General features: G+C 65.8%; 49 protein-coding genes, 1 tRNA gene and 1 pseudogene (1 of these 51 running past the window's edge). 32 read left to right on the top strand and 19 right to left on the bottom strand.

Annotation, left to right across the window (positions count from 1 at the left end):
• The 3 genes in view from ACYJSS_RS15535 to ACYJSS_RS15525 are tightly spaced (at most 10 nt apart) and all read left to right on the top strand, a layout consistent with a single transcriptional unit that may run on beyond the window.
• Positions 1 to 265: the 3' portion of a lasso peptide biosynthesis B2 protein gene (locus tag ACYJSS_RS15535; RefSeq protein WP_111261030.1), read on the top strand. It extends 149 nt beyond the left edge of the window; the window shows 265 of its 414 coding nt (coding positions 150-414); the start codon falls outside the window, past its left edge; it ends in the stop codon at positions 263 to 265.
• Positions 266 to 275: 10 nt separating this feature from the next.
• Positions 276 to 1,232 (top strand): phosphoenolpyruvate carboxykinase (ATP), encoded by a 957-nt coding sequence (locus tag ACYJSS_RS15530; RefSeq protein ID WP_236206145.1) that lies wholly within the window; start codon positions 276 to 278, stop codon positions 1,230 to 1,232.
• Positions 1,229 to 2,068, top strand: a complete 840-nt coding sequence (locus tag ACYJSS_RS15525; RefSeq protein WP_111261032.1) for a sulfotransferase domain-containing protein — start codon at positions 1,229 to 1,231, stop codon at positions 2,066 to 2,068. The genes ACYJSS_RS15530 and ACYJSS_RS15525 overlap by 4 nt, the downstream gene beginning before the upstream one ends.
• Positions 2,069 to 2,095: 27 nt before the next feature.
• On the opposite strand, the gene ACYJSS_RS15520 is transcribed toward ACYJSS_RS15525, so the two are convergent.
• The 3 genes from ACYJSS_RS15520 to ACYJSS_RS15510 form a co-directional block, all read right to left on the bottom strand.
• Positions 2,096 to 4,021 carry an asparagine synthetase B family protein gene (locus ACYJSS_RS15520; protein ID WP_111261033.1) on the bottom strand — a complete coding sequence of 642 codons (1,926 nt, stop codon included), beginning with the start codon at positions 4,019 to 4,021 and terminating at the stop codon, positions 2,096 to 2,098.
• A 44-nt stretch (positions 4,022 to 4,065) separates the two neighbouring features.
• Complete coding sequence (locus ACYJSS_RS15515; RefSeq protein ID WP_158545591.1) at positions 4,066 to 4,224, bottom strand: hypothetical protein; 159 nt, start codon at positions 4,222 to 4,224, stop codon at positions 4,066 to 4,068.
• A 68-nt stretch (positions 4,225 to 4,292) separates the two neighbouring features.
• Positions 4,293 to 5,042 (bottom strand): hypothetical protein, encoded by a 750-nt coding sequence (locus ACYJSS_RS15510; protein ID WP_236206146.1) that lies wholly within the window; start codon positions 5,040 to 5,042, stop codon positions 4,293 to 4,295.
• 81 nt (positions 5,043 to 5,123) lie between these two features.
• On the opposite strand from ACYJSS_RS15510, the gene ACYJSS_RS15505 reads away from it, so the two are divergent.
• A complete protein-coding gene (locus tag ACYJSS_RS15505) occupies positions 5,124 to 5,846 on the top strand; it encodes a class I SAM-dependent methyltransferase (protein ID WP_158545592.1) in 723 nt (240 codons plus the stop codon).
• A 127-nt stretch (positions 5,847 to 5,973) separates the two neighbouring features.
• Here ACYJSS_RS15505 and ACYJSS_RS15500 read toward each other — a convergent pair whose 3' ends face one another.
• Genes ACYJSS_RS15500 through ACYJSS_RS15490 form a run of 3 tightly spaced genes read right to left on the bottom strand, consistent with a single transcriptional unit; the run spans position 5,974 to position 10,798 of the window.
• Positions 5,974 to 7,758 (bottom strand): ATP-binding cassette domain-containing protein, encoded by a 1,785-nt coding sequence (locus ACYJSS_RS15500; protein ID WP_111261036.1) that lies wholly within the window; start codon positions 7,756 to 7,758, stop codon positions 5,974 to 5,976.
• Positions 7,755 to 9,503, bottom strand: coding sequence for a glycosyltransferase (locus ACYJSS_RS15495; RefSeq protein WP_236206149.1), 1,749 nt, complete (start codon positions 9,501 to 9,503; stop codon positions 7,755 to 7,757). The genes ACYJSS_RS15500 and ACYJSS_RS15495 overlap by 4 nt, the downstream gene beginning before the upstream one ends.
• Entirely contained in the window at positions 9,500 to 10,798 is a 1,299-nt protein-coding gene (locus tag ACYJSS_RS15490; protein ID WP_111261038.1) for a hypothetical protein, read from the bottom strand. Before ACYJSS_RS15490 ends, ACYJSS_RS15495 begins: the two co-directional genes overlap by 4 nt.
• 103 nt (positions 10,799 to 10,901) lie before the next feature.
• On the opposite strand from ACYJSS_RS15490, the gene ACYJSS_RS15485 reads away from it, so the two are divergent.
• Positions 10,902 to 12,059 (top strand): nucleotidyltransferase family protein, encoded by a 1,158-nt coding sequence (locus ACYJSS_RS15485; RefSeq protein ID WP_111261039.1) that lies wholly within the window; start codon positions 10,902 to 10,904, stop codon positions 12,057 to 12,059.
• Positions 12,060 to 12,064: 5 nt separating this feature from the next.
• Positions 12,065 to 13,366, top strand: coding sequence for a sugar transferase (locus ACYJSS_RS15480; protein WP_236206150.1), 1,302 nt, complete (start codon positions 12,065 to 12,067; stop codon positions 13,364 to 13,366).
• On the opposite strand, the gene ACYJSS_RS15475 is transcribed toward ACYJSS_RS15480, so the two are convergent.
• On the bottom strand, positions 13,296 to 14,228 hold the full coding sequence (locus ACYJSS_RS15475) for a class I SAM-dependent methyltransferase (RefSeq protein WP_236206151.1): 933 nt from the start codon (positions 14,226 to 14,228) through the stop codon (positions 13,296 to 13,298). The two genes, ACYJSS_RS15480 and ACYJSS_RS15475, sit on opposite strands and share 71 nt — an antisense overlap.
• A gap of 228 nt (positions 14,229 to 14,456) precedes the next feature.
• On the opposite strand from ACYJSS_RS15475, the gene ACYJSS_RS15470 reads away from it, so the two are divergent.
• The 9 genes from ACYJSS_RS15470 to ACYJSS_RS15430 all read left to right on the top strand — a co-directional run bounded on the left by ACYJSS_RS15470 (position 14,457) and on the right by ACYJSS_RS15430 (position 24,684).
• Positions 14,457 to 15,671 carry a hypothetical protein gene (locus ACYJSS_RS15470; RefSeq protein WP_111261042.1) on the top strand — a complete coding sequence of 405 codons (1,215 nt, stop codon included), beginning with the start codon at positions 14,457 to 14,459 and terminating at the stop codon, positions 15,669 to 15,671.
• Positions 15,671 to 16,597, top strand: coding sequence for an NAD-dependent epimerase/dehydratase family protein (locus ACYJSS_RS15465; RefSeq protein WP_236206152.1), 927 nt, complete (start codon positions 15,671 to 15,673; stop codon positions 16,595 to 16,597). Before ACYJSS_RS15470 ends, ACYJSS_RS15465 begins: the two co-directional genes overlap by 1 nt.
• Positions 16,594 to 17,988, top strand: a complete 1,395-nt coding sequence (locus tag ACYJSS_RS15460; RefSeq protein WP_236206153.1) for a hypothetical protein — start codon at positions 16,594 to 16,596, stop codon at positions 17,986 to 17,988. Before ACYJSS_RS15465 ends, ACYJSS_RS15460 begins: the two co-directional genes overlap by 4 nt.
• A gap of 19 nt (positions 17,989 to 18,007) precedes the next feature.
• Positions 18,008 to 19,849, top strand: a complete 1,842-nt coding sequence (asnB, locus tag ACYJSS_RS15455) for an asparagine synthase (glutamine-hydrolyzing) (protein WP_236206154.1) — start codon at positions 18,008 to 18,010, stop codon at positions 19,847 to 19,849.
• Positions 19,842 to 20,843: a class I SAM-dependent methyltransferase gene (locus ACYJSS_RS15450; protein ID WP_111261046.1), complete on the top strand. Its 1,002-nt coding sequence runs from the start codon at positions 19,842 to 19,844 to the stop codon at positions 20,841 to 20,843. Before asnB ends, ACYJSS_RS15450 begins: the two co-directional genes overlap by 8 nt.
• Positions 20,840 to 22,132 (top strand): hypothetical protein, encoded by a 1,293-nt coding sequence (locus tag ACYJSS_RS15445; protein WP_111261047.1) that lies wholly within the window; start codon positions 20,840 to 20,842, stop codon positions 22,130 to 22,132. Before ACYJSS_RS15450 ends, ACYJSS_RS15445 begins: the two co-directional genes overlap by 4 nt.
• Positions 22,113 to 22,895, top strand: a complete 783-nt coding sequence (locus ACYJSS_RS15440) for a WecB/TagA/CpsF family glycosyltransferase (protein WP_111261048.1) — start codon at positions 22,113 to 22,115, stop codon at positions 22,893 to 22,895. The genes ACYJSS_RS15445 and ACYJSS_RS15440 overlap by 20 nt, the downstream gene beginning before the upstream one ends.
• Positions 22,889 to 24,127 carry an O-antigen ligase family protein gene (locus tag ACYJSS_RS15435; protein WP_236206155.1) on the top strand — a complete coding sequence of 413 codons (1,239 nt, stop codon included), beginning with the start codon at positions 22,889 to 22,891 and terminating at the stop codon, positions 24,125 to 24,127. The genes ACYJSS_RS15440 and ACYJSS_RS15435 overlap by 7 nt, the downstream gene beginning before the upstream one ends.
• 125 nt (positions 24,128 to 24,252) lie before the next feature.
• The gene (locus tag ACYJSS_RS15430; RefSeq protein ID WP_236206156.1) at positions 24,253 to 24,684 is read left to right on the top strand and encodes a hypothetical protein; all 432 of its coding nucleotides are present in this window, start codon (positions 24,253 to 24,255) and stop codon (positions 24,682 to 24,684) included.
• A 58-nt stretch (positions 24,685 to 24,742) separates the two neighbouring features.
• On the opposite strand, the gene ACYJSS_RS15425 is transcribed toward ACYJSS_RS15430, so the two are convergent.
• Together ACYJSS_RS15425 and ACYJSS_RS15420 are read right to left on the bottom strand one after the other, a co-directional pair.
• Positions 24,743 to 25,657, bottom strand: coding sequence for an ADP-ribosylglycohydrolase family protein (locus ACYJSS_RS15425; RefSeq protein WP_236206157.1), 915 nt, complete (start codon positions 25,655 to 25,657; stop codon positions 24,743 to 24,745).
• 111 nt (positions 25,658 to 25,768) lie between these two features.
• Positions 25,769 to 27,478, bottom strand: a complete 1,710-nt coding sequence (locus ACYJSS_RS15420) for an amidase (protein ID WP_236206158.1) — start codon at positions 27,476 to 27,478, stop codon at positions 25,769 to 25,771.
• A gap of 553 nt (positions 27,479 to 28,031) precedes the next feature.
• Between ACYJSS_RS15420 and ACYJSS_RS15415 the strand changes: the two genes are divergently transcribed.
• The gene (locus ACYJSS_RS15415) at positions 28,032 to 29,066 is read left to right on the top strand and encodes an ABC transporter substrate-binding protein (RefSeq protein WP_111261052.1); all 1,035 of its coding nucleotides are present in this window, start codon (positions 28,032 to 28,034) and stop codon (positions 29,064 to 29,066) included.
• Between the two features lie 2 nt (positions 29,067 to 29,068).
• Entirely contained in the window at positions 29,069 to 30,781 is a 1,713-nt protein-coding gene (locus tag ACYJSS_RS15410; RefSeq protein WP_111261053.1) for a diguanylate cyclase domain-containing protein, read from the top strand.
• 102 nt (positions 30,782 to 30,883) lie between these two features.
• Here the strand turns inward: ACYJSS_RS15410 and ACYJSS_RS15405 are convergent, their stop codons facing one another.
• Positions 30,884 to 31,156 carry a DNA-binding protein gene (locus tag ACYJSS_RS15405; RefSeq protein WP_111261054.1) on the bottom strand — a complete coding sequence of 91 codons (273 nt, stop codon included), beginning with the start codon at positions 31,154 to 31,156 and terminating at the stop codon, positions 30,884 to 30,886.
• A gap of 111 nt (positions 31,157 to 31,267) precedes the next feature.
• Between ACYJSS_RS15405 and ACYJSS_RS15400 the strand changes: the two genes are divergently transcribed.
• Positions 31,268 to 31,525, top strand: coding sequence for a hypothetical protein (locus tag ACYJSS_RS15400; RefSeq protein WP_236206159.1), 258 nt, complete (start codon positions 31,268 to 31,270; stop codon positions 31,523 to 31,525).
• On the top strand, positions 31,522 to 31,803 hold the full coding sequence (locus ACYJSS_RS15395; RefSeq protein ID WP_111261102.1) for a hypothetical protein: 282 nt from the start codon (positions 31,522 to 31,524) through the stop codon (positions 31,801 to 31,803). The genes ACYJSS_RS15400 and ACYJSS_RS15395 overlap by 4 nt, the downstream gene beginning before the upstream one ends.
• Positions 31,804 to 31,941: 138 nt before the next feature.
• On the opposite strand, the gene ACYJSS_RS15390 is transcribed toward ACYJSS_RS15395, so the two are convergent.
• The 4 genes from ACYJSS_RS15390 to ACYJSS_RS15375 form a co-directional block, all read right to left on the bottom strand.
• Positions 31,942 to 32,015, bottom strand: a tRNA-Gly gene (locus tag ACYJSS_RS15390).
• Positions 32,016 to 32,137: 122 nt separating this feature from the next.
• Positions 32,138 to 33,022: an alpha/beta fold hydrolase gene (locus ACYJSS_RS15385; RefSeq protein ID WP_111261055.1), complete on the bottom strand. Its 885-nt coding sequence runs from the start codon at positions 33,020 to 33,022 to the stop codon at positions 32,138 to 32,140.
• A 484-nt stretch (positions 33,023 to 33,506) separates the two neighbouring features.
• A complete protein-coding gene (locus tag ACYJSS_RS15380; RefSeq protein ID WP_111261056.1) occupies positions 33,507 to 34,199 on the bottom strand; it encodes a pseudouridine synthase in 693 nt (230 codons plus the stop codon).
• Complete coding sequence (locus tag ACYJSS_RS15375) at positions 34,199 to 34,405, bottom strand: cysteine-rich CWC family protein (RefSeq protein ID WP_111261057.1); 207 nt, start codon at positions 34,403 to 34,405, stop codon at positions 34,199 to 34,201. The genes ACYJSS_RS15380 and ACYJSS_RS15375 overlap by 1 nt, the downstream gene beginning before the upstream one ends.
• 335 nt (positions 34,406 to 34,740) lie before the next feature.
• On the opposite strand from ACYJSS_RS15375, the gene pcsA reads away from it, so the two are divergent.
• The 4 genes from pcsA to ACYJSS_RS15355 all read left to right on the top strand — a co-directional run bounded on the left by pcsA (position 34,741) and on the right by ACYJSS_RS15355 (position 39,421).
• Complete coding sequence (pcsA, locus tag ACYJSS_RS15370; RefSeq protein WP_111261058.1) at positions 34,741 to 35,445, top strand: phosphatidylcholine synthase; 705 nt, start codon at positions 34,741 to 34,743, stop codon at positions 35,443 to 35,445.
• Between the two features lie 135 nt (positions 35,446 to 35,580).
• Positions 35,581 to 36,117 (top strand): hypothetical protein, encoded by a 537-nt coding sequence (locus ACYJSS_RS15365; protein WP_111261059.1) that lies wholly within the window; start codon positions 35,581 to 35,583, stop codon positions 36,115 to 36,117.
• A 530-nt stretch (positions 36,118 to 36,647) separates the two neighbouring features.
• Complete coding sequence (locus ACYJSS_RS15360; protein ID WP_236206160.1) at positions 36,648 to 38,012, top strand: glutamine synthetase family protein; 1,365 nt, start codon at positions 36,648 to 36,650, stop codon at positions 38,010 to 38,012.
• Positions 38,013 to 38,110: 98 nt separating this feature from the next.
• Complete coding sequence (locus ACYJSS_RS15355) at positions 38,111 to 39,421, top strand: NAD(P)/FAD-dependent oxidoreductase (RefSeq protein WP_111261062.1); 1,311 nt, start codon at positions 38,111 to 38,113, stop codon at positions 39,419 to 39,421.
• Between the two features lie 374 nt (positions 39,422 to 39,795).
• On the opposite strand, the gene ACYJSS_RS15350 is transcribed toward ACYJSS_RS15355, so the two are convergent.
• Complete coding sequence (locus ACYJSS_RS15350; RefSeq protein ID WP_236206161.1) at positions 39,796 to 40,584, bottom strand: helix-turn-helix transcriptional regulator; 789 nt, start codon at positions 40,582 to 40,584, stop codon at positions 39,796 to 39,798.
• A gap of 150 nt (positions 40,585 to 40,734) precedes the next feature.
• Between ACYJSS_RS15350 and ACYJSS_RS15345 the strand changes: the two genes are divergently transcribed.
• The 3 genes from ACYJSS_RS15345 to ACYJSS_RS15335 all read left to right on the top strand — a co-directional run bounded on the left by ACYJSS_RS15345 (position 40,735) and on the right by ACYJSS_RS15335 (position 44,193).
• Entirely contained in the window at positions 40,735 to 41,550 is an 816-nt protein-coding gene (locus tag ACYJSS_RS15345; protein ID WP_236206162.1) for a carbon-nitrogen hydrolase family protein, read from the top strand.
• Between the two features lie 115 nt (positions 41,551 to 41,665).
• Positions 41,666 to 42,988, top strand: a complete 1,323-nt coding sequence (locus ACYJSS_RS15340; RefSeq protein ID WP_236206163.1) for an APC family permease — start codon at positions 41,666 to 41,668, stop codon at positions 42,986 to 42,988.
• Between the two features lie 128 nt (positions 42,989 to 43,116).
• Complete coding sequence (locus ACYJSS_RS15335) at positions 43,117 to 44,193, top strand: bifunctional transcriptional activator/DNA repair enzyme AdaA (protein ID WP_236206164.1); 1,077 nt, start codon at positions 43,117 to 43,119, stop codon at positions 44,191 to 44,193.
• 151 nt (positions 44,194 to 44,344) lie between these two features.
• Here the strand turns inward: ACYJSS_RS15335 and ACYJSS_RS15330 are convergent, their stop codons facing one another.
• Both ACYJSS_RS15330 and ACYJSS_RS15325 read right to left on the bottom strand, forming a co-directional pair.
• On the bottom strand, positions 44,345 to 45,730 hold the full coding sequence (locus tag ACYJSS_RS15330) for an MFS transporter (RefSeq protein ID WP_236206165.1): 1,386 nt from the start codon (positions 45,728 to 45,730) through the stop codon (positions 44,345 to 44,347).
• 154 nt (positions 45,731 to 45,884) lie between these two features.
• The gene (locus ACYJSS_RS15325) at positions 45,885 to 46,793 is read right to left on the bottom strand and encodes a LysR family transcriptional regulator (RefSeq protein WP_111261067.1); all 909 of its coding nucleotides are present in this window, start codon (positions 46,791 to 46,793) and stop codon (positions 45,885 to 45,887) included.
• Between the two features lie 110 nt (positions 46,794 to 46,903).
• On the opposite strand from ACYJSS_RS15325, the gene ACYJSS_RS15320 reads away from it, so the two are divergent.
• The 6 genes from ACYJSS_RS15320 to ACYJSS_RS15295 are packed head-to-tail and all read left to right on the top strand — an operon-like array spanning position 46,904 to position 53,735.
• Entirely contained in the window at positions 46,904 to 48,628 is a 1,725-nt protein-coding gene (locus ACYJSS_RS15320; protein ID WP_236206166.1) for an acyl-CoA dehydrogenase family protein, read from the top strand.
• 16 nt (positions 48,629 to 48,644) lie between these two features.
• Positions 48,645 to 49,841: a CaiB/BaiF CoA transferase family protein gene (locus ACYJSS_RS15315; protein WP_236206167.1), complete on the top strand. Its 1,197-nt coding sequence runs from the start codon at positions 48,645 to 48,647 to the stop codon at positions 49,839 to 49,841.
• A gap of 47 nt (positions 49,842 to 49,888) precedes the next feature.
• Positions 49,889 to 50,686 carry an enoyl-CoA hydratase-related protein gene (locus tag ACYJSS_RS15310; RefSeq protein WP_069562105.1) on the top strand — a complete coding sequence of 266 codons (798 nt, stop codon included), beginning with the start codon at positions 49,889 to 49,891 and terminating at the stop codon, positions 50,684 to 50,686.
• Positions 50,683 to 52,215 (top strand): 3-hydroxyacyl-CoA dehydrogenase, encoded by a 1,533-nt coding sequence (locus ACYJSS_RS15305; protein WP_236206168.1) that lies wholly within the window; start codon positions 50,683 to 50,685, stop codon positions 52,213 to 52,215. The genes ACYJSS_RS15310 and ACYJSS_RS15305 overlap by 4 nt, the downstream gene beginning before the upstream one ends.
• Positions 52,215 to 52,424, top strand: coding sequence for a hypothetical protein (locus tag ACYJSS_RS15300; RefSeq protein WP_373875146.1), 210 nt, complete (start codon positions 52,215 to 52,217; stop codon positions 52,422 to 52,424). The genes ACYJSS_RS15305 and ACYJSS_RS15300 overlap by 1 nt, the downstream gene beginning before the upstream one ends.
• A gap of 54 nt (positions 52,425 to 52,478) precedes the next feature.
• The gene (locus ACYJSS_RS15295) at positions 52,479 to 53,735 is read left to right on the top strand and encodes an OprD family porin (protein WP_236206169.1); all 1,257 of its coding nucleotides are present in this window, start codon (positions 52,479 to 52,481) and stop codon (positions 53,733 to 53,735) included.
• A 269-nt stretch (positions 53,736 to 54,004) separates the two neighbouring features.
• Here ACYJSS_RS15295 and metR read toward each other — a convergent pair whose 3' ends face one another.
• Together metR and glyA are read right to left on the bottom strand one after the other, a co-directional pair.
• Positions 54,005 to 54,922, bottom strand: a complete 918-nt coding sequence (gene metR, locus ACYJSS_RS15290; RefSeq protein ID WP_111261072.1) for a transcriptional regulator MetR — start codon at positions 54,920 to 54,922, stop codon at positions 54,005 to 54,007.
• Between the two features lie 144 nt (positions 54,923 to 55,066).
• Positions 55,067 to 55,283, bottom strand: a pseudogene (glyA, locus tag ACYJSS_RS15285) (serine hydroxymethyltransferase); the annotation flags it as partial.

Here is a 55,283-nt window from a genome sequence, read left to right as displayed (position 1 = left end):
GTCGCCGATGGCTCGTGCGGTGGGACATGCGGTGGCCGTTGCGGCAAGGCGCCTTCCCTGGAAGCCTCTTTGTTTGCCCCAAGCATTGGTGGCTGCGTGCATGTTGCGCTTGCGCGGGAGGCGTTCGGTACTTTGCCTGGGGGTGCGCAAAGAAGGTGAGTCCATAGGCGCCCATGCCTGGCTGGTATTGCCGGGGCAGGACGGTGGGATCGTTTGTGGGGCGGAGCATATCGGCAACGTTCACGCTTTGCGGCAGCAAGATTAGGTGTCACGCCATGCATGATGATTACTTCCTGTGCGGCTGGCGCGTGCACAGTGATTTGCCGTTGCCGGAGCTGTTGCCCTGGACGGGGGATACTCAGGCCCCGGTAGATCTTCATATCGAACTCGGAGCGGTTGAGGCACGACTGCGGGACCCTCAATACGACGGTCCCGTTCTGCAAATGGACGCCGATGGAACCTGTCTATTCACCATCGAGTCAGTTGCGATCTACCGCATAGCACAGTATGGTCGTGCGATTCGGGTTCAACCCAGCCTCCCAGCGGACCTGCCCGCAGTGAGGGCATTTCTGTTCGGGACCGTGTTTGCAATCGTTTGCCAGCGCCGTACCGTTATACCTCTGCACGCCTGTTGCGTGAAACTGCCTTCTCCCCAGGGGGATGTCGCGGTCGCTTTCACGGCGCCCTCGGGAACGGGTAAATCGACCCTTGCATCCGCCTTCATGCGGCGGGGTTATCCGATTCTGGCGGACGATGTCACGGTGGTAAGTCTCGATCCGACGCGAGGTGCAGTGGCATTTCCTACCTTCCCCAGGGTCAAGCTCTGGCAGGACGCTATGGGCCAGTTTGGCCATGCCACGGGGGACGCAGAGCGTGTACGACAGGGTATGGACAAATTCTCCGTCGGCTTGGGAGCAGAGCACTTCGCCGTGGGCGCTCCTTTGAGTCTGACAGCGCTGTACCACCTGGAGCGCGTCGAGGATGCCAAGCATGCAGGGCTGGAAGAGGTTGGCGGCTTACCGGCATCGGTTCGGTTTTCCAAGGCCCTGTATCAGGAACGGATCCTCATGACGGTTGCCGCTGGCAAGGGCGCCCACTTCTCACTGGTTACGCGATTGGCGGCCGGCATCAAGCGACATGTTCTGGTTCGACAGCTCTCCGGCTTTGAACATCTGGATGAACTTGTCCATCGCATCGTGGCCTTCCACGCCGGGACGACCCATCAGGCATGAGCGGTTTTTACTGGCTGGCGTCCTACCCCAAGTCTGGTAACACCTGGCTGCGCCTGGTGCTCAACAGTTATCGCCTGGGCGGGTCGAAGCCAGACTTCTCGCAGAAGCAGAACTTCGCTCCCATTGCCAGTAGTCGTCGCCGCTTCGACGAGCTTCTGGGCGTCGCCTCGTCCGACTTGCTGCCGGATGAGGTGTTGACGTTGCGTCCGCGCATGTATGAGCTGCAGGTAAAAGAGGCGCGCGAAGCCTTGTTCAACAAGGTGCATGACGCTTGGCAATTGACTCCGGGGGGGGAGCCGCTGTTTCCAGCCACCAGCACCCTTGGAGTGGTCTATATCGTGCGCGATCCCCGCGATGTGGTGTTGTCGCTGGCCGGGCACATCGGTTTCAGTGTGGACAGGGCGATCGACCTTCTCCTCGACGAGGCAGCCAGCCTGTGCGACCAAAAGCTCGGGCTCAAGGATCAGTTGCCTCAGCAGTTGGGGAGCTGGAGTCGGCATGTGCTGAGCTGGATCGATCTGCCTGCGCCTTGGAGCCCTTTGCTTCTTCGCTACGAAGACATGTTGGCGAAGCCCCGGGAAAGCTTTGCTTGTGTCATCGAGTATTGTGGCTGGCCGTTGGATGACAAACGTCTGGAGCAAGCACTGGATGCCACTCGTTTCGACAGGCTGCAGGCTGCGGAGGCCAGCCATGGTTTCACCGAGCGGCCGCAACGCGCCGCTCGCTTCTTCCGAGAGGGGCGTGCCGGCGGGTGGCGTGAGCGATTGAACGAAGCACAGCTACGCCGTATCGAAGACGCCACCGAGCCGCTTAGAGCGCGCCTTGCTTATTGCTAGCGAGGGCCTGGGGGTAGTCGAAGCAGGTTAACCCTGGAGTTGGCAGCCTGTTTCGACCCAGCACAGGAAGGCACCAAAGTGCAGGCCTCGGTGCAGAAGGGTCAGGTGCTCCGGGCTCGCTGGTCGGTCTGGCCAGTTCGAGAGGAGGGCCTTCATTCGTTTGAGGTCGAGCAAGCGTCGGGCCAGCGGTGAAGCCTCCAGCTCTTCGAGTCGTTCGCCTAGAAAGGGGCGCATCATACTCATCCGATGGAGGTATTCAGGGCATTGCATGCCGCGTTTGCGGTTGTTGACCACCTCGCCAGGCAGTCGATCCGCGGTGACTCGGCGGGCGAGGAGACGAGTCACGCCGCCTTGCAGGTAGAGGCTGTCGGGAAGTGAAAAGCAGAACTCCAGCAAGCGCCGGTCAGCCATCGGGTCGCGAACCTCGAAGCCATGCAGCGCCCGCACAAGTCCGGTTGCCTGCAGTGCCGACTGGCGCTCCCTGAACCATTCCTGGCGCAGTTGCCAACTCGACATGGAAGCCATTTGCTTGCGGCGCCTGGCTCCATCTTCGGTTCGAATACGTGCCTTGATCGACGGCTCAATGGGAGATTGATGCCCCCACTCGAAAGCACTCGACCCAGCATGCAGTTTTGTTTTCCACCGCTGAACGATGTCTGGCGCAAAGGGGGCCAGGGTGGAGCGCCATATCTGTCGCGCAATGGTGGTGTTTTGCCTGCTTGTGCGTGCCAGGGCGAATGACTCCTGGAAAGCCTTCAGCCATCGGCCATCCCTCATCAAACCGGTAAGGGTGCCTTGCCCATCCCAGGAAAGCGTTACATTGCCTAGCGCACCGGCCAGCAGTACACGGCCTCCTTGCTGCCTGATGTGATCCCGCGCGGAGCCCATCCAGGCCATGTTCATCACATTTCGCCAAGGGGCGCCTGTCAGCTGGAACATCCGTGGCCAGTCGGTATCCCATCGATGCTGCGCTGGAGCATTGAAAAACAGCGGCTGCAATCCGGGCGTTTGTTCGCAGATGCTCGCTACATAACGTCGCTCGCTCATGTAGTGGTGATCTGAGTCCAGCATCTCGGTATTGATGGCGGGCAAGCAGGTGACGGTGGTCAATGTGTTGCCTGGCAAGTACTTCACGGCCGTCACTGACACAGCAGAAGAGTCCAGCCCTCCTGTGAGGGAGGAAAATGCGGGGCCCTCGATCCGCAGGCAGTCTTTGACCGCGCGCTCGAACAATTCCCGTGCCGCCTCGACGTATTCCTCTTCCCTGGACAGGCGCAGTTCGGTTCGTTGCTCTGGCGTCCAGTAGAAACGTTGCTTGAGATGGCCAGAGCGTAAAACCGCAATCGAGCCCGCAGGTAGAAGGTGCAGACTCTTGTATGGTGTGCCGTTGTCGGCCACGGGCAGGTCCGATAGCTGAGCGACGAAGTGGTCTTCGTCCAACTCGCGATCGATGCCGGGAACTGCCAGTAGGGCTGCTGGGTTCGTGGCGAAAGCGAAGAGCCCTTCTCCCTCGTGATAGTACAGGGGGCGCTGACCCACTGCGTCACGGGCGAGCAACAGGCTGCGATCAGCAGAATTCCACACCACCAGCGCAAAATCACCGAGCATGCGTTCGGGACCGCGCTCCCCCCAACGCAGTATTACTTCAAAGGCAATGGCGCTGTCAGCCCAGCCGCGTGCTTCCCTGGGCAGCGCCAGAGCGTCGATCAGTTCGGTGCGGTTGATCAGGTAACCATCGAATACCAACACCAGAGGGACATCATGCCGAATGGCGGGCTGATGATCCTGTCGATCTTCCGGGGCTGTAATACGTAAGCGGTGGGTAAGGAGAAGGCCAGGGTGCGACCAGTGATAGGGTCGCTCCAGTCCTGGCGCATCGAGTGCAGCTGCAAAACGCTCAGGTAGTTCCGCTGGTATGACCCGAGCGGAAAGCAGACCGGCAAATGCGCTCATCGGCGAGCCAGGGATTTACAGTGGTTGAGCATGCAGCATGCCGGTCAGGAGATGTTCGAAAAGCCAAACGTACCGTCATTGCCACTGGTAGCGTAAATGGATGAAGTCACATCCGATATGGAGACTTCGGTGATTTCAGGCTTTTCCCAGGCTTTACGTTGGGACTCGATTTCGATGGATTCAGGGATGTCTTGTTCGGCCATTTTCCTACTCCTTTCAGTTTGGGGTCACGCTATATCAACTACCCGCATTTTGGCAATTGGGGGATTGGCTACGGTTCCGCCGTGTAACAGACCGGCTCAGGATAAAGAGGCTTGCCTTGGGTGAATTGTTTATAGCTTTCGTCACCCAACTGATACGCGATCTGTATCCACGTCATCATCGTCAGTGCGTGCTGCTTCGCCTTTGGCGGGGCAGGTTGACGAAGTCGCTTCAGCAACTCCAGTTCGGCAGCAGCGAGCTCATCACTGAAGGTGAATTCGTTTGAAGGGCCGCAGTGGACCTCATACTCGCTACAGCCACGCTTTATGCTGACGGAAACGTTGGTGCCCAGCTCAGGTGTAGCGAGCACACGTTCGAGTACCCGCTGATAAGCTTCGCGTGCATTCTGCAGTCCATCCAGATAGAACAGCGCTCGGTAAGGACCGGCCTGGTAGCGTGCATTCAGGCTGGCACCGGCCTTGTAGGCATAGGGTAAATCATGTGCAATCTTCTGCGTCGCAATCAGCTGCTCCAGGTTGGTTGGACGTACCTGTACCTTGAAGCAGTGGCGGCAGCCCACTGGGACGGCCGCCTGAGCGTAGGCCAGACGGAACAGGAAGCCCAGGAGCTTCCCGCAGGGGAATGGTGTGCGGTTGGGGCCGACCACCCAGTTCTCGTTCAATCGGACAGGACGCGTCAGTTCCCAGGTGCCATCTTCATGCAGAACTACATCGCCTCTTTCCCGCGCGATCAGGAGATTTTCCCCAATGGTGGATGTGCCCAGTTTGAGGTTCAGAAAGTCCGTGCTTGCCGTGGCCAAGGAAACCCGCTCCGCATCGTTTGTTGGCGGACAGTTTCATCGTCATCAGGGTTGCGGTAAAGCGAAATGAGGAGACGCTGGTTGTTCCACGAATGGGTACGCTTCATGGTGCACGTGTTGCGCGGCGGCGAGCGGCGGAGGTCTGCACTCCTGATGCGGCGGCGTCCGCAAGGCTTGTTCCAGCCATACGGCACGACGCAGGAAGATCGCTACCCCGAGTTGTTTCAGTCGATTCATCAACTGCTGGCAGACACTCCGCAAACGCGCCTGCTTTCGTTCGGTTGCTCCACGGGCGAGGAGGTCTTCAGCCTGGCTCGCTATTTCCAGCAGGCCCATATTCGTGGCGTGGATATCGATGCTGGCCGTATTGGCCAGTGCCAGGCGCGATGGCGACGTGAGGGGCGAGAGTGCCGCCTGAGCTTCGCCTGTGCGGGGGACGTGGCGCAGGAGGAGACCGCCAGCTATGACCTGGTGATGGCCATGGCCGTCTTCCGCCATGGTGCGCTGGGGGGGCGCCCCGCTGACTGTTCCGCCTGGATTCACTTCGATGACTTTGATCGCGTGCTCGGCGACCTGGCCAGGGTGCTCAAGCCGGGTGGTTTGCTGGTGATCCGCCACGCCAACTTCCGTTTCGGCGACACGGGCGCGGCGGCTCTGTTCGAATGCCTGCGTGGCGAGGCGGCACTGGGTTCGCCGATCTACGGACGGGACGACCGCTTGCTGCCCGGCGTACCTGGGGACGACGGCATCTACCGCAAGCGGCTATCGTCCCAAGCCTCGTCGAGCAGGGGGCTGTCATGCTGACCAGCGGCGTTCGCTGCGGGCATCCTCCGGCGCTGTCCGGGCCGGTGCCATGGCGGACACCGCATTGAACGCAGGCGCAAATCAGCGAAGAAAGCTTGATGATCTCGGGGGCGTGCCAGTACAAACGCTAGATGCATGAGTGGGATCGCTCGGCAGAGTCGATATCCGGATCGAGCCCGTTTGAACACATAAAGTCCGTCAGCGTGCCGTCAGCCATCAGTACGTTGCGGTCGGTATGGCGCAGAGCGGTGAGACGATGGGTGATCAGCACCACGGCAAGCCCGGGCCGCGCGGCGCGCAGGGCTTGCAGGAAGCGGCTCTCGCTCAGTTGGTCCAGGGCCGCCGTGGCCTCGTCCAGAACCAGCAGTACCTGGGCATGAGCAACTGCGCGAGCAAGCCCTATGCGTTGCCGCTCGCCGCTCGATAGCTGTTGCTCGAACGCCTCCACGGGGGTGTCCAGGCCCTGGGGAAGACGATTGAGCAGGGCGTCGACACCTGCAATGGTCAGCGCCTCGCGAAGCACCGGCTCCGTACCGCCACCCAGAAAGGCCAGGTTGTCGCGCAGCGTGCCCGGAATCAGCGTAGTGCTAGAGGCGGCATAGCCGATGGCCCGGTGCTCCGCTGATAGGTCTAGCCATTGCAGCGAGCCCTGGCTGGGCTGCAGTTCACCGATCAGTACATCCACCAACGTCGATTTGCCCACGCCCGATTCGCCGACCAGGCCCAGCCATTCGCCCTGGTCGATGCTCAGGTTCAGGTCACGTATAACCGCCTGGCTGGCCTGGGGGTAACGGTATTGCAGCGCTTCGCACAGCAGCACCGGTTGGCGCGGGGCACGAGCCGGAGCCGCGTGCTGATGGGGGGCCGTTGCGGGTGTTCGAGTGGACGAGTCGGGCGAGGTCAACTCCTCAAAATACGGGCGTGACAGGCGCAGCGTCTGCAGGCTGGACAGCAAACGCCGAAAACCTGGCAGCAAACGCAAGCCCACGGCTGAAAACAACGCCAGTGCATGCAGGTCCGTTTGCCCGCTTCCCTTGCTGGCCACCAGTACGCAGAGCACCAGCAGCATCAGGAAAAACAGCTCCATGATGGGTGACTGGACCTCCATCAGCGTACGCTCGCGAGCCGTGGCGCGAGCGAAGCGTTTAGCCACCGGGTAGTAGCGATCCAGCACCGCCTGCACACGACCATACAGGTGTATTTCACGCAGGCTGGCCATGCTGTCGACGACCCAGCGTTGCATCAGCACCTGACTTTCGCCTCTGCGCGTTTCCCTGATGTCGTTGAGCATCACCGACAGGGCGCCGATAACGCCGGCAGCCAGCAGCAATGCACCGAGCAGCATTGCGGTCGCCAGGGGCTCCAGGGCCAGCAACACACAGAGCAGCAGGGCGACCACCAGGGATTCGGTGAGCAGTTCCAGGCTGGGCAACAGGGTGCCGATGACGATTCTGGGCGCCATGTGATTTACGGCCACATTGCTGCCCTGTGCGGTTGTGTTCGAGAGCTGCGCAACGGGGCGACTCAGTTCGTGTTGGAAAATGCTCAACGAGATCATCAGCGTCCAGGCGTCGATCAGCCGGCTGCGCGCGACAGACAGCAGCGGTGCCAGCACACCCTTGCCCAGCACCAGTGCCACCACCAGCAGCGGCAAAGCGGACACGCTGCTACCGGCAATCGCCGACCAGTGCGTTTCCAGCTGCGCATACCAGCCGGAGGATGTGCGCCCCGTCGGTAGCAGCGTGCCCAGCAGGATCGCCACCAGCAATGCACAGAGGGTATCGATGGCAGCCTTGCCCAGCAGCAACGCCAGCATCGACACGATGCTGGACGTGCTGGCACCACAGCGTCTGACGAAGGCCAGTGCCCGTGGTGGAAGGTCGAGCAGTGCAAAGGGTTTCACGAATTTCATGGGCTTAAGGCGATCAAGGATTTGGGAAGGCCCAGGATGCGTTCGCGGATGATACGGGCAGTGGGAAACAGAACCTGCATCTGTCTGCGGGTCAGCAGTCGGGCGCTATCGACGATCAGCTCGGCCTGTTCGTGGTCCGCGGCACGTTGCCAGTGCCCCAGCGCCGCACGGCGTACCAGCCTGATCCTGAGGCGACGCGGCAGCCAGTGAAAAAATGGCGTCATGCAGTGCGGTTCGAGTGGGCACCAGAAATCGGGTGTCTGGATAAAGTAGCGTTCGGCTACGCGCACAAGCTCCCGGGCAAAGCGTTCGACACGCTCCGGACTGCCCACATGCTCGATTACGGAGTTGGAGTGCACGATATGGAAGGCACCGTCCTCGAATTGGCTCAGGTCACAGCCATCGGCACAGAGGGTGCTGAATGGTGGCAGCGGGGGCTCGCGGACGGGCGTGGTGTTGAGCAGCGTGATGGACACGCGGCGTGAGGCCAGGTAAGCCGCCGGCAGGATTTTCCAGTAGCGCTGGGTACCGCCTACATCCAGCACGTTGACATGGCCATGGTGGGCGTAGGCCTGCTCGATCATGTCCCTTAGTGGCCCGATACGCCGTGTACGCAACCGTGTACCGAGCGCGCGGGGGTTGTCGTAATCGGTCAAATGACGCGTCAGCCGTTTCATCCAACCGGCAGGCCGCGGCCTTACGGCCTGCTGATAGAAGGCCACCAGCTCGGCCGCCTTGCGCTGCCAGGTGAAGCCCTGGCGCACGGCCTCCACCACGCTGGCCGGTACCTGGCTCTGCGCGCACCGGGCCGCGCAGGCGCCCAGGTCCGTGATGTCGCCCAGGGCAAACACGCCGTCCCAGCCGACGGCGTCGGTGATGGCGCGGCAGCCTTCGATATCCGAGCACGCCATCGGTACGCCCGACAGCAACCCCTCGAGGATGACCGTCGGCATACCCTCGCGCTCCGAGGCCAGCACCATCGCATTGCAACCGGCCATCATCCGCTGTGAAACGCCGTCGTCTTGCCAGCCGTGAAAGCGCACGCGTGAGGTCAGGTCCCGTTGCGCTGTCAGGGCTTCCAGCCGGGGGCGGTCATGACCCTGGCCGACGATGTGCAATACGGCGTGCGCCAGGTCTGGCGTTTTCAGCGCGGCGATCACATCGTCGAGGCGCTTGACCGGGTCCAGTCGGCCGATGGACAGGAGGGCAGGTGCGCCTTCCAGCTGCACGGGGCCCGTGTCGGCAGGCTGACGGCGTTCATCGATGCAGTTGGGAATGATCAGCACCTGCCGGGGTAACAAGCCACGTCGTGCCAGATCGGCCTCCCAGCCCTTGTGCAACAGCACCACGGCGCGGGCTGCCCGTACCATCAGGCGTTCCACGGTGCTGTCCCAGGCACGCTTGAGCAGACGTCGCCACCAGTTGCCCGTGTCGTAGTAACAATGCGGGGTATAAACCAACGGCACGCCGCGGATGACAGCCAATACTGAGGTGAATGCCGCGATCGGTGTCCGTGCGCCATGTACGTGCACCAGGTCGTGTTCGCCCAACACTGACCAGAGGCGACGGTAGCCGCCCTGGCGGACGTCGAGGTCGCTACCGGTTTCTCCGATGACCGGTGCCAGGATGGTCAGGCGGATCTGATCATCGACCCGTATCGCTCCGGCCAGTCCTTGAATATGGCGCGCTACGCCACTGGACAGGGGTTCGAACTCCTTGCTGACATGCAGCACCCTTAGCGTCATGTCACGCACTCCATCGACGGTGACTGCCGGAGTCGTTGCAGCAGGGTCCCGAACTGGCCGTCTCCGTTGGCAAAATGGCCGTGCAGCCATCGGGCTTGTGCCTGTGCACGGTCATGACGAAAGGCCGGGTCATCGCGCAGGCGTTGGTAGAGCTCGACTACCTGCTCTGCCGTGGCGGCCTGCAAGGGCGCCGCCAGGGCTTTGCGTATCGCCAGGTTGCCTGGCAATGACAACTGCAGGGCCACGACCCAATGCCCGGCTAACGCAGCATCCAGCATGGCCGTGGAGCAGTAGCCCACCACCAGGCACGGTTTGGCGGAAGGGCTTTGCAGCTCCGGGTGTGGCGGGCGGCAAACGGCGCGCGCAGCTGGGCCGATATAGGGCTGGCCTTCCTGGGGGTGCAGCAGAATGCGGGCCGCCGGGGCGATCCGCAGCAGCGCGTTGGCAAAGGCGGTCAATGCCACGCCAATGCCTTCACCCAGTACCTGGGCATGGGTTTGGGAGAGCAGTGCAATGCCTTCCGGGGCGCGTGCAGGAGCCTCGGGCGTATCCCCCCGACCCAGTGCGTCCATCACCAGCCGAGTGTCCGAGGTGCCACTGGCCTCGAATACCTGGCGACTGGCCTCACCCCACGCCACGTACCAGTCGGCTCGTGTCGGGAAAAACTCATCGGTTGGAATGCCGTGCTGCAGGCAAATGGTGGTGAGCCCCTGGCCGATGGCCGCTCGGCTCATCAGGTCGAAGTCGTTGTGCAGCAGCAGTACGCCACGGCTGGTTGCCAGGGTGCGCTGCAGGCTGCCAGCCCACAGCGTGCGACGGGCCAGGCAACTGGCGAGCAGCAATGGCTGACGTTGGCGCAGCGCGGCGATGAATACCTGCAGGGCCGAGCACCACGTGCGCCGCTCGGGCCTCATGGGGCGAATGATGGGCAGGCCTGTGGCGATATCGCGGTTTGCCAAGCGCGGATGCAGCAGCACCAGCGGTTCATAACCGGCCGACAGCAGTGCGGGCAGAACGCGTTGCAGGGTGCCCCAGCCACTCATGCCGGCCAGGGTGGCCAGCAGGACGGCTTGCCGCTGCCCCTGCTTCTTCCATGCAGGTCCGCTGTGTCGAAGCAATAGCCAGGTGTCACGCAACATCGCTCCGAAGGCCCGTATCCCAGCTACGGTCTGGCCTCTGCCAGCGTGCAGATAGAACAGCTCATGGCGAACCTCCGCTGCAGCGGGGCCGAAGTGCTGGCACATGTACTCAATCTGCTCGGCGAAAGATCCCTGTAGCCAGGCGGATGATTTCATAGGCTAATATCCGACTTTTCTTACGGCCGACAAGCTACAGCCGCCCCATCAAGTTGCCAACTGCAATCAGTTGGTCATTCACCGGAATGGATACGCGCCCGTTATGTTCACACCCCATGCGCATCGCATTGAGCGCGCCGCCGATCCCAGCGAGGCTGAGACCGGCCATGGTGATGCGGGGCTGATGCAGGCCACGTTGTGGTTGATGGGGTTCGAGCAGTCATTCGTTGCGCCTGCGCCGCCAGCGCTTTGCCAGTTCATCCGCCACCACGGGGTGGCAGGCCTGTTGCAGCTCGACAGGGTGCAAGCCCTGGATCCCGTGTATGGAGCGCCGCTGCTGGCCGAGCGTCAGCGTATTGTCATGCGCGCCCTGGCGCTGGGGGCCGGGCTGAAGCGCCTGGTCACGGCCTTTACTGCTCAAGGCCTGCGGCCGCTGGCGCTGAAGGGGCCGGCGTTGGCGTTGCAGGCGTATGGCTCTCTTGGTGCTCGGGGCGGTGTGGACCTGGACGTGCTGTTGGAGGCCGAGCAATGGCCCGTGGGCCTGGAAGTGTTGCAGAGCCTGGGTTATCGCATCGCCCCCGGGCAGCCTTGGCCCCTTCCCGCCGCCACCCATGAACTGGTACTGACGCATGCGGAACATCAGCCTCGCGTGGAGTTGCATCGACGACTTTTGCGTCACCAGCACCTGCTCCGTGACCCGCAGCGAATCACCCAGGTCGTCGACCTCCACGGCACCGATGTGACCTGTCTGGCGCCGGCTTACGCCCTGCCCTATCTGATCGCCCACGCCAACCAGCACTGCTTTCGTCGCCTGATCTGGCTGATGGACATCTACGCATTGCTGCAGCATGCCGACCTGGACTTCGAGTTGCTCGCTGGCCAGGTGAAGCACAGCGGCACCTGCGCCATGCTGGACACCTGCCTCAGTCTGCTGACCAGGCTGTTTGGTTTTCAGGTTCCAGCGCCGCTGCAGCAGGTACGACGTCCGTCCCGGGCAAGCAGCGAGATGGTCGAGCTGGCACTGGAGGCGCTGCGCAGATCACTGAGCGATGACGAAGTCGCGAAGAGGCAAGGCCTGTTCGCCCGTGTACGCCTGGACATCGCCCTGCAAGACAGGCTGCCGGCACGTTGGCAGGCGCTGACCGGCTGGCTGAGCCCGACGGCCAAGGACAGCCAATGGCTGCAGCTACCGCGCGGGTTGGCTTTTCTCTACCCTCTCGTTCGCCTTTTCCGGCTGGCGCTGCGCCAGCGAGGTCATTGAGCCTGATGTCTGCTATCCCTCGCTCCCGTTTTCTGGCCCGTGGTCTGAGCGTTTTTGCCTCGGCCTGGTTGGCAGGCTGGGTCATCGAGCCCGGTACTGTCTGGCCAGGCACCTGGGACCTGGCGTTGATGGCTGCGCTGCCGTTCATGGTCCTGGACTGGCAGTTGCTGCGTCCCAGGCATCGTTTGGCCGAACGCCTGGCCACTGGCGCCGGCCAGCTGTTGCTGGGGCTGGGGATGGTGGTTTGTGTGATGCCGTTGTTCGGCTATTCACTGGCGGTGTCATGGGCGCTGAGCTGGTTGGTGCTGGCCAGCACGGCGCTGCTGCTGCTCGAGGTAATCAGCCCGCGAGTTGCTGCCTGGCATCCTCCTATGCCCAGGGTATTGCTGGCGGGTAGTTGCCCACATATCAGCTTGTTCTCTGAGCAACTTGGCCCGATCGCCATGCAACTGCCGCGTGAACACGCGCTGGGCTGGTTGACGGATCGGCAAACCCGGCACCTGTCGGATCACGTGGTGATTCTCGACACCTGCCTGCACACTGCTCCACCCCATCCCGTTCTAGCCGACTGCCCTTCGCCATCTCTGCATGGGGCTTTCGCGTGTTCGGGTGTGACTGCGGCCTCCAAGCGTCTGTTCGACCTGCTCAGTGCAGCCATTCTGCTCAGTGGCTGCGCGCCGTTGCTGGTGGTCATCGCGCTGATGGTTCGGCTGCAGGATGGCGGGCCGATACTGTTTCGTCAGCAGCGCCTCGGCTTGCAGGGTTCAGTCATTACCGTGCTGAAGTTCCGCAGCATGCGGGTGGCTGCCGGTAGTGACCTGCTGGCGCCCCAGGCGCGCCGCGATGACCCGCGTATCACGCCGCTCGGCAAGTGGATGCGTCACTGGGGGATTGATGAACTCCCACAGCTGATCAATGTGTTGCGCGGTGATATGTCCTTGGTCGGCCCACGGCCCCACGCGGTCGCTCATGACCTGCATTACGGCGCCAAGGTTTGTGGTTACACCGCGCGGCAGGCCGCCAGGCCCGGTATCACTGGGCTTGCCCAGATTCGTGGGCGGCGTGGGGAAACCCGCGCCGTATCCGACATGGCTTCACGGGTGCGCGATGACCTGGAATACATTAGGCGCCAGTCGCTGTGGCTGGATCTGTTTATCCTGCTAGCCACACCGATGGCGCTGCTGCGCAGCGGTCATGGGCGCAGTGAGCCGGAACGTGTAACGGTTTCGACCCCCTCTAGAGACGAGCAAGCCGCCACGCCAGCCGCGGATAGCCGTTACGCAGACTCAGAGGCCGAATCTGTTTGAGGATGTGAGCGCGGATGTTGCCCGCTGATGGTGGCGGCGCCGCGACGGCAGGTGTCGCCGGAGCGCTGAGCCGTGCATACACGCGCAGATTGCCTTCGTAGATTCCATGAGCTTCCTGGCGCCAGTGGTGGGCATAAAACCCATTGGCGTTCAACAACGTCTCAAGGGTTTGCGCAGAGAAATAGCTGCGGTGCGAAACATGCACCTGCGACAGGCCAAGCTCGGGCCAGTCAGCCTCGATATCCGGAACCTCGATCACCAGCCAGCCCTGCGGGTCCATCAGCTTGGCTATCCGAGCCAGTGCTCTGCCGGGCTCCTGGAGATGCTCCAAGACATGGAACAATGTCACCAGCCGAGGTGCGAAAGGCAGTTGCGTCTGTTCGTCGAGCTCCTCTGGGCGAACGTGTTCGCCCAAGCCCAGTACCTGTACCGCATGATCGCGCTGAGGGCCGCCTGGCTCCAGGCCCATGTAGTGTTCACAGCCATGGGCGCGACAGGCCTCCAGGAAGAAGCCCAGGCCGGCACCGATATCCAGCACCGATTGGCACTGACCAACAACGTTGCTGATTTCGCTAAACCGATAGCCAGCGATCAGCCGATAGTTCCACATCGCTTTGCTGGCGGGTGGTTGTCGCATGAGGCGGGGGTATAGCTGGCCGTAGAAGCGCGCTTGGGTGTCGTCCTTCATTCCACGCGCCAGATAGACCAGGCTGCAATGTCGGCAGACCGACAGATTGACTCGCAGAAAATAACGGTCATATCGCCAGATAAGCTGTGGATCGAATTGCCCGCAGCCAGGGCAGGGAAGTTCGACGAGATGCCGGTTGATCTGGCGAAGCTGATTGAGCAGAGAAAATGCCATCTATGCCTGTTCTCGCGTTGAGTCGAAGGAGTCCACAAAAAGAGGCAGCACTCTAGCAGTCTGCAAGACGATGGTAACGACCTGTCTTTATTCATCGGGCGATCCAAACTCGGTCAGCGCATTGCAGCGGTTTGGTGGCTATGGCAAATTCTCGCACTTTGCGACGTGACTGGCAGACCGCCTGCACGTTATTGCAGGCAGGCCCACCAGGTTGGAATGATGCATACAATGCCCACAGCAAAACCTATCGGGCATCACGACGAAATTTCGCTGGTGGAGCTGGCGCTGCGAGCCCTGAAGTTCTATCAGCGGTTTGGTCGCTTGCTGCTGCTCTTGGCGCTGTTGGCGGCGTTTGCCGTGGCTGCCTGGATAGCCAATCGCCCGCTTTATGGCGTGTCCGCACTGCTCGAAGTGCCAAAGGTAACGCTTGAGGAGTGGCGGCAGGCGCAGTCGTTTCTCTGGGACAAGCGCTGGGTCGATCACGCTTTCGGCGACCACCAGTCAGCCGCAGCCCCTGATCGCATGCAGTTGCGTAACCGCGCACTCAACCCCGAGTTCTGGCTTCAGAACGTGCGCTATCGCTCCTCCCTCAATCGGGACGACGCCCGGGATATTCCTGTTGCGCAAATCCAGAACAGTACGGGGCTTGGCTTGGAGTTCACCCTGCGGGTGTCCGACGAGGAACAAGCTAGCCAGACCATCAATGCCCTCGCTCGGCAAGTACGCGAAGCCTTTCTGGCCAACAGCCTGATCGACTTGGCGAGGACCAGCCAGGCCGCCCTTGATCATCGCCCGCAACTCAAGCTGGATGTGCTCAAGGCCGAGTTCGACATTGAACAGAACCGCCAGCGCATCGCCGACATGCGCCAGTTGCTGGAGCGCTACCCGGATCTGCGTCACTTGGAAACCAGCACCCTGTTTTCGGTCAGCGACGGTGGTGGCAAATACCTGTCGCCCTTGCCGCAGATCGTCGCCCTGGAAAGCACGATTTCCGAACTGCAGGCCAAGGCGCGAGCGGCCCAGCGTGAACTGGACAAGCTCGACTGGACCGAGCGACTGCTGGCCGGAGTGGACGACACGATCCGCAACGCTACCTCGGGTGAGGACATTCTCGACAAGCTCAAGAGCAACCGCGAACAGGTGCTTGCCGCTTCTGCACAGCAAAACTCCGCGGCCCGGGAGGCGGCCGAGGACATCAACATCAAGCTGGCACAGGCCGAATCGCGCCAGCAGGCCATCGGCATCAAGACACGCTCGGCGATTTCCACGATGCCCGTGATGCAGCGCAACCCGCTGGTTATGGGGGGCGCTGCATTCGTGCTGACCTTCGTTGCGCTTTCCATCCTGCTTGCCCTACATGTAGCGCTGAGCAGGGAGCTGGATGTGCTGACGTGGCTGCCACGCTCCATGCGGCGCTGGCTGATTGTGGATAAAGCGCTGTGATGCGCCTGCTTGTGACCGGCGGTGCCGGCATGCTGGGACGCCGCGTCGTGCGGCAGTGGCGCGAGGCGGGTGGCGACGTGGCGGTGCTGGACAACCTGTCCAGCGGCTTGACGATGCCGCCCGAGGCCAGCCTGGCGGTGGTGGGTGATCTATGTGACGCCCAGACAGTCGCCGACTTGCTAGGCTCCTGGCGGCCCGACGCCATTTTGCACTTGGCGGCGGTTCACCATATCCCCACCTGCGAGATGCAGCGTGCGCACTGCCTGGACGTCAATGTGGTGGGCACCGAGCGATTGCTGGCCGCCGCCGAAGCGGCGCAGATAAGTCGCCTGGTGATCGCCTCCAGTGGCGCCGTCTACGCGTGGCAGGAAGGGCCGCTTTCGGAGCTCTCCAGCCCCCTGGCGCCCTGTGACAACTATGCCTTGTCCAAGTACTGCAACGAGCAGCAGCTGAAGTTCTGGAGTGCACGCGGTGGGCATATCGGCCGGGTGGCGCGGGTTTTCAATGCGGTGGGTCATGATGATCCCAATGCCCATCTGATCCCCGATGTACTCAAGCAGCTGCGTCAGTCGAGCGATGGCTGCATACGCCTGGGCAACCTGACGCCCCGGCGGGACTACCTGCATGCCGACGACATTGCCCGCGGCCTGATCGCCATGCTGCACGACCCCCGCACGGATGTGCCGTTCGATGTGCTCAACCTGTGTTCGGGTGTGGAGCATTCCGTCGAGCAACTGGTGCGGCAACTCGGCGATATCGTTGGAGTACAGGTCAGGGTGGAGGTGGATCCGGCCCGCCAGCGGCGTGTCGATCGTCCCAGTCAGTTGGGTGACCCCAGGCGCACCCTGGAGTTGCTTGGCTGGCAGCCGCGTCTGGCATTCAGCGAGGCGTTGCGCCAGGTCGTGTTTCCGGACCGGGTACTGTGAAACCAGACTCGGTACCCCGGCCTGCGGCCTTTGCTCCAGAGTCATCCGAGCCTTCCCATGGCGTTGGGTCGATCACCCATTCGTTCGTGCTGGCGGCCTCGACCTATGGCCTGGGGCAGGCTTCCAACCTGGCGTTCCAGCTTCTGCTGTTGCAGCTCCTGGGTGCGGCCAGCTACGGGGTGGTTGGCCTGGCGCATCTGCTGTTGATCACCCTGATCTTTCTCGCCGACCTGGGCTATGCCTCGCTGTTTCTGCGTGAAGACCGCAGCTCCAGCGATTGGCTGGAGACCTGGCGTTGCGCGCAGGGGCACCGGCTGATCGCTACCCTTGTGTTGATGGGGCTTGCCCTGACGGGATGGGTGCTTTACAGCGATGACCAGGCCGGCCGGCAGTACCTGTTCAGTGCCGCCCCCGCCAGCGTGTTCGCGCTGTTCAACTTTTCCGCACCGCTTATCGTCTCCGGCCAGCGCCTGCGTGGGTTGCTGGTGGCGCAGATCGCCTGGCCGGCCGCGCTGCTGCTGTGGTGGCCCGTCAGCATTGTCTTGCCCCTGTCACCTGCTGCCAGCGCCGGGGTGGCGGTAAGTCTGGGGTATTTCACCCAGGCCGCCATCAACATCGCCATGAGCCGCCAGCGCCTGCTCTGGCTGCCGATGTTCGGCAAGGGGCAGGTGGGGGCGGCACTGCATCTGTCCGCATTGGGGGTATGCGGAACCTTGCATGACCGGCTTACCCCCTTTCTGCTGGCCCCCCTGGCACCGGGTTTCATGCCCGTCTATCTGCTGTTGAACCATGTGCTCGGTGGTCTTTCCGGGGTGCAGAGTCAGTTGTCGCGCCTGTTGCTGGGGGATGCCGCCCGCGTGCGCGGCCGCCAGCGAATCATGGCGGTGGCCTCGTTGCTGGGCTGGGCAACCGTCAACCTGTTGTTGCTGGGGGCGCTGGCACAAGGCCTTGAGCTGCCGGATGAGCAACGCCAATGGCTGGGGTTTTCAGGGCTGTTGGTGCTGGCTTGGGGCTTGTCTGCTTCCAGCGGGTTTCTGGTGCTGGTGTTGATCGGTAGCCGTCGCGAAGGGCAGTTCGTGCGGCCGTTCTTTCTCGGGCTCGGTGCCAGTGCCCTGCTGCAGCTCATGGCCGTATGGCAAGAAGCGCCTGGCTACCTGCTATGGGCCAGGGTCGTGGGCATGCTGCTGGTGATGAGTGCGCTGCTGATGTTGCTCGGGATGCGTCCGGGTCGCTGGGGCATGCTGGCATTGGCGGGCTCACTGGTCGCATGCGGCAGCGTTGGAACGAGCTGGGCTGGCGGTCTGGTCATCATGCTGGCGGTGCCGGCCTTGGTCGGCTTGTTGGGGCGGCGTCCCTGCTACCTCGAACCACGTCGCAAGGTGGATGGATGAATACGCTTGGGTGTCGACCATGTGTGGCCTGATCGCGGTACGTGCGCTGTACGAGATACCGGACCTGCAGTCGCGGGCGAGTCGTGCCCTGGCCCGCCTGGCCCGCCGCGGCCCCGATGCCGAGGGGCTGCTGATGGTCGAGGCGGTGCCGCCGACGTTGCTCGGGCATCGCCGCCTGGCCATTCTGGATACCCGTGGTGCCGCCGGGCAGCCCATGCGTTGCCCGGTAACGGGCACGGTGCTGGTGTTCAACGGTGCCATCTACAATTTTGTCGAACTGCGTGAAGAGCTGCGAGCGCTGGGCTGTGTCTTCGTGACCGACGGCGATACCGAGGTGCTCCTGCATGGCTGGCGAACCTGGGGCGAGGGGGTGTTTTCCCGCTGCAACGGCATGTGGGCCGTGGTGCTCTGGGATGCACCCAGTGGCGACCTGGTGTATTGCCGTGACCGTCTGGGCGTAAAGCCCCTGTACCTGCATCACGATGGCAGGCAGATGACGCTGGCCAGTGAAATCAGCGCCATTGCCGAAATGCTCGGGGGTTATCCGGCGCCCAACCCGGAAAAGCTGTTCGACTTCCTGCTTACGGGGTTCTCCGAGCAGGGCACTGCCACCTTTTTCCAGGGAATACGGGCCGTCACGCCTGGCGTGGTCGGACGGATGAGCCGAACCGGCCGCTTCAGTCAGGCGCCTTACCATCACTGGCCCGAACCCGGCGGCGCCGAGCCGATGTCCAGTTCGGAGCTGCGGGAGATGGTGGAGGATGCGGTACGCCTGCGCCTGCAAGCGGACGTGCCGGTGGCCAGCCTGCTGTCCGGCGGTCTGGACAGCTCGATCATTACCCGGGTGGCGCTCAACGCCAGCCAACAACCCCGGCAGCGGCTCGAGGGGGCGTTTACCTACGGCTACAGCGCGACCGAACAGGCAGTGTTCGATGAGTCGGCGCGGGCAGCACAGTTCATGGCCGAAAGCGGCCATGGCGAGCTTCATCATGTGGTGCGTTTTACCGCTATCCCGTCGGCCGCAGAGCTGATGAGCCTGGTTGCAGTGCAGGGGGAACCGTTCAGCACGCCTTCGGTGTTGGCCAGTTTCAGGACCTATCGCGCCATTGCTGATCAGGGATTCAAGGTGGTGCTGTCCGGTGAGGGGGCCGATGAGCTGTTCGGCGGCTATTCCGCCCGCTATCACTCCGTGGCTGCCCGGGATGCACTGTGGTCAGGACACCTGCTCCAGTTGGCCCGCCTGCTCGGACAGCGCACCTTTCCTGCCGGGCTGCTGCTCAACCGCCTGGTCTGGGACCTGCCGCTGGCGTCGCTGGGGCCGTTGCTGCGGCGTCATCGCCCCAGTGTGGGGGTGATGAGTGCTGGCTTGTGGGAGTGCCAGCGACAGCGCCTGGCAATCGTGCGCGAGCGGATGTGCTGCCGCCTGGAGCAGCGCATGCGCGAGGACCAACTGGACAACCTGCTGCCCATGGCACTGCGGATGGCCGATCGCAACAGCATGAGTGCCGGTATCGAACTGCGCAGCCCGTTCATGGATTTCCGCCTCGTCGAGCGTGCATTCCGAACGCCGGCCCTTGAGCGCGTGGGCAGCGGGCGCTCCAAGGGTCTGTTGCGTGATGCCTTCAAGGGCGTCCTGCCGGATCGGCTGGTCGCCATGCCGAAAAATACCGGCTTCGGTCATGCCGAGCAGTTCCTGCTGGCGCAACTGCCCTGGCGCGAACTGCTGGACGATCTGCCGACCGAACTGGACGCCTTCCTCGACTTGAATGCGCTGCGTGGGCATCTGGCCAGTCCGCATAGCCACAGTACGCTGTGGTGGGCGCTATCGGTGGCCCTCTGGTACCGGAGTGTCTATGCCTGAGCGCGTCGACGACTGGGGCCTGGCAGTGGCTACCGGCCAGTGCCGCGTCTGTGGCAGCAGTGCCGGGCAGTGCGCCTTCTGGCCTGAGGTCTACGCCCACTCCGGGCAGACCCTCATGCGTTGTGGTTATTGCGCCACGGTGTATCTGGCCCCCGGTTTCAGCGAAGCCGGGCTGGTACGTTTTTACACCGGCCCCTACCGCCGCCTGTTCCCGGCTGAGGTGCCCTGGCGCAGCATGGCACGGTTTTTTGCCTGGCGCGGCGACGTCGACGTGGCACGCCAACGGTTTTCCCTGATTGGCGCGAACCTGCCGCCACAGGCACACCTGTTCGAAATGGGCTCCGGGTTCGGCGCCTTCCTCGGGCAGGCTGCGCAGCAGCGTAGCGATCTGCAGCTGAGCGCCAGTGAGCCGGACGGGGCCCAGCGCCAGGCCCTGCTTGGGCGGGCTGAAGTACATTTCATCGACAGCCTGGCCGATCTGCCGGAGCGGAGCCTGGATGGGGTGGTGGCCTTCCATGTGCTCGAGCACTTGATCGACCCGCTCGGTTTTCTTCAGCAGGCCGCCAGGGCCCTGCGCGATGGGGGCCGCCTGTGGGTGGAAGTGCCTGATCTGATGAGCGACTGGCAGACCCGCTTGTTCGTCCACCCGGCACACTTGAGCTATTTCTGTACCGACAGCCTGCGTCGCCTCGCCGAAGCGGCTGGACTGCAGGTGGTGTACTGCGGTGTTCATCCGCTGACGGCGCTGGAGGGGACCCTGTGGCTTGAGGCCTTGCGCCCGGCGACGCCGATGTGCCAACCCGTGGCACCGGCAACGGAGCAGGTAGTGGATGCGATCGATCAGTGGATCTTACGGGTCGGCTGGGGCCCGAAGGACCGGCTCAAGGCACTGCTCAAGACCATGGCCATACGCGTGCTGGGGCCGGGGTTGGTCGGCGAGTGGCAACGCTGGCGACAGCATCGCCGCCATCGTGAAGAGCAGGCGCCGCGATGAGGTTCAGGCTACTGCTGCTCATCATCCTCTGGGTGCACTTGGGCGACCTCGGTAGCGCCTGGCTTTACGGCGACGGTGCCTGGCCAGGGGTGGGGCTGCTGCGCAATCTGCGAGACATGCTGGTGGTGGTGCTCGCGGGTTGCTGTCTGCTCAGCACCCGTCTGTCCGCGCGCCTGTTGCTGCCGCTGGTGGCCTACAGCGCTGTGGCGCTGAGCTACCTGCTGGTCAACAGGGTGAATGCGTCGTCGGGCATCCTGCTGGGCTCCTATGGCACGTTGATGATTCCCGTGCTGTTCTTCCTCCTGGGTTTCTACTGCGTACGCCGCCCCGGACAGTTGCGGACCTGTGTCGCCCTGCTGGTGCTGCTGGGCATCGCCAGTACGCTGTTTGGCGTCTGGGAGCAACAGAACACGGCATTCTGGACCGAGACCATCGGCTATCCGCGTTACATGCGCGATATCAAGGGCATGGCGTTGGGCGCCAACTGGGAAAGTGGCTTGCCCTGGAATTTCTACGGCGGCATCGAGCTGGAACGACGGGCGGCCGGTCTGCTGGCTGCGCCCTTGGCACAGGGGATGTTCCTGGCGGTCGTGGCCGTGGTGGCCATCGCCTGGTCGCCAAAACGCGTCGGCTATCTCGGCCTGTTGCTCTGCGGCGTGCTGTTCGTGGGCGTCTGGATGTCAGGAACGCGCGGCGCCATGCTGGCCGGCAGCCTGGCCCTGATCGGGTACCTGGCCAGCGGCACCACGCTGTTTCGTCATCGCTTCGTGCGCTGGCTGGTGGCTGCTGCTGCTTGCGGCGTGATTGCGTTGGCGTCCTATAGCATTGTCCAGATGAGCATCAACTTCCTGGACGGTTCAACCATCGGCCACTGGATGGCGTTGCAGAAGAACCTGCAGGATCTGCCCAGGGTCGTGCTGTTCGGTGCCGGCCTCGGTGCGCAGGGGGCACAGGCGGCCCAGCAGCAACAGACGCTGATCGGCGGGGGGGAAGGGGCCATCTTCAGCATTGCGTTTCAGCTGGGGCTGCCTGCCGCGCTGCTGTTCCTCTGGTTCTACCTGAACATGTCCCTGGCCTTGTGGAACCGCTACCGAAGGGACCGCGAGCCCATGGTGCTCGCAGTGTTCTGGCTGACCCTGGGCCTTGCCACTACCCTGATCAGCTCCGAACACCTGCTCACGGTCTCCGGCACAGGCGCCTTCTGGCTGCTTTGCGGCGCCACCTTGCGCAGCACCTCGCCAACGTCCCACCACACAGAATCACTCACTCATGAACAGCGAACCGGATAGCCGCCGCATTGAATTCCTGGGGTGCCCTCTGGATCTGCTCAGCACCCGGGAAATGATCGAGCAGGCCCGTCAGGCCCTCACGGACGGTTGTCGCCTGCGACTGGAGGGGCTCAACGTCGCCAAGCTGGTCGACGCGCGCGCCACCCCCTCACTGATGCAGGCGCTGCACGAGGCGGAGCGCGTCCATATCGATGGCGCGGGCATTGCCCTGGGGCTCAAGGCGCTGGGCATCAAGGCACCATCGCGCTGCGCGGGGATCGACCTGATGGGGCTGCTGTGCGAAATGGCCGCGGAGGCCAAGGCTTCGGTGTATTTGCTCGGCGCTCGCCAGGAGGTGGTCGAACAGACCGCCGAGCGCCTGTTGGCCCGTTACCCCGGCTTGCGAATTGTCGGTATGCGCAATGGCTACTTCACGGCCAGTGAGGAAGCCGACGTGATTCAGGGCGTTCGTGCCAGTGGAGCGGACATGCTGTTTGTCGGCATGAGCTCACCGAAAAAAGAGCTCTTGCTGCAAACCCACTGGTCGAGCCTGGGCGTCAAGGTGGGCATGGGAGTAGGCGGCTCCTTCGACGTACTTTCCGGCCAGTTGCCACGGGCACCGCGCTGGGTACGGCGGATCGCCATGGAGTGGTTGTTCCGCTTGTTGCTGGAGCCTCGACGCCTGCTCTGGCGTTATCTGCGCACCAACAGCCGTTACTTGCTGCTGCTGGCCGTTGCCCGCCTGAGACCCGCGACGCGGGACAAGGACCAGCCCCAATGCTGAGCGCCGGCCCCTCCATGTCCTGGGAATCCTTGCGAGCCCTGCTGTCGAGACCCGGTCTGGCCCTGTTGGCCTTGGGCCTGTTCGTGCAACTGAGCGGCTTTCTGTTCAATAACGATGGCAGCCGTCAGGCCACGCAGGTCTACCTGCTGCTGTTCGTGCCGGCGCTGGTTCTGCTGCTGGTCGAGCGCCTGGCACTGTCCCTGTGGCGCCAGCCCTGTGCTCTGGCGCTGCTGGCTTTGCTGAGCTGGGTGGTACTGCGTGGCAGCCTCGATGGCGCTGAAAAGTGGCCAGGCTACTGGTTGAAGGTGGCGCTGCTGATCCTGCTGTACGTGTTCACGATCAGCCATCTGATGAGCAAAGGCGTGATCGGGATCCCCCTGGCTCTCGCGGTGCTGCTCGCCTGCTGTTTTGCCTGGCTGACTCTGATCGTTCAGTTTGTCATTCTGGATAAGCCGCTAGCTTACGAAGTACTCCGAAGCACGGGTCGGCTGCGAGAGTTGGGCTGGCACGGTTTCGCGGATTTCTCACACCCCATCCCGGCGGGCCTTTATCACGGGGTCTTTGCCGTCCTGCTGCTCAGCGTCCTGGTTGAGCGTGAGCTCAAGGCATGGGCCTGGCTGCCGGTGCTTGTCGGCTTGGCAGGCTTGTTGGTGTATGTGCTGTTGACCTTCTCGCGCGGGGCCTGGTTTTCGACCCTGGCGGGCAGCCTGACCCTGCTGCTGCTCAGCCCGCAACGGCGTGCGCGCATCCTTCTGTTGATCGGCGCCCTGGCGATACTGCTGATGATGGTGGTGTTCTGGTCGCGGGTTGAGCATGAATGGTTTCTGGGCACCAGCCAGCGCGTTCCGATCTGGCTGAACTGGCTGGACCGCCTGCCCGAGTTCTGGATCCTGGGCAAGGGCGCCGGCGTCGACCTGATCTACCGCTATCCATGGGGCGACGTGGTGAATCGCGCCCATAGCCAGTACTTGCAGCTGTGGTTCGAGTACGGGGTCATCGGCTTCGCCTTGTTCCTGCTGTTGCTTGGCTCTGTGCTGCTCAAGGCGTGGCGGCTGCGTGCCGATCCCGCTGCCCGTGTGGCGCTGGCGGCCTTGGTGTTTGCCCTGGTGGCGATGGTGTCGGATATCTCATCCATATTCAGTCGGCCTAGCCCCTATTGGGTCGTGCTGTGGTTGCCGGTCGGGTTGATCGTTGGCTTGCGGGTGCCTATAGGGCAGCCTGCGAGTAGATAGCGATCAGCACTGATGAGGTATCGGGCTCCATCTTTGCGAGTGGGGGCCGTTGCTCGACAGCGGGCCCACAGGATTTCCTTGACGTCGGCCTCCAACTCCTTAATCCACGTCCCAGGGATCGAGACATGACAATGGGCCACCGCACACCCAGAGCCGCCCTGGCGCTGGCGACCGCCACCACCCTCTGCGCCTGCGTCCCCGTCTACAAGACCCTCCAGCCCTATGCCGAGGTACAGGTGCGCAACGAGCAGGGCCAGCCACTGGAGTCGGCCGAGGTGGTGTTGATCAGCAGCGCCTATCCCTATGGCCGGGAGCAGTTCAGGGCGACGGCGATGACCGATCCGGCAGGTGTCGCGACCTTCTACAAGGTGAAGGACCTGCGCCTCGAATTCTTCGTGATCCACGGGGCGCAGGCGTTCTTCTGGAACTGGTGCGTGAGAGGCAAGGGCTATGCGACCCAGACCACCGCATTGCGCAATGGCGATGATTTCGAGGCCAATCCGACGTTCGTGCTCAAGCCGGGGGCGTCCACTGCCTGTCCCGAGCCCGGGAGCTGACCGGGCCTTCGATCTTGGCGGCAACCTGCATGTCCCGGGCTGAAGCCCGGGCTACCTGTCATCCCGCGTTTCGTGTGACCGCTGCTTGATACAGCGCCGACGCGATCCCCTCTATCTCATCCCCTTGATGCAGCTTGCCGAGCCACCTGGCCGGGATGCCGGGCTTGCCGTAATAGGCACCGGCGACCTGGCCGACGATGGCGGCGGTGGTGTCGGCGTCGTCGCCCAGGTTGGCGGCTTCGAGCACGGCGGCTTCGAAGGAGTCGGTGACCCAGAAGCACCAGAGCGCGGCTTCGAGGGAGGCGACGCAGTAGCCCGTGCCGCGTATCTGCGCGCGGGGCTTTCCGATGAAGCTGCCGCTGGCCAGTTCGCGGATGGCGGGTTGCAGGTAGAGGGCGGGGGAGGCGTCGAGCAACTGGTCGCGGGATTTGCCGGCCAGGGCATTGGCGATGACCTGGGCCAGGAGCTTGCAGGCCTCGACCGCCTCGGCGGCGCCGTGGGTGGTGCGCGAGCTCTGCTGGGCGAAGTGGGTGACGTCCTCCTGGCTGGGGAAGTAGTACATCACCACCGGGGCGAGGCGCATCAGCGAGCCGTTGCCGGCGGTGTCCGGGTCGCTGGAGCCGGCGAAGGGCTGGCCGGATTCCTGGTAGTGGGTCAGCGCCTCGCGGATGGTGGTGCCGATGTCGAAGCACTGCCCGGTGGAGCTCCAGTAGCCCCATTGCCACCAGTTGAGGTAGCGGGTCATCTGGTCGGCGGCGTCGAAGCCGTTCTTCTCCAGCAGGCTTTCGGCGAGGCAGAGGGCCATCGAGGTGTCGTCGGTCCATTGGCCCGGCGCCAGGGCGAAGGGGCCACCGCCGTTCATGTCGGCGATCGGCTTGAAGGTGCCGGGCGGGAAGAATTCGAGGGTGGTACCGACGGCGTCACCGCTGGCCAGGCCGAGCAGGCATCCCTTGTAGCGATCCAGTAAGTCCATGTGCGTATCCCCGGGGCGGACCAGATTGGTACTCCAGGGCCGGGCCTGGAGCAAGTGCCTTCGCGATGAGGAGGCGGGATCGGTGCATGCAGCCCCGATCCCGCCGTTTCATCAGTTGTGGGCCAGCGGCGGGGTACGCGGCGGAACCCGGCGCTTGCTGCCGGTGGCCTCGTAGGCCGAGGCGAGGCGCAGCAGCGTCGAGTCGTCGTAGGCGCGACCGGCGAAGGTCAGGCCGACGGGCATGCCGATGTCGGCCATCACGCCCATGGGCACGGTGACCGTGGGCACGCCAAGGTGGCGGATGGCGAGGTTGCCGTTGGCGACCCAGACGCCGTTGCTCCAGGCGATGTCGGCGGATTCGGGGTTCACGTCGGCGTCGGCCGGGCCCACATCGGCGACGGTGGGGAACAGCACGGCGTCAAGGCCCAGGCGGTCCATCCAGTCTTCGAGGTCGATGCGGCGGGTCTGCTCCAGGCCGCGCAGGCCGTCGGGCAGGGTGGGGATCTGGTCCCAGGGCGTGATGCCGCGCTCGGCCATCTTCACGTACTCGTCCATGCCCGCCGCCAGGTCGCCCTCGCGGTTGGGCAGGGTGCCGGGGTCGTGGGGGAAGATCTTCGGCCCGTCGACGTCCACCAGGCGGTTGAGCCTGGGGTCGCCATTGGCGCGGAGGAAGTCGTCGAAGGCCCAGGCGGAGAGGTCCCAGAGCTCGTGGTGGAGGAATTCCCTGGACACCAGCCCGCGGTTGAACACGGTGGGTGCGCCGGGGCGGTCGCCCTCGCAGTTGGAGACCAGTGGGAAGTCGACCTCGATCACTTCGGCGCCGGCGGCCTCGAGGGCCTGGCGGGCCGCGTTCCACAGGTCGATCACCGAGGCGCGGGTATTGATGCGCTGGCCGGTCGGGCCGCCGATGCCGGGGGCTTCGCTGGTGCCGGCCTCCGGGTCGGCATTGATGAACATCCGCGGCACGCCGAGGCGCTTGCCGGCCAGTGCCTCGGGCTTCGCCGCCAACTCCAGGTAGGAGGCGGGACGCACGCTGGAGGCGGCGGGGATCGGCACCCAGGGCTGCAGGCGCCACAGGTCGCCCCGGGTGTCCGGGTCATCGGCGACCACCACGTCGAGCACTTCGAGCAGGTCCGCCATGGTGCGGGCGTAGGGCACGACGACGTCCATGGTCGGCGTCAGCGGCCAGTTGCCGCGCACGGAGATCACCCCGCGAGAAGGCGTGTAGGCGCACAGGCCGTTGTTGGAGGCGGGGCCACGGCCGCTCGACCAGGTCTCCTCGGCCAGGCCGAAGGCGGCGAAGCTCGCGGCCGTGGCGGTGCCGGCGCCGTTGGAGGAGCCGGAGGCGAAGGGCGCGGTGAGGTAGGCGGCGTTATAGGGGCTTTCTGCCCGGCCGTAGACCCCACGCTGCATGCCGCCATTGGCCATGGGCGGCATGTTGGTCTTGCCCAGGCAGATGGCACCGGCGGCGCGCAGGCGTTCGATGGTGAAGGCGTCGCGCTGGGCGACCAGCTCGGCGAAGGCCGGGCTGCCGGAGGCGGCGGTGAGGCCCTTCACCAGGTAGCTGTCCTTGGCGGTGTAGGGGATGCCGTCCAGCGGGCCGAGGGTTTCGCCCCGGGCGCGGCGGGCGTCGGAGGCGTGCGCCTCGTCCAGGGCCTCGGGGTTGCGCACCACCACGGCGTTGAGGGCGGTGGCGGTGTCCTGCCCGTCGTAGGCGTCGATGCGGGCGAAGTAGGCCTGGACCAGTTCGACGGCGGTGGTACGGCCGGATTCGAGCGCGGCGCGCAGCTCGGCGATGGGGACTTCGGTGACTTCGATCATGCGTCCACCCCCGGGCGCTGCTGGGGCTGGGAGGAGATGACGCGTGCAAAACCGGTTTTCATGACGGTCCTCGTTTCAATGCGTGTGCGACGGGTTGGACGCGCGGCCTGGTCGGTGGCGTTCACAGGGGGCCTATTTAGCCACCAAGTCGGTAGCAGAGGAATCGCCCGCGTGTGCGACTGAGACGCCAGGGGCACGAAGCAGGTACTGGCGTCCCATCGTTGCCCGATCCTCGTGCCCCGTCCTGGCCACTACAGGGTCAGGACACGGGCTGCACGGTGCTGCTGGGCCGTCGTTGCGCTCCGTTTGTCCGATCCTCCGTGCCAATGGCGGCTTTTGGCCATATCTCCCAGCAAAACGCCATGCGCCGTCGCTATGCTGTGTGGTAATCCGAAGCGACGGTTCCAATCCGGCCAGGGCAAGCAGGCCGGTCGCCCGGTTATGTCAGGTTCGAGGGGGCCGCTCCCGTTCCGGTGCGAGGACGCCTGGGCGGGTGCTGTCGATTGATGCTTCGGAATCGTTTCATCCTTCGAATTCCGTCAAGGGCGGGGATATGCGCGGACTCTGCTGGTTCTGGGTTCTTTGTGCCTTGTGCGCCACGCTGCCGGCCTCGGCGGCGGACGGTGTGGTATTGCACGTGCTGGCCTGGCCGGGCTACGCCGATGCGGATGTGGTGAAGACGTTCGAGCAGCAGCACCAGGTGAAGGTCGTGGTGACCCTGGTGGATTCCGACGAATCGCTCTGGGACAAGCTGCACGCGCAGGACGGCGAGCTGTTCGACGTGCTCGCCGCCAATACCGCCGAGATCCAGCGCTACTACCGCAACGGCATGCTGCAACCGCTGGACCTCGCCCGCCTGCCCAACACCCGCCACCAGTTGCCGCGCTTCCAGGACCTCGAATCCATCGAGGGGCTGACCCGCGAAGGGCAGGTGTATGCGGTCCCCTTCACCTACGCGGCGATGGGGCTGATCTACGATCGCCAGCAAGTGCCGGTGCCGCCGCGCTCGATGGCGGAGATGTGGAACCCGCGCTACCAGGGCAAGGTGCTGGCCTTCAACAGCGCGCAACACAACTTCTCCTTCACCGCGTTGACGCTGGGGCTGGCCGATCCCTTCCACCTGCGGGCCGATGACTTTCGCCGGGTGACCGGGCAACTGGTGGCCCTGCGGCGCAACCTGCTGGCGTACTACAGCCTGCCGGAGGAGGCGACCGACCTGTTCCTGCGGCACAAGGCGGCGCTGCTGTTCGCCAACTACGGCATGCAGCAGGTGACGCAGTTGCGCCAGGCGGGGGCCGACGTGGGCTATGTGATCCCCGACGAGGGTGCCATCGCCTGGCTGGACTGCTGGGCCATGACGCGCACGGCCACCAACCGCGAACTGGCACTGGCCTGGATCGACTACATGCTCGACCCCCGGGTCGGCCGGCTGCTGAGCGAGCGCCAGGGCCTGGCCAACACCAGCGAGGTGCCCACGGAGCCGGCGGGTGACGCCCGGCTCATCTGGCTGCAGCCGGTGGAGGATGTGGGACGCCGCGAGGCGTTGTGGAGCCGCATCGTGTCCGGTGACCGGGAGGAGAGGTTCTAGCCATGCGCATGGGCCTGACCGTCAAGCTGTCGATCCTGCTCGCCTGCATCGGCATCCTCTCCTCGGGGATCACCGGCTATTTCTCCTATTCGGCCAACCAGGCGCTGCTGGTCAAGGAGGCCGAAGGCAACCTGCTGACCTCCACCGAGCTGCTCGGCCAGCGCCTGTCCTCGTTGCTGAGCGACATCGACGCGGACGCACTGACCCTGGCCGACATGCCTTCCAGCGCGCTGGTCGCCAGTCTCGGTTCGCGACCGGGCGATACTGGTGCCAAGCCGCACCTGGCCGGGGTCTTCGCCACGGTGATGCGCCTGCATCCGCAGTATTCCCAGGTGCGCCTGATCAGCCGCCAGAACCATGGCATCGAGGTGATCCGCTTCGATCGCGACGGCCAGCGGATGATCGAGGTGGACGGCTTGCTGCTGCAGGAGAAAGGCCATTTCCCCTACGTGTTCGAAACGCTGCTGCTCAAGCCGGGGCAGGTGTACCTCGCGCCCATCACGGTCAACCACGAGCGCGGCGCCCATTCGGCCGACGGCGCCCCGACCCTGCGCGTGGCCACGCCCGTGGCCGGTAAGGACGGGGTGGTGCAGGGGGTGGTGGTCATCAACGTCGACCTCAAGCGCTTCCTCGAACAGCTGGAGGCGGACCTGCCGCAGGGGCACCAGCTGTACCTGGCCAACCAGTGGGGCGACTTCCTCGTGCACCCCGTACCGGCGATGGCCTTCGGATTCGACAAGGGGCGGCGCATCCTCATCCAGGACAGCTTCGCCGATACCCAGCAACTGCTGAGCCGCCAGGCCCCCAGCGTGCTGGTCAACGGCCTGGATGCGCCGACCCGGGCCGAGGGCAAGATCATGGCCTTCGTGCGCAAGCCGTTCGGCCTCAACGGGGAGGACCAGTTCGTCGTGCTCGGTCTGTCGCGCCCGCTGGAGGACGTGCTCGGCAGCGGGCGCTCGCTGGGGCGCAGCATCATCCAGATGGTGCTGGTGTTCAGCGTGCTGGCCCTGGTGCTGGCGGTGCTGTTCTCCCGTGCCCTGACCCGGCCGCTGCAGATGCTCAGCCACGCGGCGCGCAGCTTCCAGACCGAGCACATGCACGACGTCGCGCTGCCCATCACCCGCAAGGACGAGATCGGCGTGCTGGCCCGCGGCTTCGACCTGATGCGCCGCGAACTGAAGTCGCACATGGAAATGATGAGCCGCAACCAGCAGGAGCTGCGCCACCTGGCCGACCACGACTCGCTCACCGACCTGCCCAACCGGCGGCAGTTCTTCCAGCAGTTGCAGCGCGCCATCTGCACCGTGGGCGAAGGCGGCGACGAGCTGGCGGTGCTGTTCATCGATCTCGACGACTTCAAGAAGATCAACGACGACATGGGCCACTCGGTGGGCGATGAAGTGCTGATCGTCGTCGCCCGGCGCCTGCGCGGCGCTGTGCGCAGCGGCGACCTGGTCGCCCGGCTGGGCGGCGACGAATTCGTGGTACTGATCCAGGGCCCGGACATCGCTGCGGCCGCCAGCGCCATCGTGCACAAGATCCTCACCGCGCTGGCCGACCCCGTGGCCATCAAGGGCCGCCCCCTGGAGATCGGCGCCAGCATCGGCCTGAGCATCTACCCCCAGGACGGCACCACCGCCGAAGCGCTGATGCTGCACGCGGACAACGCCATGTACCGGACCAAGCTGGAAGGGCGGAAGGCGAGGGCGGAGTGAAGCCAGTCTACGGGAACAGAGTGTGATTCTGATGAAGCCCTATTACAGCTTCGGCTTCGACGAATTGTCGCCGGGGTAACCCGGGAGCCGTTGCTCCGGTGTCTATACCGCGCTTGGTTTGATCGAAGCGGGATGCGCTTCGTCGTATTCCGGGCTCGTTTGTCCGACGTCAGGCATGACCTCGCCGGTCATCAACCACCAGCGGTACTGGGGATAAAGCGCCCCGAGCTGTTCCAGCTCTTCGGCGCTAAAGCGGGCGCGGCCCCGCTTGATGCTCTGCCACCGTACGTATTCCTTGCTGTTGACCTCAGCCAAATCTTTCAGGCTCGTCTGCTCCAGCAACAGCAGCGCCCTATCTGCCATTCCTTCAGACATTGACGATTTCGCTATGGACTATTGTCATATTTCTAAATTATGGATATTGTCCATATGGATTTTATCCATAAGCCCTGCGCAGTTATGGCCATGAATAGTGACGGAACGAGCATGGAACTGGAAGACCTCGCCGCAGCCGCTCTGGCTGGCTGCCCGTTGGACTTGGAGCACACCGTTTGGCGACCGCGCCTGAATGTTGAGCGCGCGCGAGCCATGGTTCATCACGGGATCATTCCCCCGGCGGAACTCATGCCAGATACAACATTCGAGGCAAACGGTTTTGAGCGGGTATGGAGTCTTATGAAAGGATGCAAAGGCTTCCTCTACACGCGGAGCAAGAGCCTTTCAGAAGGGAGGATAGGGCAGTGAAGAGCTATCCCCCTGCCGTCATCCCCTCGACGGCGCGATCGTTCCTCGGCAAATCGGTGTTGATGGAACTGGTCTTCTGGGATACGGGGCCGGAAGTGCTTTGGAGATTCTTTCATATCGTGGGTGTGGTGCTGCCGCTTGAGGGCGTTAACGAGCAGGGCTATTTCCTGACCATGGATTTCAATGGCAGGTCGCGCTTCCCGGACGAAGTATTCTTTTCCGATATCCGCACGATTCGGGTAGTGCCTTATCGCGATGCGGAGGGGAGGGGGATGTAGGTGGGTGCCGAGTGTGCGAAGCCCAACGTGATATTGCCGAGCCTCGCACCGTTGGGCCTCGCTGCGCTCGGCGCCGACCTGGGGAAGCTGAAAAGCAAAAGGCCCGCATCTCGATGAGACCGCGGGCCTTTTAATGTCTGGAGCGGGCGAAGGGAATCGAACCCTCGTCATGAGCTTGGGAAGCTCAGGTAATGCCATTATACGACGCCCGCTTTCAAGGCCGCCTTTTTACCAGAAGCCTTGGCCGAAATGAAGCCCGGTCATGCACTTGATGCACGCCTTTTCTCGAAGGCGGGGGGTGGAAGCCCCCGTTGCGGGGGCCTGCGCGGGGCGGTCAGACGGCCATTGCCTGGGTGGGTTGGTGCTGCAGGTGACGCGGTTGCTGGGCACTGGCGGGAGCGTTGAGGAAGCCCAGCAGCACCTGTTGGGTCTGCAGCCAGCCGGCCTTGTGTTCCAGGTCGATGAAGTGGCCGGCATTGCGGATGGTTTCGAACTGGCAATCACGCACGTGCTCGGCGAACAGCCGGGCGTCCTTGGGGGATGTGTAGACGTCGTGCTCGCCGTTGATGAACAGCAGCGGGATGTCCACCGCCTTGAGGCAATCGACGTAGCAGTTGGCGTCCAGCGACAGCACCTGGCGGATATGGAAGTGCATCTGCCGGTATTCGTGCTCGTCGAGGCTGGCGACGTGCTTGTGGTTGAAACGCTTGAACAGCGTCGGCAGGTAGCGGCCGATGGTGCCGTTGACCAGGGCGCCGACGTTCTCGCGATCCACGGCCTGCAGGTAGTTCATGCCGTTCTTCATGTAGTCGAGCATCGGCTCGTTGAGGATCGGCGAGAAGGAGTTGATCACCGCCTTCTTGATCCGCGCCGGGCTCTGGCCGAGGGCGAGCAGGGTGGCGACGCCGCCCCAGGAGAAGGACGAGAGGTAGTCCGCCTGGTAGTGCTCGATGAGTTCGAGGAGGATCTCCGCCTCGGTTTCCTTGGTGATCGGCCGGCTGTGGTCGTTGTGGGGCTTGGAGCGGCCGGCGTAGGGCTGGTCGTAGAGCACCACGTTGAACTGCGGTTGCAGGTACTTCACCGTTTGCGCGAACGAGGCTGTGGTGGCCAGCGAGCCGTTGACCAGAATGATCGTGCGACTGGCTTGAGGGTTGCCGTAGAACTCCGTGTATACCTTGTACTTCCTGTCGATCGTGACGACCTGGGTCTGTGCCCTCATGTCGTTTCCTCCTGGCGCAAGTGGGTCGTGCGGACGAGGCGAGGCGCTTCGTTCGCGGAGCATTCGGGCAGTCAGATAAACGCCTGGAGATGACAAGAGAATGTCAGGCGGTTTTTTTGGAATTATTTATTTTTCAATAACTTAGGTCGAAAAAGAGCGGGGCTCCCAGCGCCCTTTTCAGGGGCCGGAAGTGCACTTTGACCAGGCAGGAAACCTATGTCGGCGGGTGAGGCCGGGGTGTTGCGGATCGCTTGGAAGGCTGGAGTGACTCATTGGTCACACTCTGACCTACGGTTTGGATTCAAGCAGACACCCATGACCCCCGCAAGCGCGAATCGGCACTTTTTCCGTGCAGCCCGTCGGCTTGTGACGAAGAGGTTGTCGCGCCGTTTCACCTAGTGCCCCCGGCGGGGCCGCTCCGATGGTTCTCAGAGAGAGGAGAACCGCGGAAGTTGCAACTCATTGAGCGCCAACCGTCGGCGGCTCAGAACAGGGCGATTTCGGTGGGTGTAAGGGCGCGGTACTGCCCGGGTCGCAGGGCCGGGTCGAGGGGCAGGGCGCCCATGCTCTCGCGGTGCAGGCGCAGCACCTTGTTCTGGAAGTGGCCGAACATGCGCTTGACCTGGTGGTAGCGGCCTTCGTGCAAGGTCAGCCGCGCTGCGCGGGGGGCGAGGATCTCCAGCTGCGCGGGCCGGGTGGTGAGGTCCTCGTAGGCGAAGTAGAGGCCTTGGGCGAAGGCCTCGATGCAGGCCGGGTCGATCACCTGCTCGGTTTCCACGGTGTAGACCTTGGGCTGCTTGGTCTGCGGCAGGGTGAGGCGGCGCGACCAGAGGCCATCGTTGGTGATCAGCAGCAGCCCGGTGGTGGTGAGGTCGAGGCGCCCGCCCAGGTGCAGCTCGTGCTTGTCGGGCTCGTCGAGCAGGTCGAGCACCGTGGGGTGTTCGGGGTGCTCGGTGGCGCTGACCCAGCCGGCGGGCTTGTGCAGCATGAAATAGCGCGCCGGCTTGCCGGGCTGCACTTCGCGTTCGTCGAGGGTGACGCGGTCGAACACCCGCACTTCGAGGCTGCCGTCGGTGGCCACGACACCATTTACCCGCACATGCCCGGTGGCCAGTTGCAGGCGCGCGGCCTGGCGGTTGAGGTCGGGAAGGTTGCCGAGCAGGCGGTCGAGGCGCATCAGGTCGGCTCTGCCGGCGCCAGCAGGCCGGCGCAGCGGGGGCAGAGGCAGGCCTTGCCCTGGGCGTCCAGCGGGATGCGGCGCAGCGCCTCGGGGTCGATCGGGGTGTGCAAGCACCAGCACGGCTGGCCGCTGGCGGATTCTTCGGCGCAGTCGTTGGCCAGGCCGCAGAGCGGGCAGCGCGAAGGGTCGGGGGCCTGGTTCATGCCGGTAGCGGGAGCTGTGGGAAAGGTCGCTAGGGTGCAGCGCGTCGGCGGCCGATGCAAGCCATCGGGGACGGACGTGGACCGATAAGCGGTGCCACCGGGCCCGAAGCCCGTTGCAGAGCCGTGCGGCCGGAAGGAACAGGTCGCTCGGCGGAGGAAATCGCCGTCGCTTGTGAATGGCCTAGCAGCGAATTAGTAGCGCAACGAGTAGAATTTTCGGCATTGTGCGCATCGTCGTCAGTGTTATCTGATGAACGCGTAAGAAAATCCAGTTGTCTACGGATTAACGCCACCCACTCAGCGGAATAGAGACGCACGTGTCCACTCAAATCAATATGGTCAACAAGGCCAAGGCCTGGTCCGCTCACGGCGTGACCGCCACCGGCGTGGTACTGGCCCTGATGGCCATCCTCGCTCTGTTCGACAACCAGCCTCGCGACTGCCTGCTCTGGCTCGGCGCCGCCCTGCTGGTGGACGGCCTGGACGGCAGCTTCGCGCGCAAGGTCCAGACCAGCACCATGCTGCCGAACTTCGACGGTTCGACCCTCGACCTGGTCATCGACTACCTGACCTACGTATTCATCCCCGCGCTCTTCATCTACCGCTACGTGCCGCTGCCTGACTACACCGTGCTGCCCACCGTGAGCCTGATCCTGGTGTCGTCGCTGTTCTGCTTCTGCAACCTGAACATGAAGAGCAGCGACAACTACTTCGTCGGCTTCCCGGCAGCCTGGAACGTCGTTGCGCTGTACCTGTACCTGATCGACCTGCCGCCGGTGGCGAGCTTCGCGATCATCTGCGTGCTGGCCGCGCTGACGCTGACCAAGCTGAAGTTCCTGCACCCCTTCCGCGTGCGCAAGCTGATGCCGCTGAACATCACCGTGACCTTCGTGTGGATGCTCAGCAGCATGTTCCTGATCATCCAGTACCCCGACCTGAAATCCATGATGGTCGCTCTCTGGGGCCTGTCCTCGGCCTACTTCGTCGGCGTGTGCCTGTGGCGCAGCCTGATGGACTGGAGCGGCAAGCTGCGCGCCTGATCCGCGACCGCTGCACAAGAGCCCGTCCTAGCGACGGGCTTTTTTGTGGGCGCGGCGAACCGGGGGCGCATGGCCGGCAAGGTGACTTGCCTATATCCTTCACGCCTTGTTTCCCACCCGCAGGACCCTTTCCAGATGAAAACGCAGCTGATCGAACTCATCACCAAAATCAGCTCGGGCTGCATGTCGGATGAGGAAATCGACAAGATCGCCGACGAAGCCGCCCAGGCCTATGCCGATCCCGAGGCCTTCCTCGCCGCCAACCCGGACATCAACTACGACGACAGCTTCACCATTCCCCTGGGCGAATGGGTGGTGGTCGGCAGCCTTCCGGAGACCGTGCTCTTCCACGCCGACGACTACCCGGACCTGCTGGCGCAGATCATCGCCTCCTTCGGTCCCGAGGTGAGCTTCAACATCCAGCCCAAGCAGCTGAAGAAGGTCGACCCGCTGCGTGCCATGCACCGCATCCAGGTCCAGCTCAGCGCTCTCTACCCGGAAAAGGGCGGTTACGTGCTGGTGGGCTTCAGCGACCCGATGGAAGACGACATCCTGCAGGCCGTGCTGGTCTACAAGCAGGACGTGGCCCGCGTGCTGGAGCTGGCTGACGAGCTGCAGATCGATGCCGTGGAAGTCTACGAATCCATGAAGGGCGCGCAGGACGACGACTGAGTCCCCGGCTGCTCCTTGTGGGGGCTAATTCATTCGCGATCGGGCTCGTTGCCTGGGTCTTTCGCGGTTGAAACCGCTCCCACACCTGCACCGAGCCTCCGCGCATCCCTGCCGTTCATTTGTTTAGCGCCTGATTAACCAAAGATAGGAAAAACTGGATTTTAAGCACCCATCGCGGCGTGCGAGGCTCGTGCCATTCCATATCCAGGCCTTTTTCAATGGGTTTTCCCCCGTCACTGATTGCACCACCCGAGCCCCTCGCCGCACCGGCGGGGCGCGGTATGCGGTGCGAGCGTCGGTGGCCGGGCCAGCCCAGCGTCTCCCTTCCCCTCGAACTGGCCTTCTGGGCCCTCTGGCACTGCCGCCACGCCCGCCCGCCGGACGCTGCTCCCTTCTGATTCCGGACCGGCCACCCTCCTGGCCGCCGTCCGCCACGCGACGACCCGCTCCCGAACGCACGCCTGCACAGTGTTTGCATGGCCTTGCCCGGGATCATCACGTGCGCCCGATGCGGCGCTGAAGAGAGCCAGATGAAATTCGCCACCTTGCAGGAAGCCCGAGACTTTCTCGACCAGAACCCCGATATCGACGCCTTCGAGCTGTTCATCCTCGACGCCAATGGCGTGCCACGGGGCAAGCTGCTGCACCGTGACGAACTGCTCGCCGTGTACCAGAGCGGCCGGCCGCTGCCGAGCACCATCCTCGGCCTCACCCTCAATGGTGACGACGTGGAGAACTCCGGCCTGGTCTGGGACGTGGGCGACATCGACTGCCGCGCCTACCCGCTGGCCGGCAGCCTGGTGCGCATGCCCTGGCGTCGCATGCCCACCGCCGCCGTGCAGGTCAGCATGCACCCGAGCGAGGGCATGCCCGCCGCCATCGCCGACCCGCGCCACGTGCTGATCGGGGTGATCGAACGCCTCAAGGCCGACGGCTTCCACCCGGTGATGGCCTGCGAGCTGGAGTTCTACCTGCTGGACCAGAAGCCCGACGCCCAGGGCCGCCCACAACCGGCGCTGGACGGCGACGGCCGCCGCCCGCGCACCACCCAGGTCTACGGCCTGCGCGAGCTGGAACAGATCGAGCCCTTCCTCGCCGACCTCTATGCCGCCTGCAAGGCCCAGGGCATTCCCGCCCGCACCGCCATTTCCGAATACGCGCCGGGCCAGGTGGAGATCACCCTGGAACACGGCGACGCGCTGCAGGCCATGGACCAGGCCGTGCGCTACAAGCGCCTGGTCAAGGGCGTGGCCAATGCCCATGGCATGCAGGCCTGTTTCATGGCCAAGCCCTTCGATCACCTGGCCGGCACCGGCATGCACATGCATGTCAGCCTGGCCGATGCCGAGGGCCGCAACCTGTTCGCCAGCGAAGACCCGGCCGGCACCCCGCAACTGCGCCTGGCCGTGGGTGGCATGCTTGCCTCCCTGCTGGATTCGCTGCTGCTGTTCTGCCCCAACGCCAACTCCTACCGCCGCTTCCAGGCCAACAGCTACGCGCCTCTGGCGCCGACCTGGGGTGTGGACAACCGCACCGTCAGCCTGCGCGTGCCCGGTGGCCCGGCCTACACCCGCCACATCGAACACCGCATCTGCGGTGCCGACGCCAACCCCTACCTCGCGGCGGCCGCCATCCTCGCCGCCATCCATCGCGGCATCCGCGACGAGATCGACCCAGGCGAGCCGGTCGAGGGCAACGGCTATGCACAGGCCAAGGAATTGCTGCCCACCGACTGGCTCACCGCGTTGCAGGCCCTGGAGAACTCCAGCTGGGCGCGCGAGGCCCTGGGGCCGGAGTTCCTCGGCGTCTACCTCGCGGTGAAGCGCGCCGAGTACCGCCAGTTCATGGCCGAAGTGGGTGAGCAGGACTGGCGCTGGTACCTGAACCAGGCCTGATCCCGCGGCAGCGCCCGGCCCGCAGTCCCTGCGAGTGCAGGGACCCGGTAAACAGATTCGTACGGAGAGGGCCCCCGAGGGCCTCGCAGGAAACCAAGATGAACGTCGCACTGAAGACCACGCCCAGCGCCGAGCGCTGCGCGTCCTACTACACCGCCACCCTCAATGCCGAAACCGACTACCCCACCCTGCAGGGCACGGTGGACGCCGACGTGGTGATCATCGGCGGCGGCTTCACCGGCGTCGCCACCGCCGTCGAGCTGGCCGAGCGCGGCCTCAAGGTCGCCCTGGTGGAAGCGAAGAAGATCGGCTGGGGCGCCACCGGCCGCAACGGCGGCCAGGTCACCGGCAGCCTCTCGGGCGACGGCGCCATGCGCAAGCAGATGCGCAAGCGCCTGGGGGCGGAGGTGGACGACTTCATCTGGCACCTGCGCTGGCGCGGCCACGCGATCATCAAGAACCGGGTGGAGAAGTACGGCATCGCCTGCGACCTCAAGCACGGCCACCTGCATGCGGCGATGAAGCCCGCCCATATCGACGAGCTGCGTGAATCCTTCGAGGAGGCCCAGCGCCGCGGCATGGGCGACGACGTGACCCTGCTCGACGCCGCCGGCGTGCGCCAGCACCTGGAGAGCGACCTGTACCTGGGCGCGCTGAAGAACACCCGCAACATGCACCTGCACCCGCTCAACCTGTGCATCGGCGAGGCCCGCGCGGCCGAGAGCCTGGGGGCGATGATCTTCGAGCATTCCGAGGTGCTGGAGATCGTCCATGGCGAGCGCCCGGCTGTGGTCACCGCCCAGGGCCGCATCAACGCCCGCCAGGTGCTGCTGGCCGGCGACGTGTACCACAAGCTGGAGCCGAAGAAGCTCAAGGGCATGATCTTCCCGGCCATGGGCGGCATCGTCACCACCCGCCCGCTAGGCGAGCTGGCGGAGCGCATCAACCCCCAGGACCTGGCCGTCTACGACTGCCGCTTCGTGCTCGACTACTACCGCCTCACCGCCGACAAGCGCCTGTTGCTGGGCGGCGGCGCCAACTATTCCGGGCGTGACTCGCGGGACATCGCCGGCGAGCTGCGCCCGGCCATCGAGCGCACCTTCCCGGCGCTCAAGGGCATCGAGATCGATTACCAGTGGAGCTGTGCCATGGGCATCGTCATCAACCGCATCCCGCAGCTGGGCAAGCTCTCGCCCAACGTCTGGTACTGCCAGGGCTACTCCGGCCACGGCATCGCCACCACCCACATCATGGGCGAGATCATGGCCCAGGCCATGACCGGCAGCCTCGGCCACTACGACACCTTCGCCGACTGCTCGCACATCAAGGTCCCCATGGGCGACGTCTTCGGCAACCCGATGCTCGCCGTGGGCATGTGGTACTACCAGATGCTGGAAAAACTCCGCTAAAGGCCCGTAGCCCAGGCTTCAGCCCGGGGGGCCGTGCCAACCGCATGGGATTCGCCGAGCTCATCCCATCCTACGGGGGCTTTGCCCGCTCCCTGTGGGAGCGGCTCCAATCGCAAAGCGCTCCGCGAATGAACTCACTCTCACACGGCACGATGTCGGTAGCCGAGTAGGGTGGACGTCGCTTTTCACGTCCACCAGCGGTGTTGCCGGTGGCTCCGACGGTGGACCGGTGAAGCGTGGTCCACCCTACGCCCGGCAAGGGGCGTCGGCGCTTTTTATGGGAGCGGTTTCAACCGCGAAAGGTAGGAGCGCCGGGGCTGATCGCCAGCGAATTTCCCCCCAGGGGCACGCAGCGCTCCCTACGCCCTCGCGGCCTACCCCCGCTGCGCCTTGAGGAACAGCGAGAACAGCTCCGACTGCGACTTGATCCCGAGCTTGGCGTAGATGTGCTTGCGGTGGACCTTCACCGTCTCCGCCGAGATGGCCAGCTTGCGCGCCACTTCCTTGCTGGAGCAGCCGCTGAGCATCAGCCGGGCGACCTCCAGTTCGCGGGCGGTGAGTGCGCTTTCCACCTGCTGGCCCACCTGTTCCAGCTGCACCTCCCAGTTCGGTGCCGGTTGCGGGGTGCTGGCCAGGCGTTCGGCCTCGAAGGCCAGGCGCTGGCGCATGAGCCCCAGCACCCAGGGCTCCACCAGGCTCAACAGGGCGATCTGCTCGGGGGTGAAGGCCTGGCGCGAACCGAGGGACAGGCACAGGGTGCGCCCGCCCTCCAGCGGCACGTTGAACTGCAACTCGTCGGTCACCACGTTGAGGCGGTGGTAGCGCTGGTAGTAGTCGGTCTGCTCGAAGCATTCCGGCGCCACGTCGGCCAGGCGCAGCAGGCCGCCACGGTTGCTTTCGCGGCTGTGGATATAGAAGGGGTCCAGCAGGTAGAGGCCGTCCAGGTAGTCCTGGAACAGCAGGTCCGGCTCGCCGTCCTCGCCCGGGCATTCGGCGAACACCTGGGGCCGGCCCTCGCTGAACAGCAGCGCCACCCAGCTGTCGTGGGGCACGTACTGGCCGAGGGTGCGCACCAGTGCCACCCAGAAACCGGGGGCGTCCAGGGCTTCGATCAGTTGCCCCACCGAGCGGTGCCAGGCGATGTCCTGCAGGCTCAACGTCATGCTTCTACCCCTGATGGGTTACCACGCGGGCGTAATTTCACCGGAAGCGTCGGCGGTTCCATACTGCGCGAACACCGGGACCGACGCAGCGCGCATTCTGACCGTTTTGCGCAATCAGGTCTCGTGCAACGACAAGAATCAGGAGTGCCCATGAAGGTCGAACTCGTCCAGCTCACCGGTCGTGACGGCGATACCGCCCACAACCTCGCCGCTGCCCTGGAAGCCATCGCCGCCTGCGCCGCCGACACCGACCTGGTGGTGTTCCCGGAGACCCACCTGATGGGCTTCCCCACCGCCGAGAACATCGCCGCCGTCGCCGAACCGCTGGACGGCCCCACCGTCCAGGCCGTGCAGCGCGCCGCCCGCGAGCGCGACGTCGCGGTGGCCATAGGCATCGCCGAGAACGACGCCGGCACCTACTACAACACCACGCTGCTGATCACCCCCGAAGGCATCGCCCTGAAGTACCGCAAGACCCACCTGTGGGCCTCCGACCGCGGCATCTTCACCCCTGGCGACCGCTACGCCACCTGCCTGTACAAGGGCGTGCGCGTGGGCCTGCTGATCTGTTTCGACATCGAGTTCCCCGAGAGCGCGCGCGCCCTTGGCCAGCTCGGCGCCGAGCTGATCATCGTCACCAACGGCAACATGGACCCCTACGGCCCCACCCACCGCACCGCCATCATGGGGCGCGCCATGGAGAACCAGGCCTTCGCCGTGATGGTGAACCGCGTGGGCGAGGGCGACGGCGACCTGGTATTCGCCGGTGGCAGCGCCGTGGTCGACCCCTTCGGCCACCTGCTGCTGGAAGCCGGGCGCGAGGCGTGCCGGCAGATCATCGAGCTTGACCTGACCCAGATCGCCGCCGCCCGCAGCGACTACCGCTACCTCGACGACCGCCGCATGGTGCTGCCGGGCGAGATGCGCGAGTACGCCGACGGTCGCCGCGAGCTGTTGATTCCCTGATTGCCCATTTGACGGGCGCCCCCGAGGCGCCCGCATTACCGCCTGGATTGGGCGGTCGCTTCACCTTCGCCGACTTCGGCTCTGCCATAACAACCAACAATTCGGAGTAGCAGTAATGGCTCGTCTTCAGCGCACCCTGTCGCTGGGGTCCGTGGTGCTGTTCGGCATCGCGTACATGACCCCCATCATCGTCCTCGGCACCTTCGGCATCCTCGCCGACGTCACCCAGGGCCTGGTGCCCGCCGCCTACGTGGCCGCCTCCCTGGCCATGCTGTTCACCGCGCTGAGCTACGCGCGGATGGCCGCCGCCTTCCCGGTGGCCGGCTCGGCCTACACCTACGTGCGCAAGTCCATCAGCCCCAAGCTCGGCTTCCTCGCCGGCTGGGCGGTGCTGCTGGACTACCTGTTCCTGCCCATGGCCATCTGGCTGATCGGCGCGGCCTACCTGCACTCGGCCTTCCCCGACGTGCCCCAGGCGCTCTGGGTGCTGGCCTTCATCGGCGTCACCACGGCCATCAACGTGGTCGGGCTGAAGCTGGCGAAGACCGTCAACGGCGCGCTGATGCTGGTGCAGTTCCTCGTGCTGCTGGCCTTCGTCGCGCTCTGCGTGCACTACGTGCTGGGCGATGCCAGCAAGCCGCTGTGGTCCCTGGCGCCCTTCGTCGGCGAGGGCCTGAACCTGCCGCTGGTGATGAGCGGCGCGGCCATCGCCTGCTACTCCTTCCTCGGCTTCGATGCGGTGAGCACCCTCACCGAAGAGACCCGCGACCCGCGCCGGACCATTCCCGGGGCGATCCTGCTGATCACCCTGATCGGCGGGCTGATCTTCATCGCCACCTCCTATTTCGTGCAGCTGGCGCACCCCTCCATCGAGTTCCAGAGCGCGGATTCGGCGGCCTACGAGATCGCCCGCAACATCGGCGGTGATGTGTTCGTGTCGGTCTTCCTCATCGGCCTGATCGTCGGCCAGTTCACCTCGGGCCTCTCCGCCCAGGCCAGCGCCTCGCGCCTGCTGTTCGCCATGGGCCGCGACGGCGTGCTGCCGCAGTCCCTGTTCGGCCGCCTGAGCGAGCGCTTCGGCACCCCGGTGGGCAGCATCGTGCTGTGCGGCGTGGTGGCCCTGCTGGCGCTGAAGATGGACGTGACCACCTCCACCTCCTTCATCAACTTCGGTGCCTTCCTGGCCTTCAGCCTGGTGAACCTGTCGGTGATCTTCCACTACTGGCTGCGCAGCGATCAGCGCGGCCCGCGCGAGGCGCTGCTGTTCGTGGTGTGCCCGCTGATCGGCATGGTCTCCACCCTGTGGCTGATGATCAGCCTCGACCACCTGGCCATCATTCTCGGCCTGTCCTGGCTGGCCCTGGGCGTGATCTACCTCGCCTGGCTCACCGGCGGCTTCCGCCGCCAGCCGCCGGAGCTGCACTTCGAAGAGGCCTGACGGCCGCGCCGGGGAGGGCGGGCACTGTGCTCGCCCGCCCGGCGGAATAGACGCCCGATCCGAGGCGGCAAAGGTCGGTTTCCTGGCATAAAGTGGGCGCTCTTTTTCCCACGGTTCCGGAGCCGGCCATGGACGCCCCGCTGTTCGATTCGCTACCCGATGACGAGACCCTGTACCAGGCGCTGCTGGAGCGCAACCCGGCCTATGAGGGCTTCGCCTTCGTCGGGGTCAAGAGCACCGGGGTGTTCTGCCGCCTGACCTGCGCTGCGCGCAAGCCCAAGCGGGAGAACTCGGTGTTCTTCGGCAGCATCAAGGCCTGTGTCGAGGCGGGCTTCCGTCCCTGCCTGCGCTGCCGCCCGCTGGACCAGGTGGGCGCCCAGGAGCCGCTGGTCAAGGAGTTGATCGCGCTGCTGGAGCAGGATCAGGAGCGGCGCTGGCTGGAGGGCGACCTGGTCGCCCTCGGCCACGACCCGTCCACGGTACGCCGTGCCTTCAAACGCCACTTCGGCGTGACCTTCCTGGAGATGGCTCGCCTGCGCCGCATCGGCCAGGGCCTGGCCCAGCTCTCCGCCGGTGCGCGGGTGGTGGACGCCCAGGTGACCGCCAGCTTCGATTCCGACAGCGGCTTCCGCAGCGCCTTCACCCGCCTGCTGGGCGAACCGCCGTCGCAGTTGCGCGGGCGCGAGCTGCTCAAGGCCGACTGGCTGGAAACGCCCCTGGGCGTGATGCTGGCGGTGGCGGATGCGCAGGCCCTGCACCTGCTGGAGTTCTTCGACCGGCCGGCACTGGCCAACGAGCTGAAGAACCTGCAGAAGCTCACCGGCACCAGCATCGGCTTCGGCCGCTTCGCCCCCATCGACCGGATCGAGGCGGAGCTGTCGCGCTACTTCGCCGGCGAGCCAGTGGTCTTCGCCACGCCGCTGGCCATGGGCGCCTCGGCCTTCACCCGCAGCGTGTGGCAGGCCCTGCGCGAGATCCCCTTCGGCATCACCTGCAGCTACGCCGACCTGGCCCGTGCCATCGGCTCGCCGTCGTCGGTGCGCGCCGTGGCCCGCGCCAACGGCACCAACCAGATCGCCATCGTCATCCCCTGCCACCGCATCATCGGCTCCGATGGCTCGCTCACCGGCTACGGCGGCGGGCTGTGGCGCAAGCGCTGGCTGATCGAGCACGAGCGGCGGATGGGGCGCGCGGTCCCGGGCTGAAGCCCGGGCTACGGTTGGGGCTGTTGCAGGGGGGCACATGCCTTCTCGTAGGAGCGAGCTCTGCTCGCGAAGCCTTTGGCGAATGAATTCGCCCCTACAGGGGAGGTTCCAGGTGCAACCCGCGTGGCGTGCACGCGGGTCGTGGGGGTGGTCAGGCCGGGTTGGTCTGGCCGATGCGGCCGCTGCGGGGCTCGGCTTGGGCATCCGGTTCGCCGTCGTCCCGCTCCGCCGTGGAGCGTTCGCTGGCGCGGTGCCCGGTGATGCGCAGCAGGGCCAGGGTGCAGGCCAGCGACACCACCGCATAGAGCGCCGAGGCGATGGCGACGCCGACGATGCTGCCGGTGGAGTTGAGGATCCACTGGGCCAGCAGCGGGGTGCCGCCACCCACCAGCAGGGAGCACAGCTGGTAGGCCAGCGACAGGCCGGAGTAGCGCACCCGGGTGGAGAAGGCGCGGGCCAGGATGCCGCCGATGGCGCCGTAGAACATGGCGTGGGGGATGGTCGCCAGGCACATGCCGACGGCGGCGATCCAGTACACGTTGGTCTCCACGGCGAAGAACATCGCCGGCATCAGGATGAACTCCGGCAGCACCATGATCGCCACCGCCTTGCGCATGTCGATGCGGGTGGTCAGCAGCGCGCCGAGGGGCTGGCTGATGAACTGCACCACCAGCGCGATGACGATGATGCTGAGGAAGGTGCTCTGGCTGTAGCCCAGGGTCTTGGTGGCCCAGGACAGGGCGAAGGTGCTCTTGAAGTAGGTGACGTGGATCACCGGCAGCGTCCCCGCGCCGAGCAGCACCACCAGCCAGTGCTTGCGCAGCACTTCGAGGATCGGCAGCTTGGCGGTCTTGTTCTCGCGCATCAGCCGCTGCATGTCCGTCGACTCCTCCAGGGTCAGGCGGATCACCATGCCGACGATCACCAGCGCCGCGGAAAGCAGGAAGGGAATGCGCCAGCCCCATTGCAGGAAGTCCGGCATCGGCAGGCTGCTGAGGGCGAAGAAGGCCAGGGTCGCCAGCAGGTTGCCGGTGGGCGAGCCCTGCTGGGCGAAGGCGGCGTAGAGGATGCCCTTGCCCTTGGGCGCGCTCTCGCTTGCGATGAGGATGGCGCCGCCCCATTCGCCGCCGACGGCGATGCCCTGGATCACCCGCAGGCACACCAGCGCCACCGGTGCCCACACGCCGATCTGCGCATAGGTGGGCAGCAGGCCGATGCCGGTGGTGGCCAGGCCCATCATGATGAGGGTGATCACCAGGGTGGTCTTGCGGCCGATGCGGTCGCCCAGGTGACCGAAGATGATGCCGCCCAGGGGCCGTGCGATGAAACCGGACCAGAGCGTGGCGAAGGACAGCAGGGTGGCGACGCCCGGGTCCATGTCGGCGGGGAAGAACACCTTGCCGAAGACCAGCGCGGCGGCCAGGCCGTAGATGTAGAAGTCGTACCACTCGATGGTGGTGCCGATGAAGGAAGCGATGCCCGCCTTGCGGGCCTTGCGATGCTGTTCCCGTTCGTCCGGGTGCAGGGCGTGGTTCATGGACTCCACCTCTCTTGTTGTTTTTATCTGGCGAACCAGCGGCCACCCCGCCGATGCAGACAAGGGGTGTGGCGGGGCGGGCTGGCGCGTGGCTTGAGACTCGAGTCGAGCCGGAGTCTAGGAGGGCGGTCGGCAAATCAATAGTCGTTTGTTCTTATGGCGCGATAACGGAATCCGTATCGTCGCGTGCCAGTTGCCGTTGCAGGCGTGCGAGGAAGGCATGCGCCGCCTCGGGGGCGTTCTCCTCGCTGCACAGGGCGTGGATTTCCGATAGCGCGCCTTCCTGCACCAGCGGGACGCCGACGACGCCCGGCCAGGCGCGGCACAGGGACGCCGGCAGCAGCGCGACGCCCATGCCCTGCGCCACCATGGCGACGATGGTCTGCCACAGCCGCGCCTCATGGCGGATCTGCGGGCTGAAGCCGGCCCCGACGCAGCAGGCGATGATCAGGTCGTGGTAGTGCGGCGCCGCCGGGCGCGGGAAGAGGATGAACGGATCGTCGCGCAGCTCGGCCAGGTCGATGCGCTCGGCACCCGCCAGGGGGTGCCCGGGCGGCAGGCAGCAGAGGAAGGGCTCGGCCAGCAGGGCCTCGGAGCGCAGCCCCGCCGCCAGGGGACCGCGATGGATGAAACCGATGTCGATCTGCCCGCGCTGCAGCGCCAGGGCCTGCTCGGCGCTGTTCATCTCCTGCAGCACCACCTCCATGCCCGGGTGCGCCTCCTCGAAGCCGCGCACCGCCGCCGGCAGGCCGCGGTAGAGCATCGAGCTGACGAACCCCACGCGCAGCCGGCCCAGCGCGCCCTGGGCCGAGCGCAACGTCAGGCGCCGTGCCTGCTCGGCCTGTTGCAGCAGGCTGCGGGCCTCGTCCAGCAGCACCTGGCCGGGGGCGGTGAGCTTCACCGACTTGTTGGTGCGCACCAGCAGTTGCACGCCCAGCTGTTCCTCCAGCTTCTTGATGTCGAAGGAGAGCGCCGGCTGGGAGATGAACAGGCGCGCGGCGGCGCGGCCGAAGTGCAGTTCCTCGGCGACGGCGATGAAGTAGCGAAGCTGCTTGAGGTCCATCCGATGCCCCCTTCAACGATATGAATTTCTTATCGTATGGGCTTTTTATTCTATTGGATACTTATCGTAGGGCTTCCTAGTCTCGGCGCACGACACGAAGGAGTGACGCCATGAACGCCCTGATCGAACGCCCCGTCATCGACGACCTGAACATCCCCGACAGCCGCGGGATGAACCTGTTCGACGCCGACCCCGAGCTGGCCCGCCTGCTGTCCCTGTACCTGCCCGAAGCCGTGCTGGCGCCCTGGCTGCCGCGCCTGCAGGCGCTGGGCGCCCGTGCCGGTGGCGAGTTGGACGCGTTGGCGCTCTCGGCGGACAAGAACCCTCCGGTGCTGGCCAGCCGCACCCGCCGTGGCGAGGACCTGCAACGGGTGCTCAAGCACCCCGACTACGTGGCCCTGGAGCGGGTGGCCTATGCCGAGTTGGGCCTGGCCTCCATGAGCCACGTGGCCGACGGCCCGCCGCCGCTGGTCAAGTACGCGCTGACCTACCTGTTCGTGCAGGCCGAGTTCGGCCTCTGCTGCCCGGTGAGCATGACCGACTCCCTCACCCGCACCCTGCGCAAGTATGGCGCCCCGGAGCTGGTGGAACGCTACCTGCCGAGCCTCACCTCGCGGGACTTCGACACCCTCTACCAGGGCGCCATGTTCATGACCGAGCAGGCCGCCGGCTCCGACGTGGCGCGCACCCGCACCGTGGCGCGGCAGAAGGACGGGGCCTGGACCCTGCACGGCGACAAATGGTTCTGCTCCAACCCCGACGCCGACCTCGCCATGGTGCTCGCACGGCCCGAGGATGCCCCCGAAGGCATGGCCGGCGTCAGCCTGTTCCTGCTGCCCAGGCAACGGCCCGACGGCAGCCGCAACGCCTACCGCATCGTGCGCCTGAAGGACAAGCTCGGCACCCGCTCCATGGCCAGCGGCGAGATCACCCTGGAAGGCGCCACCGCCTACCTGATCGGCGAGGTGGGGCGCGGCTTCCAGCAGATGGCCGACATGGTCAACATGTCGCGCCTGTCCAACGGCGTGCGGGCCGCCGGGCTGATGCGCCGGGGGCTCAACGAGGCGCTGTTCGTCGCCCGCCAGCGCCAGGCCTTCGGCAAGCGCCTGGTGGACATGCCGCTGATGCAGCGCCAGCTGCTCAAGCTGATGCTGCCCGCCGAGCAGGCGCGTTCCCTGTTCATGCAGATCGCCACCCTCCTGCCCCGTGCCGACGGCGGCGACGAGGCGGCGCAAAAGTGCGTGCGCATCCTTACCCCGCTGATCAAGTTCCGCGCCTGCCGCGATGCCCGTCGTGCCACCGGCGACGCCATGGAGGTGCGCGGCGGCGTCGGCTACATCGAGGAATGGAGCGACGCCCGCCTGGTGCGCGACGCCCACCTGGGTTCGATCTGGGAGGGCACCAGCAACATCGTGGCGCTGGACATCGCTCGCGCCGTGACCCGCGAAGGCGCCCTGGAACCCCTGGCCCGCCACCTGCGCGGCCTGCTTGACGAGGCGGGCCTGCCTGCCGCCGCCGATGCGCTGCTGCGCAGCAGCCTGGACAAGGCCGTCGCGCTGATGGCCGAGGTCGCCGAGGCCCGCCGCCACCAGCAGGTGCGCCAGGCCGGCAGCGCGCTCTACCACGTCGCCACGGCCATTGCCCTGGCGTGGGAAGGCGCGCGGCTGGCGCCCAACCACCGGCGCCTGGCCCTGGCCCTGCTGGTGCTGCGCCACCGCGTGCTGCCCCGCGACCCCCTGACGGCCGAGGCGGATGCCGGCGAGGCGCTGCTGCCGGCTCTGCTGGCCGAAGGCCCGCTGAGCCTGGACGACGCCCTGCGCCTGCTGCCCCACTGATCGCGGAGCCCTGACCATGACCACGACGACAGCCCCTCGGGGGGCCCTGCACGGCATCCGTGTTCTCGATCTCAGCCGCGTGCTGGGCGGCCCTTACTGCTCCCAGGCCCTGGCCGACCACGGCGCCGAGGTGATCAAGCTGGAACCCCCGGCGGGCGACGAGACCCGGGGCTGGGGCCCGCCCTTCGAGGGCGACACCGCCTCCTATTTCCGAGGCATCAACCGCAACAAGAAGGGGCTGGTGGTGGACCTCGCCCAGCCGGAGGGTCGCCAGTTGCTGCTGCGCCTGCTGGAAGGCGCCGATGTGCTGCTGGAGAACTTCAAGCCCGGCACCCTGGAGCGCTGGGGCCTGGGCTACGAAGCGGTGCTGGCCGAGCGCTTCCCCCGGCTGATCCACTGCGCGGTCTCCGGCTTCGGCGCCGACGGCCCGCTCGGCGGGCTGCCCGGCTATGACGCGGCGATCCAGGCCATGGCCGGGCTGATGAGCGTGAACGGCGAGGCCGACGACGGGCCACTGCGGGTCGGCCTGCCGGTGGTGGACATGGTCACCGGGCTCAACGCCCTGGCCGGCATCCTCCTCGCGCTGCACGAGCGGCAGCGCAGCGGGCGCGGGCAGTCAGTGGACATCACCCTCTATGACTGCGGCCTGTCGCTCCTGCACCCGCACCTGCCCAACTACTTCGGCTCGGGCCGGGTGACCCCGCGCAGCGGCAACGCCCACCCCAACATCGCCCCCTACGACAGCTACCGCACCGGCGGCGAGCCGATCTTCCTCGCCGTGGGCAACGACCGGCAGTTCGCCCGGCTCTGTGAGCACCTGGGCGCCGAGGCCCTGCTGGACGACCCGCGCTTCGCCGACAACGGCAGCCGCTCGGTGCATCGCCAGGCGCTGAAGGTGGCGCTCGAACGCCATCTGGCCAGCCATGACGGCCCGCCCCTGGCCGAGGCGCTGATCCGCCTGGGCGTGCCCTGCGGCGCGGTGACCACGGTGGACCAGGCGATCGCCCATCCGCATACCCGCCACCGGGCAATGCTGGTGGAGCTGGGTGATTACCGCGGTATCGCCTCGCCGGTGAAGCTTTCGCGCACCCCGGCGCAGTACCGCAGCCCGCCGCCGGGCCTGGGCCAGCACAGCCGCGAGCTGCTCGATGGCCTCGGCCTGGATGCCGGGCAGGTCGACGACCTGATCCAACGCGGGATCGTGCGCGGCTGACGCACCCCCGTTCCCCCCCTTGCACAGAGAACTGATCGGAGATCGTCATGAGGGTCCATGAAGAACGCGTTTGCCCGCCGCCTCCGCTGCGGCTCGAACACCCCGGCGCCGGCATCGCCCTGCTGACGCTGGATCGCCCGGAGCGGCGCAACGCCCTGGACCTGGTCTTGCGGCGCACGCTCGCCGAAACGGTTCAAGGGCTGGATGACGACCCGTCGGTGCGGGTCATCGTCATCAGCGGTGGCCCCACGGTGTTCGCCGCCGGGGCGGACCTGGGCGAGCTGGTGGAGGCCGGCCCGCTGCAGGTCCAGCAACGCCGCGTGGAGCGCTACTGGCAGGCCCTGGCGCAATGCCGCACGCCAATCATCGCGGCGGTCAACGGCCTGGCCCTGGGCGGCGGCTGCGAGCTGGCGCTGCACGCCGACCTGATCGTTGCCGGTGCCACGGCGCGCTTCGGCCAGCCCGAGGTGCGCCTCGGCATCATGCCCGGTGCCGGTGGCACCCAGCGCCTGGTGCGCGCAGTGGGCAAGTACCGGGCCCTGCGCCTGCTGCTGACCGGCTGCCTGGTGGGGGCCGAGGAGGCCCTGGCCATGGGCCTGGTCAGCGAGCTGGCGGAGGACGATGCGCTGCCCCGCGCGCTGGCCCTGGCCGAAGAGATCGCCCGCCTGCCGGCGCTGGCCGTGGCGCAGATCAAGGCGGTGGTGCGCGACGGTGCCGACCTGCCCCTGGAGAGCGCGTTGCTGCTGGAGCGCCAGGCCTTCCAGCTGCTGTTCGACAGCCAGGACCAGAAGGAGGGCATGCGCGCCTTCCTCGCCAAGCGCGAGCCGGAGTACCAGGGCCGATGAACGGGAACGAGATCACTTGTCTCGGCGTGGTCGGCTGCGGCGCCATGGGCCAGGGCATCGCCCAGTTGGCGGCCTGCGCCGGCTTGCAGGTGCGGCTGCACGACATGCGGCCCGATGCGGCGGCACAGGCCCGCGAACGCTTCCTTGCCGAGCTGGAGAAGCGGCGGGACAAGGGCCGGGCCAGCGACGCCCAGCTGGAACAGGCCCGCCTCGCCCTGCTGCCGGTGGAGGGGTTGCAGGGCCTGGCCGGCTGCCAACTGGTGGTGGAGGCGATAGTCGAGGCGCTGCCCGCCAAGCAGGCGCTGTTCCGCCAGTTGGAGGCGCTGCTGGGGGGCGAGGCGATTCTCGCCAGCAACACCTCGTCGTTGTCGATCACCGCCATTGCCTCGGCCTGCGAGGCGCCGGGGCGGGTGGCCGGGCTGCACTTCTTCAACCCGGTGCCGCGCATGCGCCTGGTGGAGGTGATACCGGGGCTCGCCACCGACGAGCACGTGGTCGAGCGCCTGCTGGCGCTGGTGCGGCGGCTCGGTCACCAGCCGGTGCGGGCGCAGGACTCGCCGGGCTTCCTGGTCAACCATGCCGGGCGCGCCTATGGCACCGAGGCGCTGCGCATCCTCGCCGAGGGCGTGGCGGCGCCGGCCGAGGTGGATGCCTTGTTGCGCGATGGCGCGGGCTTCCCCATGGGGCCTTTCGAGCTGATGGACCTGGTGGGGCTGGATGTCAGCGTGCCGGTGATGGAATCCATCTACCGGCAGTTCTACGAGGAGCCGCGCTACCGCCCGCACCCGCTGCTGCACCAGCGCCTGGCCGCCGGCCACCTGGGGCGCAAGAGCGGGCGTGGTTTCCATCGCTATCCGGCGGTTGCCGAGCCGGTTCCGCAATCGCGCGCCAGCGGCCCGCGGATGCCGGTGTGGCTGGGGCTGGACGAGGGCTTTGACGCCGCGCTCTTGCGCCCCTGGCTGAGCGGCCTGGGCGCGGAGCTGGAGGAGGGCGAGCGGCCTTCCGCCGACGCGCTCTGCCTGCTCGCCCCCCTGGGCCTGGACGCCACCGAAGCGGCGCTGCACTTCGAACTCGACCCCACGCGCGTGGTGGCCTTCGACGCCCTGGCGGCGCGCGCCTCGCACCGCTGCCTGATGCCCACGCCCGCCACCGGGGCGGGCTGCCTGGAGGCCGCGCGAGCCCTGTTCGCGGCCGATGGCGCCAGGGTCACGGTGATCCGCGACAGCGCGGGCTTCGTGGTCCAGCGCACCCTGGCCGGTATCGTCAACCTGGCCTGCGACATCGCCCAGCAGGGCATCGCCACGCCCACCGATATCGACCTGGCCGTGCGCCTCGGCCTCGGCTACCCCCACGGCCCGCTGGCCTGGGGTGACCGCCTGGGGCCGGCGCGGGTGCTGTCGATCCTCCAGCGCCTGCACGCCCTCAGCGGCGACCCGCGCTACCGCCCCAGCCCCTGGCTGCGCCGCCGCGCGCGGCTGGGCCTGTCCCTGCTGCACACCGGACAGCCACCCCATTCGGGAGAAGACTGATGCTCGACGCCTCTATCCATGCGGGCCTGCGCACTCCGATCGGCCGCCACGGCGGTGCCATCGCCCTCGGCCATTCGCCGGGCGCCTCCGGCGCGCGCCCGGCGCTGACCGTCTGCCGCACCCTGCAATGCAAGAACCCGCGCGTCCCCCTGGTCAGCCTCGGTATGGGGCTGGGCCAGGGCGTGGCCGTGGTCCTGGAGCGCCCTTGAGCGCTTCGTGATGGAGGGCGCGCCCGCCGTTCGCCCCGAGCCTTGGAGAGCACCATGCATAACAACAAGAAACACCCCGCTGCATTCACTGCCCTGCTGCTGGGCGGCGCGGCCCCCTGGGCCCTGGCCGCCGATGGTTTCATCGAGGCCTCCAGCGCCACCCTGCAGATGCGCAACTTCTACATGAACCGCGATTTCCGTGATGGCGCGGGCGACTCGCGGCACGAGGAATGGGCCCAGGGCTTCCTCCTCGACTATCGCTCCGGCTACACCGCCGGCACCGTCGGTTTCGGCCTCGACGCCATGGGGCGCCTGGGCCTGAAGCTGGACTCCGGCAAGGGGCGCTCCGGCACCGGGCTGCTGGCGGTGCAGGACGATGGCCGCGCCGCCGACGACTACGGCCGCCTCGACGGGACCTTCAAGGCGCGGGTGTCGCGCAGCGAGCTGAAGCTCGGCGCCCTGGTGCCCAGGCTGCCCACCCTGCAGCCCAACAACGGTCGGCTGTTCCCGCAGACCTTCCACGGCGGGCTGGTGGAATCCCGCGAATGGGAGGGCCTGGGCTTCACCCTGGCGCGGCTGGACGAGGTGAGCCAGCGCAACGAGGGCGGGCGCAGCGACCTGGCCCTGTACAACCGCAACAAGCGCTTCACCGCCGGGCCGCGCGCCGGGCACCTGGACCTGGCCGGGATGGACTGGGAGGCGCGCCCCGGCTGGACGCTGAGCTACCACCATGCCGAACTGGAAGACCTCTACCGGCAGGACTTCTTCGGCCTCAAGGGCCGCGTGCCCCTGGGCGAGGACCGCCTGGAGCTGGACCTGCGCCTGTTCGACAGCCGCGATGCCGGCACCGGCTGGCGCCGCGAGATCGACAACCGCGCCCTCGGCGCGCTGTTCACCTACCGCCGTCACGATGGCCATGCACTGGGCCTGGGTCTGCAGCGCATGAGCGGCCGCACGGCCTTCCCCTACGTGCAGGGGGCCGACGCCTACCTGGTCAACTTCGGCCAGTACTACGACTTCGCCGAGCGTGGCGAGCGCTCCTGGCAGCTGCGCTACGACTTCGATTTCGCCACCCTGGGCGTGCCGGGCCTGGCGTTGATGACCCGCTACTTCAAGGCCGGGGACGGCGAGCTGGGCGACGGCCGCTCGGTGCATGGCTGGGAGCGCGACACGGACCTCAGGTACGTGGTGCAGAGCGGCCCGCTCAAGGACCTGGGGCTGACCTGGCGCAACGCCGTCTACCGCACCAGCGTGGGCCGGGGCGTGGACGAGAACCGGGTGATCCTGAGCTACAGCCTGGCGTTGTTCTAGCGCACATAGCCCGGGGGATCTTTCCCGGACTGAGGTCCGGGCTACTGCATGCGTTGGGTGGACGTCGCTTTTTGCGTCCGGCAGCGGTGCTGCGGGTGGCTCCGACGGTGGACCGGTGAAACGTGGTCCACCCTACGCTCGGCAAGGGGCACTGTAGGGTGGACGTCGCTGTTTACGTCCACCAGCGGTGTTGTGGTTAGCCCCGACGGTGGACCGGTGAAGCGCAGTCCACCCTACGCACTACAGGGATGGTGTCGGTGGGTTGCGCATCAACGCGCGGCGCTGACGCCTTCGAGGGTGGCGAAGGAGGTGTCCTTGGCAGTGAGGAGGAAGTCGCGCATGAAGGGGGCGTCGAGCATGTCCGAGCGGATGGCGGCATGCAGGGTGGCGTAGAGGGATTTCTCGCCGAGGCGCTTGGCGGTGACGTAGCCGCGCGAGCTGTATTCGTGCAGCGCCCAGTTGGGCAGGCAGCACACGCCACGGCCGCTGGCGACCAGTTGCATCATCATCACCGTGAGTTCCGAGGTGCGCACCTGGGCGGGTTCGATGTCGGCCGGTTCGAGGAAGCGGGTGAAGATGTCCAGGCGGTCGCGTTCCACCGGGTAGGTGATCAGGGTTTCCGTCTCCAGGTCCTCGGGCACCACATAAGGCTTGCTCGCCAGAGGGTGCTGGTTGGCCACGGCCAGCAGGGCTTCATAGGTGAACAACGGCACGTAGGTGATGCCGGGCAGGTCGACGGGGTCGGCGGTCACCACCAGGTCGAGGTCGCCCCGGGCCAGGGCTGGCAGCGGGGCGAAGGAGAAGCCCGAGGCCAGGTCCAGCTCCACTTCCGGCCAGGCGTCGCGGAACTGGTCGATGGTCGGCATCAGCCACTGGAAGCAGCTGTGGCATTCGATGGCCATGTGCAGGCGACCGGCAGTACCGCCGGCCAGCCGCGCGATGTCGCGTTCGGCGGCGCGCAGCTGCGGCAGCAGCGAGTCGGCCAGTTGCAGCAGGCGCAGGCCGGCGCTGGTGAAGCGCACCGGCTTGGTCTTGCGCACGAACAGCTGCATGCCCAGGCGCTCCTCCAGTTCCTTGAACTGGTGGGAGAGGGCCGACTGGGTGAGGTGCAGGCGCTCGGCGGCCTCCACCAGGCTGTCGGCTTCGCGCAGGGCGTGCAGGGTCTTGAGATGGCGCAGTTCCAGCATGTCGGCGGCTCTATGAATGAAATTCGTGGCGGGCGGAAGGAAGGTGAGTCTCCCTCATGGAAGGGCGGCTGTCGAGAATTGCCTGACCTGGCGAACCGGGAATGAAAAAGGCGGCCCTGGGGCCGCCTTGCGTTCGGGCCGGGATCAGCCGCGATAGACGGGGAAGTCCGCGCAGAGGGCCGCGACCTGCCTGGCCACCTGGGCCTCGACATCGGCGTCACCGAGGTGGTCGAGGATGTCGCAGATCCAGCCTGCCAGCGCGATGCTCTGCGGCTCCTTGAAGCCACGGGTGGTGATGGCCGGGGTGCCGATGCGCACGCCGGAGGTGACGAAGGGCGATTGCGGGTCGTTGGGCACGGCG

The organism is Pseudomonas sp. No.21 (assembly GCF_054558415.1).
This window is presented reverse-complemented; position numbering and strand designations above follow the sequence as displayed.

Bases quoted from the DNA above. Each gene is read 5' to 3' on its own strand.
- ACYJSS_RS15530 (WP_236206145.1), top strand. From the start codon at position 276: ATGCATGATGATTACTTCCTGTGCGGCTGGCGCGTGCACAGTGATTTG.
- ACYJSS_RS15525 (WP_111261032.1), top strand. From the start codon at position 1,229: ATGAGCGGTTTTTACTGGCTGGCGTCCTACCCCAAGTCTGGTAACACC.
- ACYJSS_RS15520 (WP_111261033.1), bottom strand. From the start codon at position 4,021: ATGAGCGCATTTGCCGGTCTGCTTTCCGCTCGGGTCATACCAGCGGAA.
- ACYJSS_RS15515 (WP_158545591.1), bottom strand. From the start codon at position 4,224: ATGGCCGAACAAGACATCCCTGAATCCATCGAAATCGAGTCCCAACGT.
- ACYJSS_RS15500 (WP_111261036.1), bottom strand. From the start codon at position 7,758: ATGAAATTCGTGAAACCCTTTGCACTGCTCGACCTTCCACCACGGGCA.
- ACYJSS_RS15495 (WP_236206149.1), bottom strand. From the start codon at position 9,503: ATGACGCTAAGGGTGCTGCATGTCAGCAAGGAGTTCGAACCCCTGTCC.
- ACYJSS_RS15490 (WP_111261038.1), bottom strand. From the start codon at position 10,798: ATGAAATCATCCGCCTGGCTACAGGGATCTTTCGCCGAGCAGATTGAG.
- ACYJSS_RS15485 (WP_111261039.1), top strand. From the start codon at position 10,902: ATGTTCACACCCCATGCGCATCGCATTGAGCGCGCCGCCGATCCCAGC.
- ACYJSS_RS15480 (WP_236206150.1), top strand. From the start codon at position 12,065: ATGTCTGCTATCCCTCGCTCCCGTTTTCTGGCCCGTGGTCTGAGCGTT.
- ACYJSS_RS15475 (WP_236206151.1), bottom strand. From the start codon at position 14,228: ATGGCATTTTCTCTGCTCAATCAGCTTCGCCAGATCAACCGGCATCTC.
- ACYJSS_RS15470 (WP_111261042.1), top strand. From the start codon at position 14,457: ATGCCCACAGCAAAACCTATCGGGCATCACGACGAAATTTCGCTGGTG.
- ACYJSS_RS15465 (WP_236206152.1), top strand. From the start codon at position 15,671: ATGCGCCTGCTTGTGACCGGCGGTGCCGGCATGCTGGGACGCCGCGTC.
- asnB (WP_236206154.1), top strand. From the start codon at position 18,008: ATGTGTGGCCTGATCGCGGTACGTGCGCTGTACGAGATACCGGACCTG.
- ACYJSS_RS15450 (WP_111261046.1), top strand. From the start codon at position 19,842: ATGCCTGAGCGCGTCGACGACTGGGGCCTGGCAGTGGCTACCGGCCAG.
- ACYJSS_RS15445 (WP_111261047.1), top strand. From the start codon at position 20,840: ATGAGGTTCAGGCTACTGCTGCTCATCATCCTCTGGGTGCACTTGGGC.
- ACYJSS_RS15440 (WP_111261048.1), top strand. From the start codon at position 22,113: ATGAACAGCGAACCGGATAGCCGCCGCATTGAATTCCTGGGGTGCCCT.
- ACYJSS_RS15435 (WP_236206155.1), top strand. From the start codon at position 22,889: ATGCTGAGCGCCGGCCCCTCCATGTCCTGGGAATCCTTGCGAGCCCTG.
- ACYJSS_RS15430 (WP_236206156.1), top strand. From the start codon at position 24,253: ATGACAATGGGCCACCGCACACCCAGAGCCGCCCTGGCGCTGGCGACC.
- ACYJSS_RS15425 (WP_236206157.1), bottom strand. From the start codon at position 25,657: ATGGACTTACTGGATCGCTACAAGGGATGCCTGCTCGGCCTGGCCAGC.
- ACYJSS_RS15420 (WP_236206158.1), bottom strand. From the start codon at position 27,478: ATGATCGAAGTCACCGAAGTCCCCATCGCCGAGCTGCGCGCCGCGCTC.
- ACYJSS_RS15415 (WP_111261052.1), top strand. From the start codon at position 28,032: ATGCGCGGACTCTGCTGGTTCTGGGTTCTTTGTGCCTTGTGCGCCACG.
- ACYJSS_RS15410 (WP_111261053.1), top strand. From the start codon at position 29,069: ATGCGCATGGGCCTGACCGTCAAGCTGTCGATCCTGCTCGCCTGCATC.
- ACYJSS_RS15405 (WP_111261054.1), bottom strand. From the start codon at position 31,156: ATGTCTGAAGGAATGGCAGATAGGGCGCTGCTGTTGCTGGAGCAGACG.
- ACYJSS_RS15400 (WP_236206159.1), top strand. From the start codon at position 31,268: ATGGAACTGGAAGACCTCGCCGCAGCCGCTCTGGCTGGCTGCCCGTTG.
- ACYJSS_RS15385 (WP_111261055.1), bottom strand. From the start codon at position 33,022: ATGAGGGCACAGACCCAGGTCGTCACGATCGACAGGAAGTACAAGGTA.
- ACYJSS_RS15380 (WP_111261056.1), bottom strand. From the start codon at position 34,199: ATGCGCCTCGACCGCCTGCTCGGCAACCTTCCCGACCTCAACCGCCAG.
- ACYJSS_RS15375 (WP_111261057.1), bottom strand. From the start codon at position 34,405: ATGAACCAGGCCCCCGACCCTTCGCGCTGCCCGCTCTGCGGCCTGGCC.
- pcsA (WP_111261058.1), top strand. From the start codon at position 34,741: ATGGTCAACAAGGCCAAGGCCTGGTCCGCTCACGGCGTGACCGCCACC.
- ACYJSS_RS15365 (WP_111261059.1), top strand. From the start codon at position 35,581: ATGAAAACGCAGCTGATCGAACTCATCACCAAAATCAGCTCGGGCTGC.
- ACYJSS_RS15360 (WP_236206160.1), top strand. From the start codon at position 36,648: ATGAAATTCGCCACCTTGCAGGAAGCCCGAGACTTTCTCGACCAGAAC.
- ACYJSS_RS15355 (WP_111261062.1), top strand. From the start codon at position 38,111: ATGAACGTCGCACTGAAGACCACGCCCAGCGCCGAGCGCTGCGCGTCC.
- ACYJSS_RS15350 (WP_236206161.1), bottom strand. From the start codon at position 40,584: ATGACGTTGAGCCTGCAGGACATCGCCTGGCACCGCTCGGTGGGGCAA.
- ACYJSS_RS15345 (WP_236206162.1), top strand. From the start codon at position 40,735: ATGAAGGTCGAACTCGTCCAGCTCACCGGTCGTGACGGCGATACCGCC.
- ACYJSS_RS15340 (WP_236206163.1), top strand. From the start codon at position 41,666: ATGGCTCGTCTTCAGCGCACCCTGTCGCTGGGGTCCGTGGTGCTGTTC.
- ACYJSS_RS15335 (WP_236206164.1), top strand. From the start codon at position 43,117: ATGGACGCCCCGCTGTTCGATTCGCTACCCGATGACGAGACCCTGTAC.
- ACYJSS_RS15330 (WP_236206165.1), bottom strand. From the start codon at position 45,730: ATGAACCACGCCCTGCACCCGGACGAACGGGAACAGCATCGCAAGGCC.
- ACYJSS_RS15325 (WP_111261067.1), bottom strand. From the start codon at position 46,793: ATGGACCTCAAGCAGCTTCGCTACTTCATCGCCGTCGCCGAGGAACTG.
- ACYJSS_RS15320 (WP_236206166.1), top strand. From the start codon at position 46,904: ATGAACGCCCTGATCGAACGCCCCGTCATCGACGACCTGAACATCCCC.
- ACYJSS_RS15315 (WP_236206167.1), top strand. From the start codon at position 48,645: ATGACCACGACGACAGCCCCTCGGGGGGCCCTGCACGGCATCCGTGTT.
- ACYJSS_RS15310 (WP_069562105.1), top strand. From the start codon at position 49,889: ATGAGGGTCCATGAAGAACGCGTTTGCCCGCCGCCTCCGCTGCGGCTC.
- ACYJSS_RS15305 (WP_236206168.1), top strand. From the start codon at position 50,683: ATGAACGGGAACGAGATCACTTGTCTCGGCGTGGTCGGCTGCGGCGCC.
- ACYJSS_RS15300 (WP_373875146.1), top strand. From the start codon at position 52,215: ATGCTCGACGCCTCTATCCATGCGGGCCTGCGCACTCCGATCGGCCGC.
- ACYJSS_RS15295 (WP_236206169.1), top strand. From the start codon at position 52,479: ATGCATAACAACAAGAAACACCCCGCTGCATTCACTGCCCTGCTGCTG.
- metR (WP_111261072.1), bottom strand. From the start codon at position 54,922: ATGCTGGAACTGCGCCATCTCAAGACCCTGCACGCCCTGCGCGAAGCC.